This is a genomic window from Blautia sp. BCRC 81119 (assembly GCF_003184505.1).
Taxonomy (GTDB): Bacteria; Bacillota; Clostridia; order Lachnospirales; family Lachnospiraceae; genus Blautia_A; species Blautia_A fusiformis.
Genome location: NZ_QJHD01000005.1, coordinates 115,343 through 173,013, shown reverse-complemented (window position 1 = coordinate 173,013; position 57,671 = coordinate 115,343). Strand labels below are relative to the sequence as shown.

Genomic DNA, 57,671 nt, shown 5'->3' with positions numbered 1-57,671 from the left:
TTTCTTCATAAGAGCCAATCGCCTCAAACTCTCTCTTATCCAGTGGGAGAACAACATCATCCATTGTATCTGCAGCATGGCTCATCAGCATGTTTTTACTACGTTCTTTTTCCCATTCTCTTACTTCCTCATCTTTCCCGAGTCCGTAGAAAGATTTTAATTTTTCCAGCAGATAGTCAGTGCTAATATAAGATTCAAATCCCACATAGTATTCTACAGCCAGATTCTCGTATTCCGTGCCATCAAACATATCTTTGTGATGAAAAAGGAACTTATCTCTTGCCCGTGCTGCCGCCGAACCGTCTTTCATCCGCCATGACATGATAGTCCATGTTTCCATATCTGGAAAATCTCTTTTTAGAAAGTTTTCCAGCGTCCATTTCAGATGCTGTGGGATATAAATTGTATTTTTTTGTTCTGTCAGCTTTATATCTTTAAAGGAAATCATTCAAACACCTCCTTTTCTACTTATAGTATGGCACATTTTCTCGTTTTCTGCAATTTTTGCGGACTATCTTTCTTCTTCTACAGAGTCTATCATTTCCTCATCCCGCCCGAGCGTGTCCCGTTGTACTGCTTTTATCGCATTTTGAACCTGCCGCATAGCATTGCAAGCATTTTTGAATATTGTGGAGAACTTCTCCTGTATTTCCGGGTCTTTTAGATTTACACTGAATTTATTTCCAAAGCCGCGTTCTTCTGCCATCTCTGAGAGTCTTGTCTCTATCGGTTCAGGTCGACCTCGTCCGCTCTCATCACGATACTGTGAGGTTCTCAGCGTAATAGAATCCTCGTTCATCTTTATCGTGTTTATCTTTAATGGCTTCCCCTCTTTTGGCCTTATCTTGGACTGCAAAAGGATATATTCCTCACCGGTATACCTGTCTTCTTTGTATTTTACAATTGTTTTGGACTGCGGATTGGTTCTGTATAAGATATACGCTTTTCCCAAAGCGGTAGCATTTTTATAGGTTTTTGTCTGCTTAGCGACATAAGACAAATCTCTTTCAGTTTTTTGTATCCGTTCTTCGTTTCTTAGCTCAGGATATGCCGTTACCAGGCCGAACCCTGTTTTAGAGTATAGGTCTTTTTCCAGACATAAGGTAATATCTTTTGTTTCATATTCTTTAATTAATCCTTTTTTCTTATCAAGCACGAACCCACGCCCCACATATTCATCGAATGGTATGGTAATCATCAGCTGCCTGTCGCTGTACTCATCTTTTAGCCAGTCCAACACGTCATTTTTTTTGTACGCCAAAGCCTCCGCTATCAGGTCATAGGCATAAACTTTATTTTCCTCTGAGTCATTTGGCCTTTCGGTATTTGCGATAAACATGCTTTGTGTTGCCTTTTCTTCTTTCAGTATACGTTCCATTGAATCTATTTCTGACACGGAAATATGTTTTTGCTCTGCGTGTGAGCGATAACTTAATATATCATCAACTCTTATTTTATCGTAATTTTTTTCAATTTCTTTTAAGGTAGCCAATTCGCTCACCTCCTGTTTTCTCATATGTTTAATATGAAAAATACAGGAGACAAAAAAAATGAAGAGGTTACAAGCCTCTTCATTCAGATTTGATTTTAAGCGCACTGAGGATAACATCAATGTCACGCTGTGACAGATGCTTGTCTTCCATCAACCCCTCCAGTTCCGTCATTTCTCGATAAGAGCCGATACCCTTAAACCGCTTCGGGTCTAACCGTACAATGGACACGTTATCGCCTTTTGGTGACTCCGTCACGATTATTGGCTTAACGCTCTCATATCTCCAGTTTTTAACTTCCGGGTCTTCTTCCGGGCCACCGTAATAGAACTTGCGAAGCTCTGTATAAAGCCAATCAGGGTCAATATTGGAAAGCAGGCCCATATATTTATCTACAGGGCAGTCTGCATATGCAGTCCCGTCAAATATATACTGATGCTGCATTACATATTCTTTTCTTGCTGTTTTTATTTTTTCGTTCCTCTTAATCTTAAACAGCATGAAAGTTTTATGTTTTACATCTGGGCGTTTGCAGTCCAGAAAGTACAAAAAATCGTTAAGCAGCGCTGCCGGTAAAAAAATGAGCTCCTCTTTATCTGTAAATCTAATATCTTTAAAATCAATCATGATTATTCTCCTTTCTTGCTCTTTGTCTTTTCCAATATGCAGAATCCTGTTCACACAAAAACGCCCCGACCGGTTATTCCGGGCAGGGTGCCAAACAAAGAAAGGTATGCGACGGCGAATCCGTCTGATGTCTGGGGGATTTTTTTGTTCCCCTCCTGTTGTCTATACTATACCATACGAATAATGTATGTGCAAATTTTGCGAGTCTTAAGGCTACAAAAAAAGCCGGGCTTACTGCCCGGCTAAGTCTACATTGAAAATTCGTCTTCGGCTTCCCTCTTCTTTTCTATCTTATCCATCAGATATGCCATACAAACAGCATTATCAATTTGTATATTATCTAGGATAGATTTTAGAGTATCATAACAGTAATCATTTATTTCCAGCATTTTTTTGAATCCATTTGAATCATCTTTTTTTATTAGAAACTCGGCCATAGTAATAGCTTTTTCTTCGGCGAATCTTTTCATATCATCCATAGTTCTTACACTGCCGTCCAGACATTCTTTCATAGTAGGGCTCATGATGTATATTGATTCGTTCCCGGCTGTAACATGCACGGTGCCTATCTGCTCAGTTATGAGCGCAAATGCCGCAGATGTTGTCATGCTTTCATTTTCAAAAACAACATAGTCCACTCCAGCAAAAGCCATGTAGTCTACATCATATACAGAGGCTGGGATTCTGAGAGCCTTTATTTTGCAATACGCAAATGCGGCTTCTCCAATAAGTTTTAAACCTTCATTTAATTCCACTTTTTCAAGACCACTGTCCTTAAATGCCATACGTCCGATTTCTTTTATCTGTTTCGGGAATGTGACATGTTTAAGGCTGCTGCAGCCATTAAAAACAGATGAATCGTACATACGGCTTTTGTGCAGACCTATCACTTCAATCCCATTTCCAAAATCAATGTCTTTAAGATATTCACAGTCTTCGAAAGCATGACGTTTTATCTTTTTTAATGAATCTGGAAAGGAGACAGAATCTATCTTTGAATTCGCAAACGCATATTCAAATATCGTTTCAACCCCGTCCGGAACGATGAAATGCCCGGTTTTTGTTTCTGGTACCCTGTATAGGAAAGTTCCGTATTTGGAATATAGGACTCCGTCAACAGCCTTAAGATGTGCATTTCCTTTTTCTACTTCGAATATCATTTTTCCAAGCCTTCCAAGTTTGGAGTGGGTAATACGTGAACTTGGAGTCTGTACATCTTTCGCCAGAACCAAAATATCAGGAACTCCGCAAAAACGAGACACCATATCTATGTCGTGCACAACAAGACGGTGTACGTGGTCGATATTTATTCCGCTGATAACTCCTAAGATGTCAGATGGAATTTCCAATTCTTCCGCATTTTCATCAACACCAATCACGAAGTTTCCAAGCAATAGGCATTGATTGTGTCCGGCTTTTAACTGCTCAAACGCTGAGCCGTGAAGAGCCTGCCGGTCCAGTATCTTTGTCTTGTTTGCATTGATTACTTTTGTTGTCTGGCAGCCCTCAAGTGCATTTGCTTCAATAAGATGTATACCTTCTAAATTCAGGACCTCATCAGGTCCAAGACAAAAAGAATTATAAAGCAATTTCATCGGGGAATAAGAGTCGGTTAGATGAACGATATATTTCCCACTGTCAAAATGTTTGGAATACGAAATCACTTCTCTTACATTGGGAAACAGTGCATTCGGAATACTGATATGAAATATGTGGCTTCCTATTATAAGTTTCTTTACATTTGGAAAACTTTTTTCGCTCTTAACAAGATTGAAAGCCAAAATCAGTGCTCCAGTCCTGATTGTTTCGTCTTCGCGTATCCCAAGCATTACCGTTTCTACATCATCTGGGACATCAATGTCGTAACATGAATTCAAATCATTTGATATTGTATAAACCACATTATCTTTATTTTTATATACCGTTTCCATTTCTTTTTTCATTATTTTTTTCCTTTCTTTTTTTGTATTTCTTGCAATATGCTTAATTTTTTCAGAAAAAAACACCTTGCGTTTATGCAAGGTGTTATGCCTGTATCTGCGACCAATTTGTCAAATCATTCAGGGTATTCTGAGTCCAATCCTTGGATACCTGTTTCATCACTATGTAGCCACGCCGGATTTAATACATATATTTTTTTTGATTTCATATAATTAAAGCCATCGTCACAAGACGAATCCTCTGTGACATCTTCGTCATCCCATTCGGACCCGTCTGAGCCTAATGGATACTGTCTTTTTTGTATATTCGAAAGTTTTTCCAAAAATTCATCAAAAGATGAAAATTCCAAAAATTCAGCACCAATTTCTTCGTCCATAATGCCAAGAATAGGAAGTACATATAAATCATAGTTATTAGTTTCTGGGATTGTATATGTGTATTTGTTCCTTATCGAGCACCCATCAGACAACAGTACTGTGGCTGGCGCAGCGTAATCGATATTTGGGTCAAGATTATCCAGAGATACTTCTTCTAACTGAAAAATATTAATCATTGTCTTGAGGACGTCTCCAATGACCACTTTTGATTTTAAATCTGGAATTACTTCCATCATCTCCAGTTCTATGCTATAGCCTTCTTCGCATGCATTTTTATCCAGTAATCTTTTTGTTGCAGCGGTAGCCCTATCGGCTGGCAGATATGTGTGTTCACAATCAAAATCGTCTACCTCTTCAGGCCATCTTCCGAAAAATCTAAAAATTTCGTACGGTGCAGATGAAGTGAAATATCTTGCAGACAAATTCCCCTGTTTATCAATAAAAATTACTGCAGTATTAACCATATTAGTTCCTCTCTCTCTTCTTTGTATTTTATACAGTTAATATGCAAGAAAAACTGAAACTAAAAAATCAAATATCACGCAAAAAAAACACCGCTGCCATATCGTCACAGCAGCGGGGCTTTCAAACAAAGAAAGGAATTTCGGCGGCGAATCCGCCTGATGTATCAGGGATTTCTTATCTCCCTTTCGTTGTATATACTATACCATAGCACAAAATATTATGCAAATTTTGCGAGTCTTTGTTTCTTTTGTTTCTTATATTCCATTTTTAATAACTCGCCAGCAAAGCTGAACTCGTTACTTGACTTCGAACGTGGATTCAGACCCGCGTGCGAAATTAGAACCGGAATATTTGACCCGCGGACGACTTTTTGTCGGCTGGGGACTTCCCGTTCTCCGTTAATGGCATGTACCGGCCTGCCAGAGTCTTTACAATGCAATATCTACTTGCGGGCAGCAAAATTGACCGGAGATTTTCCGCCATTTATCAAATCATGCATATTATATTTGACAAATATCAAGAAAGGAGAAGCAGGATGGATGCGAAAGGCACTCTTCTCATGTCCGACTGCGAAACGAAAACAATATCGTTTCTTCGTCGGATGTGGCTTCCTGCGCAAAAAAATGATGAAAAAAAATTATGCAAACAATGGGAACGAGAAAAATGAGATGAATAGTATTGAAACCGATACTATTACAAAAAGCAAAAAAAAGAAAGCTAAAAAGAAAAAGGACAAAAAAGGCAAAAAGAAAAAAGCACAGTTAGCTGCGATAGATACTAATACAATACTGACCGATGTCATGCTTGCCGAATCAGATACAGTCCTTACACTTTTTGGTCAGTCCAACGCTGTTGTAGAATATGATTTGACTAATATGGAAAAAATTTTTCCAAATGTAACTACATTAAAGATTGAGGATGGAATTGTAAAAATCCGCATGAAAAACAGAACATTCCCTAATATTTGTAAAGTCATTTCTGAATCAGAACATTTTGAGAATGGTTCAACAATGCTCATTTCAGTAAATACGGATGCTGGGTACGAAGAGGAATATTACGGCAGGACTCTTTTAAATACGTTTTGCAAACCCTCGGATTACATTCTGGATTTTAAGGATGTCAATCGTATTTCAGGAATGGCCCTTGACGGATGTATGGCATACCAAGTAATCAATACCGAAAGGTTGGAAAGCCTGGATAAAGATGCGCTGGCTGGTTCTTACTTTGAGTCTTTGGAGGATACTCTCGTTATATTCGGAGACTGTCTGGTTAGAGTGAATGGAAAAGACATTTCCTTTGAACTTACAGATTCTATCAAAAGAATTGTAATGATAGACGGATTCGATAGTGCTGACTATATCAAAGAACTCATTGTTAAAGATTTCAGGTTACTGCATGTACTTCGAAATTTTTCTGACAAACCTTTTTGTGAAACCATTCATCTTTATGTCGACGCAAAAACAAGAGACGAAGCGGAATTAGAAAAAGCAATAGAAAAAAAATAAGCTGGAATTGAGTTGCAAACACGTTCTGCTTTCTCCATCAAACAACGAAGAGCTTACAAGAGTTGGATGCGAAGATGACATTCTCTATCAGACTAATCGAGGAATGCTTATCACAGGTTCAGCCCCATGGTTTTTACAAGGTAATGTTACATTTCCTGGTAAAACCTGGCTGATTGGTACAAAACTCATATCTAATGATATCGAATCTATATGCATCCCAAAAAGCGTTGAAGCGTTTACGACAGATGCGTCTATCTCAGGGCATAAGGTATCATCCATTATCTGCGAAACACCAACATTCCCAAATGGGTTTTTTGAAACAATTCGTGAATTCATTACGATTGTTCCTTGCGAAGTGGAAATAACGGAAGACGACTGGATTTCCATAGACCATTGTGGTAAAAAGAATATGATTCCAAGATATATGACGGAATCTCAATGTGTTGAATATATCTGTGAATTATCCTGAACCATAAGCTTCCCGCTTGTTATCTTAAAGGAGCAGCAAAAGCTGCTCCTTTTTTTTGTAATATACTATATATTTTCTGGCAGACATTTTTTTTGCCGAGTTTTTAAGACTCGTCTGCTGCTGCCGCTTCGGACAGTGCAGGGGATTCTTTTTCAGCCTCTTTTTCTCTTTCTTTCTCTTCCTTGAGATACTGCTCTACAATAGATTCATCTACTTTCAGATAGATATCGCAATAAGTTGAATCAAACCAGTCATCCACTCTTTCAATGAAAGCCGGATGCTCTGCTACCTTCTGACCGTCAAAAAATACCCAGTTATTTCCGCCAATACGGGCATGAACGTACAGCACGTCTTTTCTGCCGGCATATTTATTGAAGGTGTCCATAGACTTACGGATACGTTTAATCTGCGTTTTGGCAAGAAGTTTAATCTTCTTTCTCCTCTTTCCGTGAATTTCTTCCCATCTTACAGCAGTCGGTCTGTCGTATCCACTCTCATCCTTAGTGTAGACCAGGAAGCGTCTTAAGTTCTTATCTGTTCTCCAACAGTAAGAATGACAATCAGAACCAACTGACCATGGTGGACAGGACCTAACCAGGTCTTCAACCGCATCAACATCTGCTGAGGCAGTCATTTCTTTAATCTCTTCTTCTGAAATCTTTTCTTCTGTTGCCATTAATCTCAGGCCGCGGAGGCGCGGGATATCTACTCCTGCGGAAGCCAGGATGTTTGACAGGTCATCAATCCTTGCGTATGCTCCAATATCCATTTTTTAAATCTCCTTTTTCGTTTTTTTGTGCATATACAATATGCTGAATTTCTTTGGAAGAAAGAAAAAGAACGAACAGCGTATTTTGTGGCAAAAAAAATCTGCCCAGTGGGCAGATTTAAATTTCTCTGATGTCGTATATCGTTTTTGGCTGAACTTCCAGCCTTGCATGATTTGGATAGCTCCAGAATTTTCTGATTTCTTCGTAAGTTTCGAATCTTGGCACGATAAATCCCGGATTACACCTAAAAAGCAATTCACGCTCAACAATTAATTTGCCGACCTCATCATACGCAAAGAGCCGGACCTCCTGATAAGACGCCATTTCATCTTTTCCTCCAAGATGAACCTTCAAAAACCTGACTACATATTTTGCATTTTTATATAACACTTCTCTTTCTTTAGACATTAGACTTACTCCTTTCTTTTTTACTTTACACATAATATGCGTGATTTTCATTCATACGAAAAAAGGCCACTGCAAAACCTGCAGCGACCTTTTCGAACAAAGAAAGGAATTTCGGCGGCGAATCCGCCTGATGTCTGTGGGGGCTTCTGCTCCCTCTTGTTGTATATACTATACCACAACACAAAATGTTATGCAAATTTTGCGAGTCTTTCCTCTCCAGACAGCCTTGTGTAAATTTCCACAACATCTTTTTCTTTTTTGCCTCCTCTTTTTCCTCTTCTTCGGCATTCCGCGATATCATCCAGCATCTGTTTTCTGATGAGTTCCCGCTCGATTTCTGCCTGCGCATGCGGCAGTGATTTCGTATACTGGAAAGCGCAGTTGAATTCACGCTTTCCACGATACGCAAATGGGACTTCGCTAATCGTAATCTTTCCGGCCATCAGGTCCATCACACACTGGTGTCTGGTCCATATACCGGCCGCTCGAAGTATTCTCGCTCAAATGTAAGCATCATTTTTCCTCCTTTCGCAGATTTTCGCTGCTCATCTCCAGTGCAATTTTTGCCAGCGCAAGCGCTTGAACAGCACTGCTGCAGACATCTCCACTTTTAACACTGAATGCCAGTTCTCTTGTCAGTAAAGCGTCAATACGTTCCATATTTTCGTCAGCCTGTCTTTTTCTTTCTTCTAGCGTACGCATATCATTTTTCCCCTTTCTTTTCTGCCTTGTCCTTACCGATTACATACCCCAGCAGGAACGCCGACAGCAGGACATGCACGAAGTCAACGTAGAACTCTATTCTGTCATATCCAGTTGATGATTTGGTGTTGTTGCTTTTTAGCATTTTCTTTTTCTCCTTTTTTATATTTTTTTGTTTCTTGTAGTATGCCGGAAATTTGTATCAGAAAGAAAAAATAAGCAAAAAAAATGCACACAAAGAGCCGCAGAAAACTGCGGCGCTAACATCTACAAATAAAAATCTGTTTTGAAATTCCCATCCTTTACATATTCCATGACATGAGCCATTGCCTCTATCATGTTATTTTCGCTTAAGTATTGAATCATCGATTTTAACTCAGTATCGGTGAAGAAATCAAGCTTTAAAATATCTTTTACTATTTCATATTTCCCAGATTTGACAATATGTATCATTTCAGAATATGTCCACTCTTTCAGGTATCTCAGTGCATTTGCATCACCATCAAGAAGATAGAGCTCTAACGCCAGCGCGTAATTGGTATCAGGAGTGTTGACAAATGACGTTAACAATGTTAGCCTGTTGCGAAAAACTGAACTGTGTACTTCTTTTAACCAATCACGCAGTAGCCCATCAAGCACGTAATCCTTATATTTTGGAATTGGTACTGGAAGACGCAGACTCTTTTCTCCAGCTGTAATCTTGATTGTCATCTGTGGAATTTTTGCTGTGAGAAATTTTTCCATCATCAAATCACATAACTGAAAATTCTCAATGTGCTGGAAAACTGATTTCGGCCTTACATTCAGGTTCATAATAAATTGAGTCAAGTCAAGCAGCAACGCCACTCTTCCGCTTACATCTCCATTCTCAAACGCAAAATCCGGGTCCTTATCTCCTGCAAATTCAATTTCGGAAAGGTTATGACACCCACTAAATATGTCTGGAAAAATACGCTTTACTCCTTTCCCAAAAACAACTTTTTGAAGATTTTCACAATTCCCAAATGCATACATCTGTATCGTCTCAACTGAATCAGGAAGTACAATCTCTCTGGCATTTGGGGCACGAAACGCAAACGAGCCGATTATTTTTGTACCTTCTTTTATCTCTATTTTTTCTTCTTTTGAACGCAGTTCTTTTAGTTTCTTTTCTGCGTCTGTATAAAATGCAAAATCCATATTATTTCTCCTTTTTGTGTTTATATGTACAATATACTGGATTTTTAGTAAAAAAGCCGCTGCCGGATTGGCAGCGGCTTGTCAAATGTTAAAGAACTTACAAACTCAGAGAATCCGGCACTGCAAGTCCGCATTTTCGCATCTCATCAAGCAGATACGATACGGATGTCTGCAATTCCTTCTCCTGCGCGACTGGCAGTGTATACAGCAGCGCTTCTGCATCCATCAGGCCAAGAGATACAAATTTTGACAATGCAACATCATCTCCGCACTCCGCAAATGCTTTTGCGATTTTCGCCGCATTGTTTTGGAGGTATCTTTTCGCATCTGACGAACCTTCCAGGATGTACAGCTCCAGTGCAACGCTCGCTTTGTTCTGAAAATCCTGCATCATTCTAAAAATGAGACGGTATGACAGAGACCGGCTTGTCTTATCTGTACCGCTGGCGAGAGCCGCGTACACCATATCCTGGATGACAAACATGTTGAGGTATTTGTTAATGCACTTTGGAAGTCTTATGCTTCTGCCGCCATATGTCAGCAGAAAGGTTTTCTGTGCTTTTCCTGTATTGAGAAATATTCTCCCTTTGTTTAGCCGGATTTCGTCTGTCCGGTAGAATATTGAAGATTCTTCCCGGATTAATCCATACAGTAATGACGACAATGCATCGTCTACATCTTCCTTAATTGGTTTTGTCCAGACGATTTCCTGCACGCCTGACCGGAAAGTTAGGTCCTCCCCACATTTTTTAATACCTTTTCCGAGCGTGATTTTTTTTAGCGTTTTGCAGTCAGCAAAAGCAAAACGATTCAATTGTGTCACGGTATCCGGAATAGTAATCTCTTTAACATGGCAGAAATCAAAAGCATTACTTCCGATTATATTATATGGCTCTGTCAGAGTCACCACGTCTACTATTTCTCCGTCTTTCCTGGCGTCGTAGTATTTCTTCAGCATCTTAACACTCGCCGATGCATCTACAGAATACGGCGGCCGGTAAATCGTCCTGACTTCTTCGTTAGCTGATTTTGGCATTTTTTTTGCTCCTTTCTTTTTGCTTCTGCACTTAATATGCGGAATTCTTTTCATGATAACTCACGCTTCGCGCTCGTAACCTGACTTTGAACGGGGATTCAGACCCGCGTGCGAAGTCAAAACCGGAACCTTTGGTCGGCCGGGGATTCCCCGTTCTTCGTTGACAAAAGCCCGTCTTTGCAGACAGAAGCAAAAACTGCAAGGGGCCCGCAGCGTGCTTGCGTGGCAGCCCTCTCTTCTTACCTCTCCAAAAATCCCAGCAATTCTGCCGGCGTCACCGTCTGTGCCACCTTTGTCATATATTTTGCATATGTTCCAATGATAGAATCGCCGTGGTTCCATTCTTCCACCTTTTCTGTATTCAACCAGAACGCTTTTTTTGCCTTTCTTGCAATTGCCTTCACATAGTCTTCACCGCTGGCGTTTTTGTTATTTCTCGCATCACCGATGAAATAAATGTAAGAATCGCCGGTCACCTCACTCATGTGCTCGTCGTAGAACGTTCTGAACGGGATTTCATAGTTAGAATAGGCACCCGCCCTCGGTATCGCATCCATAACGGCTTTCACTGCTTCATTCGGGTTGTCTGTTTCAAAGAATTTTGAAATATCATAAAGACGGTTCGTAAAAGCGTAGGTCTTGCATCCACCGGGAAACACTTCCTTCATCGCATGCATAAACACCAACATCATTTCAGAGGCATTCTTGCATGACCCAGACACATCAAGAATCAGAATCAGGTTTGACTTCTGTCTTACCGGCTTCTGGTGTATAAGTCTTAACGGGATACCACCAGTCTGGCAACTTTTCTTTATCGTAGCCGGGATATCAATCTTAGATGAACGGTTTGCCCGAATCTTCCGTGACATTTTTGTCCGGAATTTCCTTGCATTGTCTTTGATATAGTCTGCAATCTGCCGCTTCTCTGCATCATTCATTTTTGCGAAGTCTTTATCCAGTACAATGTCACCGGCATGTTTGGACCTTACTGCATTCCTGGCAAGCGCTTTATTGAATTCAGCACGATGCATATTAGATTGCTCCTTCACAATCTCATTCATTTTGCGCTGGAACTTTGCGTCTTCTTCCTGCATTCTCTTTTGCATTGTCTTGATATCATTTTCCGTCTGAGCAATCTGTGTACTCAAGCTCTTGGCTTCTTCCTTGATTGCTTTCAGCTGTTTTCCACGTTCCCGGATAGCCGCCATGATTTCGCTGCTGTTGGGTTTCGTACACGCTTTCATGGAAGCAGCTTTAACTTCACGCATTAACTGGCTTTGCTCAGGTTTTATGCCGCTTTTTACTACTTTTACGAATTCTTTTAACGATTTCTGGCCTTCCAGGCATTCTTCCAGATTTTTAATACCTTTCTGCTGTTCCTGCGTCTGCTCTGCTTTTCTAACTTCTTTTGATTCTTTCTGCCCTTCTTCCTGCTGTTGTTTTAGTTCCTGCTGCCGCCCTGTCAGGCGCTGCAGTTTTTCATTCATTTTTTTCTTATTTTTTTCGTGTTCATCTTTTGCTTCCCGTTCTTCGCGGTGCCGGTAGTAATATTTTTCAAGGAATTCACTGTAAATCTTATCAAAAGCGGCGGACTCCTGATAACTATGTACAAGCATTGTGGAAAGGAGCCGTTTGATATTTACCTTTCCGCGCATATCACTGATAACGGAAAACACTTCTGAAACATTGCAGATATAACCTGCGCTGCTAAAATACTCACATGCCTCAAAGATGAATTCGTATAGGTAGGAAGGCGTATCCGTCGTTACTTCCGGGATTACCGGGGCCCGGTCTCCTACAACACCCTGCGAAGGATTAGAATCGTCGCAGTAGCCATCAAAGTCATAGTCGTCATCAAAGTCCATACAAAGTTGGGCATAATCGGGACCATCACACTGTTCGGAAAATAAACATACCTCACAATCAATCCAATTCAAACAAACCCCCTCCTTACTCTACAGCAATATCTTCTGCGTATGTTTCAACCGCCTTCCGGATAATTCCCATGTCTCTTCTGTCTTTTGCCAGCAGTCCGATAGATTTCATGACCATGTCTTTATTTGCATCATTTTTCAGGAAGTTCGCCCAATCGACCGCCTCCGAAATAGATACGGGATGTTTCAGGTGCTCCTCCTGCAGGGATACAATGCATGATGCGATGCCGGCTGCCACTTTGTCGTTAACTTTTGCATTATTCTTCAGGATTTCAATAATCTCTTCCCTGGTCTTTTTCTTGATATAGAGGTACCCGCAGCGCCTTCTCATTGCACCTGATAATTCGCGGTATCCATTAGACGTCAGGAACACAACCGGCTTCTGGCCTTCCGGGCAATTTACCGGTCCCAGCTGTGGGATATTGATTCCATATCCTTCAAGATATTCATACAACATATATTCGGTCTCTTCCGAAGACTTATCTATCTCATCAATCAGCAGCAGTTTCTTTCCCGTCCCGTTAATGGTCTGCAGTACTGGACGTGGAATCAGAAACTCTTCTCCATAGAAATTTACATCTCCTGCTACTTTTCTGATGGCAGCATTTACGTCCATGCCCTTGATTTCTTCATTGATTTTGGGTTTTACTGCCTCCAATGTCAGCAGCTGCCGCTGGTAGTCGTAGTCATACAGGATTTCGTCTTTTGTTAATCCGTCATACATCTGCAGGCGCAGAAACGGCAGGCTGAGCATTTTGGAAACAGCAATCGCCAGTGATGTCTTACCGACGCCCGGGTCACCCTCAATCAGAATTGGTTTCTGCAGTGACAGTGCCTCAAATACAGCATAGCAGATATCATCGTTTGGGATATATCCGTTCTCTTTTAGTCCTTTATCAATCTCTTCTATTGTCATCATTATTTTCTCCTTTTTCGGCTTCTCATCAGCCTCTTTTTGTTTTTTTACATATCCAATATGCTGAAATTTTGTCCGCAGAATCGTTTTTTGCGATTTTTCTTGTCAGAGAAATCTTGCATATTATTTTTGAATATTTTTTTACAAAGAAAGGAGAAACTGAAATGGTTCAAAAAGTTTCTGTACAGAAAGGTGTTACATTTTATATAGCAGAGCGTGGAAGATGCGTTGACATTGATATTGACGATGATGTTACCACATTGACGTTTGCACGTATGAGGAATGTTTCTATCAGCAATTTACAGTATGGAGTATTTACACCGTCGTATTTTTTGCGAGATGTGAAAAAACAGTTCCCAAATATCAAAGAAATCGTGATTGAGCAAGGCGTTGACGATATTGACATCAGCAATATGATGTTTCCGAACGTCAGAAGGGTATCTTCACGCAGCTACTCATATACCACCGGAAGTATGCTGATAAAGACCGGGTATAACGAAGCGAGGCTTGAAAATACATTCTGCCGAAATCAGGACGAAGTGGTTGACCTACACGATGTCATTTTGATAGACAGCTTTGCTTTTGAAGGTTGTAAATCAGTTGATATCGTTAACAGCAACAACGTAGCCAAAATTAATGATAATGCTTTTGCATATTCCATATTCGCTGAAAAAAAACCATTCACTAATGGCATATGTACCATCGGCGCGGTCCTTGTTGATATTGAGCCTGGTGCAACAGAAATCACACTGCCTGATGGTATCAAGTCTATATACACGGGAGCAGACACAAATATAAACAATATTAAGTGTATAAAAACTGCAAACGTCAAAAACCTTAACGCGTTCAGTGACAGCAGCCTGTTCCTTGACAGCGTAATCATTGACACAGATGAATACATAGAAATGCCAGACATAAGGACGTATGCAAAACGTCCAAATGCCTTCAACCTGTTCGTTAGGGATAGCAATCCATTCTATTGTTCGATAAATGGCGTCATCTTTACAAAAGACAAAAAGAAACTCATCGCATATCCTTCTGGCCGCGAAGGGGCATATAAAATACCGGAAGGAACAGAAGTGATTTATGACTCCGCTTTTATAAACAGCAGGATATCGTCAGTGAAGATTCCCGATTCTGTAACAGAAATCGGATATGCAGCCTTTTGTGATTGCCATGACCTGTCAGATATAGGGTTTGGAAGAGGCATTAGCGATTATGACGATAAAGGGGGTTCAAACATCTTTGCAAGATGTACAAGCCTTAAAACGTTAAAAATCCCGGCGTACATTAAGACAATCGGAGCGTCAATGTTCAGTGGATGCGAATTTAAAAGCCTCGAATTAGAAGAAGGGGTGGATACGATTTCCGGCTGGGCGTTTGATTCTGTTGATTTTGAAGAAATTACGCTTCCCCGCTCATTAAAAAAGATGTGCGGTAATAATTTTAATAAAGCAAAAACAATCAATGTGTATGAAAGGATACCGGAAGGCCTTATATCAAATATGGTCAGCCGCTGTAGACGCAACGCCGACCGTCCCGACAGAGACATTGATACTGATAATTTACTGCTTAAGCTTGTCATAACTGATGATAAAGGCAAAAAAACGTTATATATTCCACGATATATATATATCGGTAATGTTACTTCCAGCCTAGACCTTAGACTTTCAAATTTTTCATGGCGTTTATTTCCGCAGTCTTACTTTAACAGCCTGTTCATATATTGCGACGATGACGCTATCACACAGGACACTGCCATTGCTATGTATCAACACGATTCCAGCAATGAAGAAGCGGCTGCTTACCTGAAAAGCCATTCAAGAAAAATCGTGAACCGTCTATTAAAAGAAAATCAGGAAAAACAACTGGCCAAATTTGTCGGGCTCGGATTCCTTTCCGAGCGCGTCTTAAATACTCTTTTAAAAACAACACAAAAAAACGGAATGAAGACAGCAACTTCCTACATTCTTGAGATGCAGCAGAAAAGCAGCAATAAGAAAAAAAGAAAAACAACATCTTTCAGAATCTGACCAATCTAAGCCCGGCATATGCCGGGTTTTTCTTATACTCGAGAATATCGCATATTGTATGTACAAAAAAAACAAAGAAAGGAAGAAAAGAAATGCTAACAACATTAAATTCGCCAGAAGGAGCTATTTTTTATTTTGAAACAGGTGTATATGGTTATACATGCAAAAACCTTGATGTCCCGGAATCCGCTACTACTCTTACATTCATAGACGAAAGCCATACCTATAGCGGTTCTGGCTATCTTTTGAAGGACGTAATGAAGCAGTTTCCAAACATCAAGACCATTGTCATTAACGCGGGGGTCCAAAGCATTGAGATTTACAACTCCATGTTTCCAAATATTGAGAAGGTTATCTCGTATAGCCGTAATTTTAAATCTGGGCCAATGCTTATCAGCAAAGAAACGGGTATTTTGCTCAATTCCTTTTATCATGACAAAGATTTCGTCATAGATATGGAAAATATTGAACTTGTTAGGTCGTATGCCTTTGAGGGCTGCCTCTCAGAGCATATCAAAAATATCTCAGAGCAGATTATCGCCCAAGGCAATTCTTTTGCCGGTTCTGCGCTTGAATTCGGAAGAAAGCAATTTGTAAATGGCGTATTCTTGATTGGTAAAACGGTAGTAGGAGTTGACCGTACTGCAGATATGGCAGTTATCCCCGATGATGCCACCGGTGTATATATTAAAAATGCGGATGACATCGAGGAGGTCGTTTTCAGCAAGCCGGACCAGTTAAACAAATTGAAAGGCGCAAGTTTCAACACACTGGTCATCAACAACAGGCTAAATTTATCTGTAAACGATTTACTAGGCTACCTTTCAGACATCCACGCTAAGGCGTATCGTATAGTTAAAAATAGCTATAGATTCTGTACTGTGGACGGTGTGGTATATACTAAAGACAAGAAAGTCCTTATTAAATATCCAGATAGACGTGATGGTCATTACGATGTACCGGAAGGGACAGAATATATACTGTATAATGCTTTTTCAGGAAGCAAGATTGAGTCTGTAAAATTCCCGGAGTCCTTATTCAGAATCGGGACTTATGCGTTTTCTGACTGCAGGCAACTTACAGATATCAAATTTAATCATACCATTGACGATTACAGCAGATTTGGTGATATGGGCCAATTTTATGGGTGTAGAGGACTCAAAGAGCTTGAAATTCCGTCATGGATAAAAGTATTGTCAAGCATGATGTTCTCATGCTGCAATTTAAAAAAACTTGTCCTTCATGAAGGCCTGGAGATTATCGGCGATACTACGTTTAACGATATTGCTGCGGACACATTAACCGTACCCAGGACACTAAAAACCGTGAAAGCAAATAATTTTGGCAGATTCATTAAAGAATTACATGTGTATGACCGAGCGCCGGAAGGAATCCTGCTGTCTGTATTGAATGCATACAATGACGCATCAACATACAATAAGATTGGACTCACCTTCAAACTTATCGTAACTGAAGATGACAAAGATTATACGTTTTATCTTCCAAAAACCATGTCAAAAGAAGTCATCTCACAACTAGATGAATGCTTCCGCATGTTTTCTCCAAAAGCAGCTGACACAGATTGGATTGACAGCCTGTATGCCTTATGTTTCAGTAACGCACTCGTTCAGGATACAGCCTTTGAACTCTACGATATTACCCAAAAAGACATATACCGCAATGCATTGAAACGCTCAAGACAGAGCATCGTGAAACGGTATTTCAACGAAGGAAATGAGGAAAAACTCATCAAGTTCTTTCAGCTTGGATTTTTTGCAAAGAGTTCTCTTGAAAAATTCCTGAAATTAGCACACGAAAACAACATGAATGCTCTCGCAGCATACATCTTAACAGAAATTGAGAAAAAAGCACCAAAAAACGCTTCCAAAAAATTTCAACTCTAGAATGCCCCGGCCTTTGCGCCGGGACTTTTTTTTGCCGCAAAAAAAAAGAGCGGAAAAAGTTCCGCCCTTTGATAACTCGCGCTTCGCGCTTGTGACCTGACTTCGAACTGGGATTCAGACCCGCGTGCGAAGTTAAAACCGAAACTTTTAACCCGCAGACGACTTTTTGTCGGCCGGGGATTTTCCGTTCTTCGTTAAAAGCTAACAAAACATCAGCTGGCCGCCGTTGTCCTCGTAGAAGATAACATCCACAATTTCTGGTGAATCGTCGCATTCTGTCGGATTTTCTGTGTTGCTCCTCTCTTTTGAAAAGTAACCAAGTTTAATCATATCGGCGATAAAAGCATCGAATTTCTTATCGATGACTTCTCTTTCTTTCCCGACAGGAATCGCCACGCTAACGCCATCAGAAGCCGCTTCAGAGTGACCTACAAGATAGTCTGACTTTCTGTCTCCAAGTTTATCCCTGACATAGCATGCAAAAGCCCTTGCAAACATTTCAGGGGCCGATGACCAATAACCGTTTCCGGCCTTTTTATAAGCCCCATCAAAGTTTTTGGATGCTGCATAAAATGCAGTTTCTTTTCCATCCTGTTTTTCAAATGCCGTAAGAAGCTCTTTTGCAGATACAAAGACCTTGTCTGATTTCACATTCTCTGACATATATCCATACAGCCCAAGTTTCTTTCCAAGATAAGCATCCATAGCGTGAGCCCATTCGTGAGCCAGTGAGCCGGCGCCACGTTTTTTAGTCATATTGATGACATTTCTATCCGGTTCATAATGAGCCATTGCTGAGCCACGGCCTCTTGCGCCGAATGCGATTGCCAGTTCACCACCAAGGCTGATGTCCCGATGTGAAATACCTAAGGCCTTATAGAGGTCTTCAAAACCATCATAAGCCATGTTAATACTTCCCACTCTGTCTTTTGAAGAAGTATAGTTTCCGAACTCGCCACCACGCAGTCCATATCTTGCCATCAATACATTTCCAGCAGTAAATCTGAAGTAACTGTAATCGCTTCCTGTCCTTTCAATCTCTGAAAGATGTGGCGGAAGAAATGCTTCTTTCTTTTCTGCCTCTTTTTTTCCCGCATTTTTTTCTTTTTTGCTTTCAATGGCTTTTTTTGCATTTTCGCAGGAAGTATATACTCCGATTTTTGTTCTGTCGTACATGGCAATATACAGGCAATCATCTGGAGACTCTTCTACCAGCTCAGAATAATTGACCTTGTCAAAGAAAGTGGTAATACAAGTGCTGCTTTTTACTGTATTTGCAAAAACACCTTTCTTGCTATATGGCTTAGTTTCAATATTCTCCGCTTTTGCTTCAAACACATAGTATTTTTTTGCCTCTTTATCTTCTCTTCTCATAAGGAAGTCGCTTTCTGCGCAGTCTTTTGAAATACGTTTTGTGCTATATACATAACGAAGCACTTTACTGCCGTCAAAAAATGGTTTCGTTTCGCTATCCGCGTAAACCCAGTGCTTGTCATTAGGATTCTCCGAAGCCTTTCTCAGATACTCAAAAACGCCTTTAGACTCAACGATATCCGGGTTCCCGGCATAAAATGCCTTAACCTCGTCTATCGTATTGCACGCTTCTACATCTGACTTAAATGCCAGCACGAATCTGACATATGCCTTTGCGTTTGCTTCCGGTCTGGACACAACAGCCTTACGCATCTGGTTCTGCCAGAAACATACTTCTTTTGGCGTACCTTCTTCAATCATTGCCCGGTAATTTGGCAGTTTCCAAATCTTTGACTTCCTGGCCATTTCGCCCTGTTCCTCATCAGAAAGTGTGTTAAAAAGTGCCCATAAGTCTTTCTTTGCTCCGCCAATTTTTGCTCCGAAATCGTTCAGTTTTTTCATAGTTTTCCATTTCCTTTCTTTGTTAACCTTTGTTTGTGTTACATGATTAATATGAGAAATAGAAAAAAAGACAAAAAGCAAGAGAAAAAGATAAAAGGAAAGATGGATGGTGGATGGTTGACAGTAGAAAAGAGGAAGGTGGAGAAAATGGGGTAGGGAATACGCAACAGAGCGGCCAAAGGCCGCTCTGTTGCGCGTAGTGTTATGTTGTTGTAGATAGATTGGATTAAGATATTTTTGTGTAGGTATCGGCAACGTTAGAGGGGAACTTTCCGGAGGTGAAGGTTTCGCCGGCGGTGTTTTGCCAGGTGCCGGAGAGTCTATAGTCTGTGCCGACGAATTTGAAGGCGGTGCCGGTGGTGAGGCTGGTGAGGGCGCGACAGTAATTGAACATGTAGCTCATATCCGTCACGTTTTTAGTATCCAGTGGCGTTAAATCCAGACTCGTCAGGCCACGGCAGCCGGAGAACATTTGGCTCATATTCGTTACTTTCTGTGTATCCAGCGCAGACAAATCCAGGCTAGTAAAGCCGGAGCAATTGTAGAACATGCCTTCCATACTTGTTACTTTCTGTGTGTCCAACGGCGTCAAATCCAGGCTTGTCAGGCCAGAACAGCCGTAGAACATACTACTCATATTTGTCACCTTCTGTGTATCCAACGGTGTCAAGTTTAGGCTTGTCAGACCGGAGCAATTGGCGAACATGGACCACATATTCGTTACGTTCTGCGTATCCAACGGAGACAAATCCAGGCTTGTCAGACCGGAACAGTCGGAGAATATGTGATTCATGTTCGCCACTTTTTGCGTATTTAGTGAAGACAAATCTAGGCTGGTCAGATGGGAGCAACCGGAAAACATGTAATCCATATACGTTACCTTCTGCGTGTCCAGGGACGTTAAATTCAGGCTTGTGAGCCCAGAACAGTTGTAGAACATGTAACTCATATTTGTCACGTTCTGCGTATCCAGCGGTGACAAGTCCAAGCTAGTCAGACGGGGGCAATCGCAGAACATATAGCTCATAGATATCACCTTCTGTGTATCCAGCGAAGCTAAATCCAGACTAGTGAGGCCCGAGCAGCCGTAGAACATGTAACCCATATCAGTCACGTTCTGTGTATTCAGAGGAGACAAATCCAGACTAGTGAGTTTGTAGCATTTATCGAACATTTGGCTCATATCTGTCACGTTCTGTGTATCCATATGGGACAAATTCAGGCTTGTTAGGCTAGAACAGCCGGAGAGCATGGCGCCCATATTTGTTACTTCCTGTGTGTCCAATGGCGACAAGTCCAGGCTCGTGAGGCCGGAACAGCCGGAGAACATGGCGCCCATATTCGTCACGTTCTGTGTATTCAGCGGAGTTAAATCCAGGCTTTTCAAACCGGAACAGTAGTAGAACATGGAATTCATATCCGTCACCTTTGATGTATCCAGCGGAGTTAAATCCAGGCTTTTTAAACCGGAACAGTAGTAGAACATTCCATACATATCCGTCACATTCTGTGTATCTAACGGAGTCAAGTTCAGGCTTGTCAGGCCTGAGCAATCGTGGAACATATCCTCCATGCTCTTCACGTTTGATGTGTTTAGCGGTGTCAAGTCCAGGCCTGTCAGGCCAGAACAGTTGTAGAACATGTAATCCATATCCGTCACCTTCTGCGTATCCAGCATCTTTAAATCGATTTTTTGAAGATTGCTTCGGTTACTAAACATATATCCGCTGTCTATCGCCGCCTGTACTTTTACACCCGGAATCTGTGTAGACACTTTCATGACCGTTCCCGCATCATCATCCAGCCATGCGACAACACCGCCATCTCCGTCCGCATCAACATCAATAACATCTTTGCCTTTTGGTTTTACTTCGTCGGTAAAAATAACCTCGGTAGCAATATTTGGTATTTTATCATGAAAGCCTCTTCCGCTTACGAGTGTAAACGTCATCTCTTTCGCCCATAAATCCAAATCCCCGGTCAGTTCAACTTGCGGCACTCCGTCATCAGAAATCATCACCCTGTTTTTGCATGCCATATCGCTGTACCACGCAACTCCGGTCCCTACCGCTTCCTTATAACTCCCCTCCACAATTTGCCCAGAAGAGTTGTAAACCACCATATTCTCATCGGTCCCGTCTGCGAACTTCAGTCCGTTTCCGTGGAACGTGACGGTATATCCCTTCATGCTCTTGCTCGGTCTTTCGGTGCTTAGATACATATCCGGGATTTCACGTTCCGCATTAGTCAGCCCGTCATCCCATTTCTTGGTGATGGTCACAGTCCCGGTCGTCTTATTATCCTTGAAGTCGTAGATACCCTCACTGGTATCGCTGCCTTCCCCATTTTCCGCGCCAGTTTCAGCATCACCCTCTTTGCTGTCCGCTTCGTCTGCCTTATCTACGCCATTCTCACTCCTGGTACCCCCCCCCGAAATATTCTGACTATTCTGATTATTTACATCTGCGGCATAAGCCCTGACCACCGGCCCATGCCCGCTTCCAGGCAACATCGCTGCGCCGGCCATTATCGCCGCCGCCAGCGCTATCTCGGCAGCCATTTTCTCAAACATACATCTGTTTCTCATTTTATTCCTCCTTCTGAATCAATTTGTATATGTTTAATATGCAAAAAAAGCCACGGAGAAATACGCCTATTTGCAAATAAACAAACAAAAAGAATATACAAAAAAACCCGCAGCACGTAGCACTGCAGGCTTGATGTGAGTTAATGTGTTAAGATGAAATTTTTGTGTAGGTGTCGGCAACGTTAGAGGGGAACTTTCCGGAGGTGAAGGTTTCACCGGCGGTGTTCTGCCATGTGCCGGAAAGTTCATAGTCCGTGCCAACAAATTTGAATGTGGTGCCTGTGGTGAGGCTGGTGAGACCAGAGCAGCCGGCGAACATGTACGTCATATCCGTCACTTTTGATGTATCCAGCGGCGTCAAATCCAGGCTTGTCAGACTATGGCAGTCGTAGAACATTCCATACATATCCGTCACGTTCTGCATATCCAGTGGGGTTAAGTCCAGACTTGTGAGGCCGGAGCAGCCGTAGAACATGGAATGCATATCCGTCACGTTTTTCGTATCCAGCGGCGTCAAATCCAGACTTGTGAGGCCGGAGCAGTCGTAGAACATGGCATACATATACGTCACATTCTGTGTATCCAGGGGGGATAAATCCAAGCTTGTGAGACCGGAGCAGCCGTAGAACATGGAGTCCATATCCCACACTTTTTTAGTATCCAACGGTGACAAATCTAAACTTGTTAGACCGGAGCAGCCGTAAAGCATGTAACTCATATCCGTCACATTCTGCGTATCCAGCGGAGACAAATCCAGGCTTGTCAAACCAGAACAGTCGTCAAACATGGATTTCATATCCCACACTTTTTTAGTATCCAACGGTGACAAATCTAAACTTGTTAGGCCAGAGCATCTGGAAAACATAGAACCCATGTCCGTTACATTCTGTGTATCCAGTGGGGTTAAGTCCAGGCTTATCAGACCGAGACAGTGGTAGAACATGTAACTCATATCCGTTACCTTCTGTGTATCCAGCGGAGACAAATCCAAGCTCGTGAGGCCGGAACAGAGTCCGAATAGGTCTCTCATATTTGTCACGTTCTGTGTATCTAATGGCGTTAAATCCAGACTCGTGAGACCGGAGCATTTGTAAAACATGCCACTCATATCCGTCACGTTCTGCGTATCCAGTGGTGTTAAATCCAGACTTGTCAGGCCAGAACAGCCGTTGAACATGGAACACATATCCGTCACGTTTTTCGTATCCAGCATTTTAAAATCGATTTTTTGAAGCTTGCTTCTATTGAAAAACATATTTTCGCTGTCTTTCGCCGCCTGTATTTTTACGCCCGGAATCTGCGTAGACACCTTCATGACTGTTCTGGCATCATCATCCAGCCATGCGACAACACCCCCATCCCCGTCTGCGTCAACGTCAATGGTCGCTTTGTCTTTTGGTTTTACCTCATCGGTAAACACGATTTCAGTAACCGTATTTGGGATTAAAGAATTGAAATCATTATATTGTTGTTTATAGCTTGCGCTTCGCGTTCGTAACCAGACTTCGAACGGGGATTTAGACCTGCGTGCGAAGTTAAAACCGGGACCTTTGACTCGCAGACGACTTTTGGTCGGCCGAGGATTCTCCGTTCTCCGTTGATAGTTGTCATTATATCCTTTAATCTCAAATGTCATCTCTTTCGCCCACAAATCTAAATCCCCGGTCAGCTCAACCTGCGGCACACCGTCATCAGAAATCTCTACTTTCTGCGTACACGCTTCATTTGCATACCACGCCACCCCGGTTCCTACCGCTTCTTTATAACTCCCCTCCACAATCTGCCCGGAAGAGTTATAAACTACCATATTCTCGTCAGTTCCGTCGGCAAACTTCAGCCCGTTCCCGTGGAACGTAACGGTATATCCCTTCGTGCTCTTGCTCGGCCTTCCAGTGCTTAAATACATATCCGGGATTTCACGCTCCGCATTGGTCAGTCCGCCATCCCATTTCTTGGTGATAGCCACAGCTCCGGCCGTCTTATTATCCTTGAAGTCGTAAATTTCACTTCCGTCGTTGCTGTTTCCGTTATTCTCCGCGCATCCCGCTTTGCTGCCTGTTTCGTCTATTTTATCCTCAGTACTGGTACCCCTTCCCGAAATATTCTGACTATTCTGATTACTCGCATCTGCGGTATAAGTCCCGACTATCAGCTCATGCCCGCTTTCAGGCAGCATCGCTGCACCTGCCATCACCGTTACCGCAAGCGCCATCCCGGCTGCCATTTTTTCAAACATACATCTGTTTCTCATTTTATTCCTCCTTTTGATAACTCGCCAGCAAAGCTGGACTCGTTACCAGAATAAATATAACCAGCATAAAGTGCGGCGAGCGAAGCCGTAAGGCTGAGCGAAGCGTGTTTCGAACGGTGATTCAGACCCGCGTGCGAAGTTAAAACCGGAACCTTTGACCCGCGGACGACTTTTGGTCGGCCGGGGATTCCACGTTCTCCATTGAATCAATCTGTATACACTTAATATGCAGAATTTACAAAAACAGTTACAATGCAGAAATACTTGTACGAAAAAAAGAGCCGGCAAAGCCGGCTCTTACAGTCAGGAAATATGCAATTCTTCATTATTTTTATTTTTCTGCTCGTTCAGCGCCTTTAAGATATACGCCTTTGCAGTAGTTTGTTTTCCTTCATCATGCAGTATTGATGCTTCTGGATTGTTTTTAAGTGCAGCGTTTGTGTCAGTTCCGTCTTCCAATGCTTTAAGCATAAGAGACAGTGTACGGTGCGAAACAAAACCAGTCTGTATAAATTCTGAAAGTTCCTTTATGTGGCCGTATGCCAGGAGCGTATTAGAAATTGCTTTCTCGTTTTCTTCCACGAATTTAACAAGCTTTGCGTTACGGTTTCCAGCGATGTAAGACATGGCAGCAACAACCAGTTTACAACGTCCAGAATTAGCGTAAAGAAACATTATACCGTAGGAGTCTTCTATTTTATCATGAAGTATTTTCTGCACAAGATGTTCTGTTCCGAGTTTCAATGTACGCGGCATATAGAGCTGTTTTCCGTCTATATCCAGGACAATCATATTCTGCATCGGGTCTTCATAGAAAGAACGCATAAACGAGCTTCCAGTTATAGCTATCACGAAGCGTTTTGGAACACTTTTTAGATGTATTATGTGCTTTACACTTTGGAAGTTTTGTGCACCGATATATTCCAGTGATTCAGGAAGCGTAACCTCACCAAGGTCTTTTCCGTTAAAAGCATTATCCCCAATATATTTCACACCGTTTTCTGCAAAAGTTATTTTGCGAAGCTTACATCCTGAAAATGCTCCATAATCGATTATCTCTAACTGTTTCGGAAGATTGATTTCTTCCAATCCCCAGCATAACTCAAAGCAGCGGCAGTTTATTTTTTTAATTCCGTTTCCAAACTCAATGTGTTTAAGATTGTGACAGCCGGCAAACGCCTGCTGGCCGATTGCCTCCAGGGAATCAGGAAAGACTACGGAAGATATCCATTCGCAATGACTAAATGCTTTTTCATTAATGAACTTGACGCCTTTAGGGATAACAACTTTACCCGCTCTTGCAGCAGGACATCTCAATAAACTTCTCATATCTTTTGTATACAAAATGCCATCTTTTGTAATATAATCTTTACTTCCATTCAATTCCATCCACTCCATTCCATCCTGGCCTAATACAGACTGTATCTTGGCAACGGAATTTACATTGTGTCTGCAAAAAATGTCCGTTTCATCAAGTTTCAACGCATTCGGGTCGTTTAGAATCAATTTTTTGGGAAGGTGCGTAAATTGAGCCAGCAGGTTAATACTGGATATTTCCAGACATTCAAGTCCCCAAAGGTTCTTCCATTCAGTATTCGTAGCATATGGCGGAATGGTCACTTTCTTTTTGGTTACATCAATAGCCACAATTGTGTTCCCGCTCATTTTAACTCCGTCTTTACTCCATCTCTTTTCTTCTGTATCATTGGAGGATGGCCAATCTTGATATCTTACTTTGCTCATTTTTTCCATATTCTTTTATTTCCTTTCTTCTTTTTTATACGTCCAATATGCTTAATTCTGTATCGCAAAAAAAAGAAGGCTGCTGCCAGCCTTCTCATCAAAATTAAAGAGATAGATTTACTTTTTCAGGTTCTTTTGATTTATCCAGAATATATGCTACTGCTATATTCCACCCCTTCTTCTTAACCTCATCTATCAGTTCAGGCCTCGCATCCACGAATCCAGTGTTCAGACAATCCACAAACTCTTTTTCAGAAAGGTCTTTCTCATCCAGGGCTAGCAACACACGTTCCGGCTCAGTTATACCGTGAACTGTGCTCGTATTACACCGTCCATATATATCTTTTTTTATCTGTTCTTTTCTGGTATATTTGTATGCTACCATAGCGCACAGATGTTTTTCAATCTTGGAACGTGAGTATAGGTACAGCGAATCCAGAAAGTCGTCAGTCAGTCCACACCAGGAGATACATTCAGGCTCAAATCGTTGTACACATTCTGACAGCCTGCAAGTATCCATGCGTTTCGGTATTGCAAAATGTTTCCCATTGTAATCCACATCCATATATCTTTGGCCACACGGACCAGCATTACTTATGAATGCATGCACAAATCCAAATGGTATTATCTTTAGCTTAAGCCATTTGACGCCATCTGTTGCGGTGAATGACCTCTTCCCAACCTTTTTCAGCGTGCTTGGAAATTCAACATTTTTAAGACTTTCACAGTCCATGAATGCTTCAGGGCCTATTTCCTGCAAGCCTTCATTAAACTTTACATTTCTTAATTTTTTACAGTTTTCAAAACAATTGTGGCCAATATACTCTATCTGCGCCGGAAATTCCACAGACTCCAGGCTATTACAAACATCAAATATTTGACAATGTCCATTTGCGCCAAGCCTTCTGATTCCATTACCAAAATCAATATGCGTGAGATTATGGCAAAGCTGAAATGCCTGCGAACCTATGTCCTGCAAGGTGTCTGGTAATTTTACAGAGTGTATCTCAGAACTATAGAAAGCCATATCTTTTATTTTAGTTACGCCTTCCGGAATCGTCACATGTCCAGTTTTTCCTCCTGGGCAGAAGCATAAAGTCTTCATGTCGCTTGAGTACAAGATTCCATCCACGCTTTTGTATCTTGGAATTTCGGAAATCAGATTTTTTGTATTATCCGAAACGATACCGCATATCGTTCTGCTGACTTTTGACCATGTGCATTTTTCTTTGGAGTCAAGAATCACGGTCTCCGGCATGTAGCAAAACGCCTCGACAGAGTCCAGGCATTTGACACGCATACGCTTGATATTAGTGCTAGCGTATTTCATGTCTCTGATGGCAGACTGTACTTTTTCGCTTAGAACGAAAATCTGTGGTTCCTGTGGTACAACAATCTCTTCGGCCGTATCATCCATTGCTATCATTATATGTCCCGCAAGTTTGATTCCGCCTTTAAATGGCTGTTCCATAAACGCAGAATCGGTAAAAGCATTTTCAGCAACATATTCAACAGATGCATCGTTCACCAGGCTCCAAGACCGGCATCCTTCAAAAGCAAAATTATCAATCTTATTGACGCGATGGAGGTCGACAACATCATCTTCTGATTTGCAAAAAGCATTCAAAAGCGTATTCCCCTGCGTAATACTTTTTCTCACAAGTATTGTAGATGTCAAAAACTTATCAGAATCGGAAATCACATGTTCCACATTCGGAAACAATGAGTTTGGAATATCAATCTTTTTAACACCTTTTGGAATGATTAATGCTTTTACGCCTGGAAAAGAACGCTTGCAATTCCTGAGCGCAAATTCTGGGGCCTCCAGTCGAACACTGGTACCAGTGGTGGTACTCACTTTTATATCCGTACAGACGTTTCCTTCGAAATACAGCCAGGCATCCTGCGTCGGAATCCATTTCTTTTTATCCATATTTTTTCTTCCTCTCTTTGTAGTTTTGTATTTAATATGCTGAAGAACAGTTCCGATAAAACAAAAAAAAATCCCCGCTGTCATGTTTTTCACAGCAGCGGGGATTTCAAACAAAGAAAGGATTTTCGGCGGCGAATCCGCCTGATGTCTGAGGGCTTTTTTTTCTTCCCTCTTGTTGTATATACTATACCGCACGCCGAATGATTATGCAAATTTTGCGAGTCTTCGATAACTCCACGGCTCTGCCGGACTCGTTACCAAGCCTTGCAGAGGCTGACAAGCGAAGCCGTGATACCGCGAGCTATGCTCGCGTGTACCAGACAAGGGCGGGTTTCCCGCCCGTTGATAAGGCTGAGTGGCTCGGCGAACTTGCGTTCGCCTTCATTGATACCTTACCGGCCTTGCCGGATTCGGTACCAGATTCCAGTGATTTTTCACCTGACAGCGAGGACGAAGTCCGAGCTGGAATTGAGCGTAAGCGAATCTGGTAACGAAGAGCTTTGCTCTGAGTTATCACCAGACGTTGACTGCCGTCTAGCGATGAAGCGTGTTTCAAACGGGGATTCAGGCCAGCATGCGAAGTTAAAACCGGAACATTTGACCCATGGAGGATTCTCTGTCGGCCGGGGATTTCCCGTTCTCCGTTAAGGCTCCTCGATGGGTGGGATATTCTTACATGGTGGGACTTTCTTTACCTTGGCCCAAGGTAGTTGATGTGGTTTTCTGTATTCATGTTCTTTTTCGCTTCCTGCTGTTTTCTTTGCTGTTATTGGTCGCTCCGGATATTCTCTATCATTGCAGACTGGCGGTGTCCACTTACATGGTGGTGTCTCTACGATTGCCATATACTTCTTCCTCCTTTCTTTTACTTTTTTCATTTCCAATATGCCGGATTTTTACACAAAAATAACGGGCTTTTTCCGCCCGCTATTTTATCAGATATGGAATTTTGTGTCAGGTGTTTCTCCTTTTTGTATTTGCTGTATAGTATATGCAGCAATATCAGGCATATTATGTTCATTTGCATATGTCAGCAGCTCATTCAATGCTGAATCTGGCAGAAATCCATAGTTAATCAGTTTTGCCAGAGACTGCCTTTTATCATGCGTTAAGAGCCAATTCATAATAGTAACGCTGTTATTTCGTAAGAGTCCTTTAAGCTCAGTCTGTTCTGGCCTGTTATCAGGCCATTCTTCTGGCTCTTTTCGTCTTCTCTCATATTCAATTAACCCATTTAAAAGTAGACTCGTCATGTTTGAACTGTATTTATACCAATCCGGGTCCTGACAGTGCTTGCTTAATTGCAGTGTTGCTTTGTCTTCTACGTCTGGATTTACTGTTTTAGATACGAGCACTTCTCTTCCATCTGGAAAAATAACCCTTGCACAAATAGAGGACGAATTATTTAGACCAAGCACCAGACCATTTGGAACTACGTTTGAAGCTAAATGCAATTCATCCACATAAGACATGGCCCATCGTTTAATGCGTTTTACCGTTTTAGGAAGACTTACCTTTTTCAGGTTCCGGCATGAAGCGAATGCGCTGGCGCCAATGACCTCCAGCCCGTCATGAAAAACTACTTCCGACAACTCCCTACATCCAAAAAACATCATATTCGGGATTTCTTTAATTCCGGCAGGAATTTCGATACTCTTCAGTTTTTCGCATTTCTTAAAACATGCGTTATTGCCAAGCTGATTCGTAGTTTTTTGTAGGTTTTTGCTTAAATTGATTTTTTTAAGATACTTGCAGCAGCTAAATGCTTCATTACCAATCATTTTCACGGAATCTGGCATCACAACTTCTTCCACACTGCATCCCATAAATGCTGATTGCGCAATCTCTTCTGTAATATCATCAATCACTGCTTTCTTCATTCCTCGCGGACATCTGAGGACACCCCATGTCTTTGTAAAAAAACCATATTCATCTATGACTCTTCCATATAAAAGTCCATTGATGCTTTTGTATTCTGGTGAACAGTTTTGAAGTTCAATCTCTTCAGTTGTTTCGCTGTCCAGTATGTCAAACAAATCATAATCTGTGTCATCAGTCCTTTTCTTTATATTTTTTACAATTACTTTTTTAGGCAACCGTGTCGTGCAAAGTACATTTACCGTAGCCGCAAGGTTATTGATGATAAGCCGCTTGGCTTTGTGCATTTTCTGCATAGCCTTGACGGCCCGTGGCGCAGTGTATATAGCATAGTCGGGTATCTCATACTCTTCCAGGTCCGGCAGCATTTCTACAATGATTGGTCCGGCCATTCGAAATCCGCCAACCGCCTTGTTTTTGTCTGAACAAAAATCTGAGTCGGAAAAAGCATATTTTTCAACCTGCGAGAGGTCAGCAACATTTTTGATTTCTACGATTTCACATCCGGAAAAGGCTCCTGATTTAATCATATCTATTCCGGTTAAATCTACGTCTTCTCCTTTTTTCAGGCAAAACATATTAAGCAGAAAATTCCAGTCCATGGCTTTATCTTTCTTCACCAGCATGCTTCCGGAACGATAATTTACATTATTTGAGACAATCTTTCGGCAATTTGGAAACATTCTGTTGTTGATTTCTATTGCTGCAACATTTCTGGCAATATATATTTCCGTTACATTCGGAAATATCATGCAAGAATACCTTAATTTGTAATACATTTGCTTTGTGCTGTCGTCCTCGCCAAAACATACGCGTTTAACATTCGATGCCATATCAATATCTCGGCAAGTGTAAATGTCTGAGCAATAGAAGGTTACACCGCCGTTATCATAACAGTAGGAAATTCCACTTTCGTTACCATAAATGCTATCCATATTTTTTATCCTTTCTTTGTCTTTTATATTTTCATCTCCAATATGCCTGATTTCTACACGAAAAAAAAGCAGCCGGCTTTTCCGGCTGCAACGAAACGCCCAATCTTTCAATCCAATCTTAGATTTTCCGCATCCACTCTTCCATTTTTTCTTCTGCACTCTTCCAGCGCCTGCATGATATAAGCCATAACAACAGGTTCCTGCCTGTCTATTTTTGCAGCAACAGGTGGCGCCAGCATCTGTGTCTCCAAGTTCATTTTCGAGTCTTCTTTTAGCATCTCCAGCATTACATTTAGCCCAGTTCGACTAACAAAACCGGCTTGCAGGAGTTTTACCAGGAGTTCGGTATGTCCAGCCTTAAGATATCTTTTTGCAATTTCGTCAGCCTGTTCTTTTAAATACTCTTTTGTATTTTTGTTTGGCGTTCCGTATGCATAAGTAAAAAATGCCGTATCCTGTTTAGCCTGCTCTAAATATGACAATTTAAAAGTGTCTCCGTATCGCTTTTTGTCCCTGTCTTCCAAAATGGTCAATATTTCTATTTGACCAGATAAATTTAATGATTTCGGCACACATATAATGTCGTTATCAATATGTATTGACAGTACATCCAATCTTTGGCTATACATAGGCGTATATGTTGCAGAAAAGTTTGACGAAATGATAGACAGCAGCCCTACTGGAACACTGTGGTTTAAATATATGTCTTCCACCTCTGCGAAATTGAATCTTCCGATATATTGCAGTGAATCTGGGAGAAAGATTTTCTTTAATTCATCACAATATGCAAAAGCACTAGAAGAAATACTCTTTAATCCTTCATGAAAAATTACCTCTTCTAAGCCGCAGTTCATGAAAGACTTTTCCCCGATGTTGCGTACCTGTTCCGGAAATTCAATCCGTTTCAGTTTATGGCAAGACTGAAAGCATCGTGAAGACGAGCCGATGCGTTGTATACCATGTCCAAAATTCACATGTTCAAGATTTCTGCAGTTCGAAAATGCTTTGTTCCTAACATCCTGCAACGAATCCGGAAATTCCACAGCGGAAATCTTGGAGTTCTCAAATGCTCTTGGCTCAATACTAACCGTGCCGTCTGCAATTTTTACACCTCCATTCCTGTCCACCGGACATTTAACTAGTTTATATCCGTCTTTTGAATACAGTATTCCATCAACCGTTTTGAAATAAGGATTGTCATCTGTCAGTTCCAGCCGTTCCAAACCAGCGCGTCCAAGTACCGAATCGATTGCGTTTACGCCGCCCCAGTAACTCAACGAATAAGAAGCCAAATTGCCTTTGTCGTTCAGCACAAGCCTTTTTGGTAAACCGGCAAACTGTGCAAGTAACATCAGGTCGCTTACCTCCATAGATTTAATACCGTACAACGGCAGCTGATATGTTGTATCTTTTGCGTATTCAGGAATCACTACTTCATCTGCATTCCGGTCAATATCTACGACTGTATGTCCATCCATTGTTACTCCGTTTATTTTTTCCATATTATTTTTTCCTTTCTTTTTTCATATTTGCAAATACAATATGCAAAAAACATTCAGGAATGATTCCCGACATCAGTTAAGACCAATTGTGCAATATGCGCCGGGTTGACATTGTATTTTGTCAGTATTTCCATCGCTTCAGCCCATTTGCTGGACAATATTTTTTGCATATCTTCCGGGTTGATACTATATTTTGCCATTATTTTTTCAGCGTCTTTTATTTTTTCTATCCCACGCAAATTTAGAAAATCCACATCGATTCCGGTTTCTCATATATTGCATCTCTATTTACGGCGGCTCCGCCGCCGGCCAAGGCTACTGCCAGTAATCCAATTACAATCCTTCTTTTTGTCCTGCGAAACATAAACAAACACCTCCTTTTGGGATATATTATTTATATACAATATGCAAAATAAAACAGCCGCCCGAGTAATGGGACGGCGCTGTAAAAAAATTGCATCTTACTTATAGAATTTTCCACCAGATGATTTTTGCGGGTATTTTTTATTATTTTTGTACATACAAAAAAGCAGAATCTTATTTTTTATTGATTCTGCTTTCCACAAATTTTTTTCTTCTCGACGAAATCATAAAACCAATTAGATACAAACAATTCATTCATTGCATCAATAAAATCTTTTTTGGAAACAGTACTTATATCAAATCCATATGCAAAAAAGATATTTTCTTCTGAATCGTCAACCCATCCACCTTTTGTCAATCTCCAAGTCTTTTCCGGGGCTTCTTCATTTCCAATATAGCAATACCAAAAAGGGCCATTTCCATCAACGATAGCAAACTTTAATTTATTATCGTTTAAATCAGGAATGTCCGTGTTCTTCATATATAGATTGTATGCCTCTTTTTTTGCTATATTTTCAGATTCAGAATACAACCGCATTTCCTTCTGCGTAAAATTCGGGATTCCTTTTCTCATAATGGATTCCTTATATTCTTTCCTTTCGTCGTGAAAATGACTCATATATGTGGCTTTTGCAATTGCATCATCTAGCGCCATGGAAAAATTCCCTTCATAGTAAATTTCCGCTTTTCTAGCATATCGTGCGATTGCTCGCTTGTCTTCAGAAAATGCAATTTCATAAAGGTTATGAATTTTATCTGCATTCTTTACTGCGGCCGCCATTGGATTTTCCAGGATTCTGCGGACGTATTCCGCCTCATCCATTCCATCTGGTCGTGTCACCAGTTTTACGGCTTCATAAACTGGCATTCCAAATTCTTTGACTTCATCTTCGGTTGTATCTGTGTCCTCTAATACATCATGAAGTACAGCTGCAATCTGATAGTCAACATCATATCCATATTTTTTCAGCAGCTCTGCGACAGCCAACGGATGATAGATATATGGGGTTCCATCTTTTCTTTTCTGGTTTGCATGTTTAATTGTTGCAAAGATGATTGCTTTTGTTAGCTTTTCTTCTTTATTCATGGTTTTCATATTCCTTTCTTTCTTCATGTCTAATTTAATATGCATAAATATTTGGCAGTTAAAATTTACAATTCATAATCATCAAACGCTTCTGCTATTGATGGAGCTTCTGTTATCTTTTCGGCATTGTTTAATTCAATATTTGTTTCGGTTTTGTCCGGAAAATTCGTTTCCATCCATTTTTCATGTTTTTTTACTGTTTTGTCTGCAATACGTGCGACTTCGTTAAGTTCACGCGGATGCGCTACTGTCGTATGAGCAGCTATTTCATGGCCTGCTTTGTCAACAGAAGTAATGACGGCAGAATGTTCTTTTTCTGTATCAATTGAATGGTAATGCTTTACACTATTGTCAGGGTAGCGGTTTTCGTATCCTTCAAGTATTGGGGATTCTTGATTTCCATAATATACGGAAAAACGAATTGCTTCTGAATTTGAATCCGTTCTTTTACTTTCATACTCTACCAACGTTTGCTCTTTTCCAATAGATAACAATTTTTCTTTTTCTTTTTGAGGCATTTTATAATCATGGATTGCTTCTATATTTGGAGGATTTTTTACAATCCCATGAATTCTTTTGATTTCTTCTTTCATTGCTTCTTTATCTCTTTTTAATGTACTGACTGCTCTGATTTTTTCATACAATTCATGCCCTTTTTGTTTTGCATCAAAACTTTCTTTGGAATGCACCTGGAGTTCTATTTCCTGACCATATGGTGAAATAAAATTTAAATGGATTCCTTTATATCCTGTAGCCCCAAACGGATGAGTATAGTAATTTTTCGTGCCGCTTAAAGTATATCCTTGTTCTTTCATGAACTCAATAGTATCTTTTGTGACCGAAGCAATATCTCTGTGATTACATATTTCTGTATATCGAATCATATCTTTAAAGTTAGCAAGCTCTCGTTTTGGCGAAAATCTGCCAGACGTATCTCTCTTTTCTGCTCTTAAAAGCTTGTCTTCTACACTTGGTGCTGTTTTGACGGAATATTCTAATCCTGAAAACTCTGTTTCAAGATTATCAGCTACGTTATTTATAGCAGATGTAATGAGCGGTTCTATAACTCGTATTTTATTATATTCGTAGAATAACTTATCATTTAATTGCTCTGAGGTAAATGTATGATTTACCATAGCCATGGTGCCACTTTTATATTTCATATTTGTTTTCCTCCGCATTGTTTAATTTTATATAAACAATATGTGAGATTATTTGTATCACAAAAACAGCCGCCCGATTTCTCGGGCGGCAACATTAGAAAACAATGTACAAAAAAATATTACGCATTTATGCGGCTTTTTTAGGAATTTTTTTACAATCTCTTTTTGGCAGATGCTTATCCAGATACTCAGCAACTTTCTCATATGTATCGTATGTGTATTTGATGGTGATAAGTTTATATCCATGCTGTTTTGCGTATTCGCGCTTGCGGCGGTCATGTTCTTGCTGCTTTTTGAATGCGGCTTCTCCACCGAAATAATCGTTTACTTCATAATGCTGGATGCCATTATATTCAATTAAAATAAATCTATATTTTGCATCAGGTATTGCGAAATCATAAGATAATAGTCTATTACCAGTTCCAAATAAATCTGAAAATTTTTGTTGCATATAATAGGCGGTATTATTTTTTTGAAGATATTTTTTTATATATTTTTCGCCTTTATATATTGTTAAATACGGACAACCAGTATATTTATTAGTAGTACGGTCTACAATTCTGGCTTGCCATTCAAAATCAAAATGCCTTCCTGTTCTGTGGTCATCATATGAAAGAAACCACCAAACTTTCTTCTTTGAACTAGCAACAACTTGTGTTGGTTTTACTCCTTTATTTTTTGTAGGGTGCCATTCCTTTGCAATGTTCGGAATTATAGTTGTCAGGTCATTAAATCCAGTCCATACTGCTTGATTGCTTAAATATGGGCAATTGGTTCCATTATTACGGTTGCATATTTTGGCTTGCCATTCAAAATCAAAATGCCTTCCTCTCAATGATTTAATATGGTAATCATCTGGAACATTATATGGCAAATGCCACCAAACCTTCTTACCTGAATTTGCTGTCACCTGTGTTGGCTTTAACCCTTCATTTTTGGTCGGGTGCCATTGCGCGGCAAGTTCTGGATTTATTGTCTGTAAATCATTAAACCCAGGCCATACTGAGCTTCCACTTAAATATGGGCATTCCAACTTGTGACGATGACGGTCTGAAATTGAAACCTGCCATTCAAAATCAAAATGTCTTCCTCTCAATGATTTAATATGGTAATCATTTGGAACATCATATGACAAATACCACCAAACCTTCTTATCTGAATTTGCTGTTACCTGTGTTGGTTTTAACCCATCATTTTTGGTCGGATGCCATTGTGCGGCAATCGTTGGACTTGTTGTAGCAAGGTCATTAAATCCAGTCCATATTGCTTTACCAACTAAATATGGGCAATTGCTTCCATTATTGCGGTTGCATATTTTGGCTTGCCATTCAAAATCAAAACGTTTTCCTCTCAATGACTTAATAGAGTAATCATTTGGAACATCATATGGTAAATACCACCAAACCTTCTTATTTGAATTTACAGTTACTTGTGTGGGTTTCAAACCTCCATTTTTAATGGGATGCCATTGTCTTGCGAGTTCGGGGTTTACTGTTTGCAAGTCATTAAAACCAGGCCATACTGCTTGCCCACTTAAATATGGACAACCTAAACGTTGATTTCCAGTACGGTTACCTATAGCGGCTTTCCATTCAAAATCAAAATGCTTTCCTCTCAAAGATTCAACTGGGTAGTCATCTGGCACATCATAAGGACAAATCCACCAAACTTTCTTATCACTTCTATGGCCAACATCCTCTGGTCTCAAATCCCCGTTCTTCTCATAATTCCACTCCTTTGCCAAATCCGGTCTCGCCTCTGCGAGAGACACGAATTTTCTTTTTATCTGTGTTTTCTTTGTTTCCATTTTTGCATATTCCTTTCTTTTTCAAAAATCAAAAGTAATATGCCGGATTTGATACAATACAAAACCGGGTTACGAAATTCATAACCCGGCTCTTTATTTAAACGTAAATATTTTGTTGTCTGTGTGTTATTTAATCAACTGATACTCAAACATCTTATCTTTAATATGAGAAACATAATACTCCTTCAGTTTCGTTCTCAGTGTGTTTAAATCCCCATTCAGCAGCGGATAGTCATACACTTTTTTCTTTCCTTTCCCCTGTTTCTCTTCCTTAAAAGTATTCAGTTCTTTCGTAATCTGATATACCCCATAATTTAATTCCGAATCATACCCTTCCGCTGCTCTTGCTTCTTCCAGAATCTTTTTCCAGAGGCTAACCAATTCTTTCTCATCGTCATCCAGCTCTTCGTATTCCATCAAATCACGATATGCTACCGGCAGGAGTTCCAGCATCTCAGTTTCTTCTTTACTTCCCGATGTGATTTCTTTTCCTTCTTTTTTTGCATCCTCTTTTGTTCTTTCGTATTTGCTGTTGTCCAGGCATAACTCATTCTGATACATGCGGCCATCAGAACCAAGAAAACTGAGGCATTTGTTCTGATTGGAAAGCACAGTGTAAAGCAGGCAAGCTTTCAGAAAATCGTCATCTTTTGTATATGCGTCGCCGCCGTCGGATGTGGTAAAATACACATCTTTTTCATCCCAGGAGTCTTGCGGCAGCAATTTTGCAGCAAACATTGGAAGTTTTTCAATGTACGTATCACGACGGAGATAAAATCCGGCTGCATTAAAGATTTTCTGTCTTGTCAGATACCGCTGCTGCGCATTGATTGCCATTGCAGTTGTTCTCATATAAGCGATGACATTTTCATTATAATAAGACTTTCCTGAGCACTTTCTTCCGGAAGTTTCGGTGCCGTCCGCTTCACAGAAAACGCCGCATTCTTCATCGTCTTCATGAATAGCGCAGTCGAAGTATTTTTCGGAAAAAGAACCATAAGCCTTGGTGTGAGTACATACGCCATCATCTGTAATATCGCTGTTGGATATATTGCATTTGCGAAGAGAAATTGTTTCATTATCTCCCGGCTTATTACTCCACAGAATGCACGAAATAGCGCTTTCTGTAGCGTGGAATCCTTTTCTATTGAATAAGAACCCGTCCTCAAATTTTAAATCAATTAGTCCGATAGTCTTCCAGTATTTAATCGGAGAAAAGACGATATAACTGTCAGTATCCTGTCGTAAATAATGTTTTACGCCGGAATAAATAAACTGATTAGATAAATCGCGGGCGGTTGCAATAGAACTGTTCCGCAGATTTTTTAATTCATCAAACAATTCTTTAAACACAAACGACTGGTTGACTTTTGTCCCTCTGTTTTCTGAGTTGTCGCTGACTTCATCTCTATACGGCGGATTTTCAAACAAAATAACCGCACAATCCTCATCATCTACATACTGCTTGATGACCTCGTTTTCAATATATTCTTTCGTCATGGCATCGGCATTCAGGATTTTGCCATTGCCAAATACAATATCACCTTCTGTGCTCGGGACGATATCCATTACTTTGTCGCCAATCCTTTCGTTGAGAACTTTGTATTCGTAATACTCGTATGTACTCACAACACAGTGGCTGATTAACTCGCCTCCACGGCTGTCTTTTAATCCAATCAGAGCGGCCTCCAGCGAACCCGTTCCGGCGCAGCGGTCCAAAATAACATAATCTTTTTTACCGGCTGAAATAGTCCTTTCAACAGCCATAACCACCAGTTCTGCAGCCTTCTTTGCATACTCTTCCGGTGTATAGAATGCGCCAAGGTCCTTTTTGGAAAGCCTGTCATTCAGGCAGTCCATCAGTTTTTTGAATCGCTCATTTGTTTTATGATTATAAGGAAGAATCAGGCCTTTAAAATGTCTCGGCTCACGGATTTCCCCGGTCACCATGCCGTTTTCTGTATCGTCGCCAAGAAAATCCCCCTTGCTTGCATTCGGAATCTCACGGTAATAACGTTCTGCCCATCCGACCACGCAGTTTTCATCAATCTCAACCGGCATATACATGTTTTCCACGGTCTTGGTATTCTTAATAACCTTTTTAAGCCTTGAGGAAGCCAGCATTTCGGAATACTCAAAAACCTCTGGTTTTGTCTTTGCACAGAATCCGTCATTATTCTGGCTTGCTGCCCCGGTATAAATTTTATGGATTTCGTCAAAATAATCCTGGCTTTTATATTTGTAAGCGGTCTTGTTATTTAATGACACCAGAAGAATCGTTGCCGGAACGCTTTCGCCATGCACTCGCATCCTGGAAAGATACTTAATTGCCTGAAACAGTGTCTTGTTCAGGTCATTGATATTTAACTTAAATTCAAACAGTACGCCATTGTAAATACCGTCACAATTTTCAACAAGCACGCCATCATTTTCCTGCCACGGAACGTTGTAGTTATCAAAAAATGCAATTTGTCCTTCTTTTTCTGTTTTGTATATTTTTTCCATATTTTTTTGCTCCTTTTTCAGCATTTCTTTGTTTTTTTGCTATACCGTAGGTATGTGGAAAATTGTTAAATGCTGAAATCTTTGCGGATTTTTTTATCCTTTCTTTTTAAAATGAAAAATCCGTTTTTTTCTGGAACAAAAAAAGAGGAAGGCTTACGCCTTCCTCAATATGAAATATGAAAATTTTATGTTTTTTTATTTAAAGTTGCATTTGCTTCCCATCGCCATCCAATTTATGTAGATTCTCAAGTAAATACGCTCTCACCGCAGGATTATCTGTCTTTTTTAGAAAACCTCTAATCATAGACTCTGATAAAAAGCCAAGATTAATAATCATTATGGCTTCTTCAAGTCTGTCTTGGTCTAACAAATGAAAAATCATGCCAGTAGCCCTTTGTTTTAATTTTAACCTGAATCCCTCATCGATTTTATCAACATTATTTTGCTTTAATGCTTCATTATAGATGTGATATCCGATTTCAGTACGAATAGTCTCAGATGGAGCGTACTTATACATGCTGTACATAAGGTTATCAGTTACGCCCTCTTCGTTTATTTTTGCATTGACTTTGGACCTATCGTATTCATCCATCATATTTGGAATGAAAACCTTTCTATCACCAATAGTTAATGTGATAATTCTATACTCAGGATAGTGATAACGATAAGACGTATCCGTGATTTTCAAAATAAAATCAACAGGTATCGTTTTCAGTGTAATGTTTGCGAAATGGTTAGACCTATGAAACCCAAAGTGCTTTAATGATGCAGGAAGAATAAGATGAGTTAACATTTGGCAATTCCCAAAAACCATATTTCCAATATTTTCCAGTCCTTCATTTAACTGTATCGTATTTAATCCGGTTTTATAAAAAACAGCATCTCCGATATATTTAACTTGTGACGGGATTATTACTGAATGAAGGTTTTTGCATCCGTCAAAAATGTCATTTGATAGGCCAAGACATCCAATTTGCTGGATTCCATTCCCAAAATCAATGTGTTGTAGATTACGGCAATCCACAAATGCTCTCCATTCTATTCTTTTCAACGAATCAGGAAGGATTATAGATGTAATAGATTCGCATGACCTAAATGCTTCTGCTTTAATAATTTCAACACCTTCCGGAATTATAATATGCCCTTCGATATCTTTCTTACATCCAGTAATCACGCGCATATCTGAAGTATATGTAATACCGTCGATTTCTTTGAAAAATATATTTTCTTCCATTTTTCAAATTCCTTTCCTATAACTCCAAATTTGTTTTCTTTTTGCTCTGCATCATCTGCACGATATAAGCCGTAATCTCTGGTCTGTCTGCAGCCTTTTCCAGTAATTCGCTTAAGGCCTTTTTGGATAACACATCAAGCTGGATAAACCCGATTAAATCTTTCGCTTTCCCCTCTCTTAACAGTCTGAAAGCGATTCCTTTTCCGGACCTTTTTAAATATTCTTTTAATTTCTGGTCTTGCGTTTTTTTATATGCACTGACTGCAGTATCCTGCCTTTCAGATATGGATATGGAACAAGCATAAAGTGTATTGCCTTTATCTTCTTCTCCATCCAATGCTTTAAGAATCATGGTCTCTACAGTTTCAATCGATTTCACATGTGCTGGAACAATAAATTCATGTTCTGCAATGTTAAGCTCTACGCAATACGAATTTTCAGCGAATATTTTTGGTTCCGTAATTGCAGACGCCAGGCTATCAATATATCTTTTGGCATATACTTTTGGAATCCGGCGCAGGGCGCTTTCTCCTATAGATGATACACTTTCCGGAATCGTTATCTCTTCCAGTTCATTTATGGCAAAAGCATCCTCTCCGATAGTAACGAGGCCTTCATTTAGAGTTGCCTTTTTCAAAGAACAGTCATAAAATGCAGCGTAGCCTATTTCTGTTACCTGTTGAGGAATCACGACCTCTTCAAGACCTGAATGAGCAAAGACCTCAGAATAATAAAAGCTGGAGCCAATACGTTTTAAACCATGTCCAAAATCAACGTACTTCAGCTGCTTACAGTATTCAAAAGCCTGGTCTTCAATCGTCCTCAGTGAATCTGGCATTTTTACAGAAACTATATGGCTACGTCTGAATGCCTGTTGCCTTATCGTCCTGACGCCTTCCGGAATTACCGTTTCGCCGCTTCGGCCTTTCGGGCAGAGCAACAGTTCTATCTGGGTCTTGTTGTAAAGTATTCCGTCGTACGAAGAAAAATACTTTACTCTATCAGTTGTTTCTATCCGTTTTATCGATACATTAAGTTCTATTGGCGATAGTTTATCAAGGTTTCTGAAATTTGGGTCATCAATGACCAGAGTTTCTGGCAAATGATGATGAGAAAGCATTGGAATCAGTCCCACATCTTTTAAAACTACTTTTTTTGCCTTATAAAACTTCAAGCCTTCCTGTATTGCAAATATCTTTTTATCATCCGGAAATACAATTTCTTCCGCTGTTTCGTCGACATCGAATACAATCCCGCCGGCTATCTTCAGCCCATGGTCATATGCTGCTTCTGCAAAAGCGGAATCGGCAAAAGCATCATCGTGACAACATTCAACACAATCACAATTTACCAGGCGCACGCTTTTGCACCCCGTAAATGCTTTTGTTCCTATCTGCGATATCCACCTTAAATCAATCTGTGCTGTAGACTCTAAATCAAACACATGCAGCAACATTCGTTTTGTATCGTCGCGGATGGTTATAAGCATTCTATCACTTGATAAATATTGCCGGTTATGTGATGTCACACGTTTTACATTGGGAAACATCGTGTTCGCGACAAATACCCCGCAAGTGCCTTCTTCAATAACCAATTCTTTTATGCCTGAAAACACATAGTTTTTTCTTTTGTCCAAGCTAAACAACAGCGGTGGGTTTGTTTTAGAAGGTTTTTTCTGTTCTCCGATGTGAAGAACGGAAACCTCTGGGCTTACTTCCATATCACGACAAATATTGTCATCATCAACATACATGACAACTCCGGGCTGATAACATAATTTATGTAGTTTTGTTGTACCCATATCTTTTTATTCCTTTCTTTGTATATTTCTGTTTTTAGTATGATGGATTTGACTATGACAGAAAAAATTTGCGGATTTGCTTACCGAAAGTTCACAATAATAATATTATGTAAACTCGAAAGAGCGCTGTAAAATATAAAACCTAGAAAATTCGGAATATTCACTCTTCGCGCCGCTCTACAAAAAAAAGAGGCACAGCGTTCTGCCATGCCTCCTTCTTTTATTTTGTCATAATGAAAAGTTGTTCTTATTTGCTATTTTCTGCATTTTCTCCAACGCATATGCCTTTGTAGTTACCATTTTTTCATTATCATCATCAGAAATCAGGTCGTAGATAAACCTTATCGATTTCTTAGAAAAAACATCGTACTCAAGTAATTTTGTCAGCATCTCCAAATCATTCGTTTCCATCGCCTTTTTTGCTATTTTTTTAGCATTTTTGGCTAAGTATTGTGCAGTTTCTGCAGTTTTATGTTCCTCGTATATCGCAAAGGCTATATCTATTTTTGCATCCCATGTAAGTGCATACTTATATGAAGAAAGCAGCACATCGGGCCCGCTCAAGCAGATATCATCCTCCAAATGTGATATATTCGCTTTGGTCATAGCCGGCGGAAGAAAATACAGACTATCAGGCGTTTTTACCTGCAATATACCAATGTCATTGTAAATGTCATTGTAAACAGGACTCGTCGTTACGATTGCATCGACCATACCTTCTGGAAATTTATTCGCCAAAATTTCAATATACGGTATTCCTTTCAGGCTATTCGCGCCAAGATGTTTAACAGTCTTTGGAAGCCGCAGTGATTTTATTTTGAGCAAAGAACCGATTTCGAAAAACGCCATCTGTTTGATTGACTGTAAACCTTCATGAAGAATTACACTTTTCAGATTTTCATTATTCCTGAAAGCGTCACGTGGGATTACATTCAGTGAACCAGGAATATCTACTGCCTCCAGGCCTTCGCATGCGATGAAGCATCCTGTTCCCATTTTCTTTAGATTCTTACTGAAAATAATCTGTTTTAAATTTTTACAGTCTCCGAAAACGAAATTTCCTATTTCTGTTATGCTGTCAGGCATTTTTACGGAGTCGATTTCTTTGCAGTGATAAAAAGCATCGTTCGCAATACATTCTACCCCACTCGGAATTTCTACGTTCCCGGTCTTGGATTTGACGCAACATAGTAATTTTTTCATGTCTTTTGTGTAGACAATATCATCAATGGCAACATATTCCGTATTCTTTTCGCCAAAAATGATATGGCGCAGATTTCCAGGACGGTTCACGATATTTAGAATACTAAGCTCATCTATGCCTGCTGAATCATTGATAACTACTGTCTCGGGCAATCCATGCACTTCTTCTATTTTTCCTGAAAGATATAATATATGTGCCGAGACTGTAATATTTTCCACCACCAGTGTCGCAGACAGATTAAATTTTAAACTATTGCACAGTGTCGCAAAATCCGGAATCACATATTTGTCAGCCTGCGGGTCTGCTGCTATAATGATACTTCCAGCCATCAGTAGACCATCTACAGGTGGATTTTTCTTTGCATCTGCAAACGCAGAGTCACGAAAAGCATAAGCACTCATGTGCTTTACTTGTTCCGTATTAATTGCTTTTGTGCATTCGCAGCCGTAAAAAGCACTTCCTACAATGTCTGCAATGCCATTCAGGTCAGCAGTTTCATCACTTTTCAGGCAGAATGTGTTTAAAAGAGTCTTGCTCATGCCGAAATTTTCGTTTCTAACAAGCATGGACCCCGAGCAAAAAACATTACTGTCAGATTCCACTTCTCTTACATTCGGAAATGTCTTATTATATATCATTATGTTCTGTATTTCTTTTCCGATGTAGATTTTTCTTACATTTGGAAAGACATGTTCTTCAGATAATAGCAGCGTAGTCATTCCGGGAATGTCCAGCCGTAGTTCTTCCACATCATCGATGACATCCAAATGCAAGCAGTCATACAAATATACGTCAGGCCGCTTTTTAAGATAGAATGTGACCTTTCCATCCGCAGACGCAACCGTCATCTTTTCTTTTATTTTTTCCATTATTTTATTTTTTCTCCCTTCTTTGTTTATTTTCACATTTTCAACATGCCAGATATCAGGCAAAAAGAAAAAGCACTTCTTACCAAAGTGCTAGTCTTCTTCCTCAAATACAATCTCATTATCTTTTACCAGTCCAAGCTTCTCCCTTGCCACCTGTGCAATATACTCATCAGATTGCATGTATTCTTTTTCTTTTTCAATCTCTTTTGCATGCTTCTTTTCTTCTTTAATAGACTTTTGCAGTGTTTCATAGCGGACATCATAAGAAGCCATCGTGTCAACTATCTTCTTCTTTTGATACAGCATGATGAATATCATAAGAAGCACAATGACTGTTATCAAGACCATGCCCCAGATGTTTCTTTTTTGCTTTTCTACTTTTTCTTTTCGCAGCTCTATTATCTTTTGTACTCTTTGCTCCCGCTTTTCCATTTTTTTTGAACCCTTTCACGCATTCTTTTCATTGTACAATATGCCGGATTTTTTTATTTTTTATCTTTTTTTGCGGACCATTTTTCTTCTTATCGTCCTTTCTTTTTCAGCCTTTCTTTTTTTTGAAAAATTTGGCATAATATATATGTGCTTAAAAAAGCGCAGAAACAAAGGGAGGTCATAGATATGACGTTAACAATTAATTTTGTGGACAATACAGAAGCAACGCCTAAGTTAATGGCTACATGTAATTTAGACGTTGACACAAACGAGCCTGATGGTATTAAGGCTGAATATCAGCAGGTAATCCAGGAAATACATGCAAAAACTGCTGCTGAACTTCTTGCACGGGCAACAGAAACTGTCCTGAGCCGGCATCCGGAATCAGTTCTGCTCTCTGTTAACGACGACCGGAGACTTGCAGACCCGGCCAACACTCTCAATGTCAATATGCGCAAGAAAGGCACACTCAATGTGGAATACATCAACTAACTGGGTTAAAAAACCAGCATCACGCTGGAAAATTAAAAATAAGGAGAATTTAAAAGAAATGGCAAGTAAAAGAATCACAAAAAAGAAAATGATTGAGAAGGCGACTGAGGCCGTCGCTAAAACAGAGGAGGCCGCAAAAACTGTAGCAGAAAAGACAGAAGAAGCCGTAAAAGCAGCCGGTGAAAACATTGAAGAACATATGAACAAACCGGAAGTTAAAGAGGCTGTATCTGTTGTCTCTGAAGCTGTAAAAGAAACAGTAACGGAGACCGCAAAAGAAACAAAAGAACATGTCAAGGCAGCAGCCAAAGCGGTCAGGACACGTATTACCGACACTGTGGTTGAGGTTAATGGAGCAAGCGTATCCATGGCAGCAGTTGAGAAGGCCGTGAAGAAAGATGCCGCAGACAAAGGCATGAAAGGTGATATCACTATTTATCTTAATATTGCTGAGCAGGCCGCTTATTATACCGTAAATGGTGAAGGCAGCGAAAGCCAGAAAGTGCATTTCAGCAACTGCTAAAAAGCAATACACACCCGCCGCAGGCAGAGCCTGCGGCTTTTTTTTCTTTTCTCTTTTTTTTAGCATATTAAAAAAGAATAAAAAATTCTTTTACCAAGAAGGGAGAAAAAAACATGAGAGAAATCAAAAAACTGGAACTTATTGGATACTTGCAGCTGTACATGAAACTTTGGAGAGTTGACAAACCGGATGTGGCATTTTATTTTAAAATGGATACAGACTTTACAGTACCTATCGACGAAGAAACTTTGAAATCTTTGATTACGAAGGTTGCTACATTCTGTGAGAAGCAAAATAATATTGAAGTTGATGCTGCTTATATTACCAGGGAACAGTATATGGCAGAAGCAGAAGGTCCTGAAAATGAAAAGAAATTTAACACTGTTACCGCTAAATACGATGAGGCAGGACCCATCAAGATTACAAAAAGTTAAGTTTCAGTCGTACCGCCGCAGCATTGCTGCGACGGTTTTTTTATCTTCTTTTATTTCCTCCATATTATATCTGGTAACAATTACCAGACAAAGAAAATTCCAGCCGGTACTGCCGGCTGTTCTATTTTTATAATCAACAGGAGGATAAAGCAATGGCATCAGTTGCAAAATTTAGAATGAATGAAGCGCCGCGGCTGCTTGCTCACTGCAGCCGCACACAGAAGAATTCCGGCTCGCATATCCATAAGGACCGGACCGAATTAAACTTTAATATGGCATATGGCCAGCATACAGGTTTATCTGATTATGATTTCGTAAAAGAACGCACCCATCAGGACAACGTAAAGATGATGAAGCGCGATGATGTCAAGGCTGTCTGCAGCTGGGCTGTCACAATGCCCAGGGAATTATGTCATGAGGTTGTTGACACAGATGGCGAAAGTTATTATGTGCCAAACGACATGGACGAATGCCGCGATTTTTTTCAGTATGCTTATGATTTTTTCAAGGATAAGCATGGCGAAGAAAACATTGTCTCAGCATATGTACACATGGATGAAAACGTGCCGCACATGCATTTTACTTTCGTTCCCATCGTAAAAGACAAAGATAAAGAACATGAAAAGGTATGTGCAAAAGAAGCTCTGTCAGACTGTTATGGGGCTAAATTCCAGATAGAGTTGCAGGATTATATATCTGCGCAGATGGGCGTACAGCTTAATATGGTAAAAAAAGACACAGTAGACTACGAACGAAATGTCAAAGAGTTAAAAAAGAAAACCTTAAACGACAGATGCAACTACCTGACCAAAGAAATCTCACGCGCTGAAGAAGAACTGGAGCGGAAACAGCGTATCTTAAAAATGGCCGGCATGGGCGAAAAAGCGGAAAAAGATATTGACAATATAAAGACTTCTACTTCAAATGGCTTTACCGTTATGCGGGAGCCTGACTGGCTGCAGGTGAAGCCTCTGCTGAAGTCCATAAAGGCCATGCGGGCAGAAAGAAAAGAACTTTTGCAGATGATAAAAGACTTTGAGCACAGTAACACCGCAAAAGAAAATCAAACTCTCCGCGAACAGGCCGAACAGTTAGCGAAAGAAAACGCCAAGCTTGAAAAAGAACTGCAAAACGTACAACGCTTCATGCAGACGACAAGACTTCATGACCAGCCAATCATTGAGATTTATGAAGAAGACAAGCGTAGACAGGCCGCAGCGCATCGCGATGACTGGAAAGAGAGCATGTACAATGACAGGTAATTTACATAATTATTTTATTGTAAACTAATCGTAAACAAAAAAGGCAGGCTGCTTCAGCCTGCCGATATCTTTATATCGCAAAATCAAGTTCCTTCTTATCTTCGCATGCCAATTTACTCATGATATAAGCACTTACAACATTTGCACCCATATCTGAAGAAATGCAATACATTTCTTCCAGCATCACGCATGAAAACAAGTCCTTTCTTATTAAGTCAGTAAGTTCTTTCTCCATATGCTGCTCCAGCATCACTTTTGTAAGCTCTTTTCCATATCCTTTTAAAAACTTTCCGCTCTCTTCTGTCGGCTGGTTTTCATACTCCATATAAGCAACTGCAATCTGCTGCTGCAATGTTGAACAGCACCTGAAGAAATTATGTGGTTCTCCATTTACCAGCTTTCTGGATTCTGCCTGAAATCTTCTGCGCTTATTTTCGCTGCACTTAAGTGTTACAGGTATCACGATTTTTCGTGTTGGCGTTTTTAAACAATAGACCAGGCCATCATCAGTTGCCGTGTCCATCCGTAATGGGATATTTTTCATATCATCAAAAAGCTGTGGATATCCTCCAATGATAGCAGACGTGATATTTCCTGGTATCCTTTCATCAGGTAGTTCTACGCGCTGGATACCGCTCAGGCTTCCCTTTGATACTTTAGTATTTGATGGAAGTTTAGCGTGTCTTATCTTACCTCCATCAAAAGCGCCCCTTCCAATATATTCTAACCCTTCGTTTAGTTTCAGGTGCCTTAATTCATTACAGGTATCAAAAGCGCGTGCCTCAATCCTTTTCAGGGAATCAGGGAATTCGACCTGTCTCAGATTGGAACAACAATAAAATGCAAATGCTCCAATTGACTTGATACTGTTTCCAAAAACTACGCTTTTCAAATTATCGCAGTTTGTGAATGCATTGTCCCCGATGCGCTCTACGCTATCAGGAATATGCACAGACTCAATCATATCACAATACGCGAAAGCATTTTCTCGTATCTCTTCGACTCCGTCTGCAATGACTACCTTCCCACTCTTACTCTGGCTGCATGAAATCAGCGTTTTCATGTCTTTTGAATACACGATACCGTCTTTTGATGAATATTCTGTATTTTCTTTAGAAAATTCTATGTTTATATTTCGCATGTTTTCAATATCTGCAAGCGAAATGTGCGATGTGTCCTCAAAAAATACATTCTTTACGACTGCACCGTAAATCATATATCTCAGAAATGTATTATTGTTCTGCACCACCATTGTAGCGTTTGGATTAAACGCAACGTTTTGACAAATCGCAGCGGTGTCCTTTGGCACGATATAAGTCTTATCCTTTGGCTCATACGTTGCATCGACTATGATTGGCCCCATCATAATAACGCCATATTCTTTCACCTGGTCAGTTGTCTTGATAAGCGAATTCCTAAAGGTTTCTGCATTTGCTGTTAAAAGGCTTTCTGCGTTTTTTATTTCTTGAGACTGACAGCCTTTTAGTGCTCCTTTTTTCCAGATGCCTACAACACCACTTAAATCCAGCGGTTCATCTGGGCTAAGACAGAAGGAATTGAGCAGCTCACTTCCTGATGGATAAGTACGCTCCATCAGCATACTCCCAGAATAAAAATTTTCAGAATGTGATTCTATGTATCTGACGTTTGGAAACATTTCATTTTCAATTCCAATCTTCACTACAGACTCTCCGATTATCAGTTTTCTGACATTCTTAAACCTGCGTCCATCCGTCATTTCCTGAATCTTAATTTCCACAATTCCTTTTGTGTATTTTTTAAATCCCTTTTTTACATCCTGGATAACTTCAGGTTTTGCAGTACCCTCATGTTTTTTCGTTACGTATATCTCATCAAAGATAGAGTTGTCAAATCTTACTGTCGTTACCCAATCAGCGACTTCTATGCCATAACAGCATAAACCGGTATGAATGGTGTTATATGGCCGGAGATAATAGGTAACTCCGTTTTTTCGTATGACTTTTATTTTATCCATTTTTTTGTTCCTTTCGTTTTTGTTTTTGTTCTTTTAGTATGCCAAAATATTCTGAATGCAAAAAAAATAAACAAAAGGAACAATGCTTTACATAACAATATTATTGCAAATCATTTTCTGCGAAAAACTGAAAGACTATCGACGCCTTCCCGGCTTTGCCGGAGTCGGTATCAAGCCTCGCAGAGGCTGACAAGCGAAGCCGCAAGGCTGAGTGTAGTGCACGAACTGGAGTTCAGACCCGCGTGCGAAGTTAAAACCGGAACCTTTGACCCGCAGACGACTTTTGGTAGGCCGGGGATTCCTCGTTCTCCGTTGACATCAGAACAAAAGTTCTGTAAAATAGAAGTAAAAAAACAAGAAAGGGTGTTCAAAATTATTTCCAATTTAACTCCGCTTCCGGTTATCGCATCTTTCAGTACAAATGGAAAGATGATTCCTATATATGTCCAGTTCTTTCCAGGAGAAAAACCAATCCGGGTTTCCGCGAAATGCATTGCCAACGCAGTAACTTATGCCGAATATATCTGCGAGTATATGCTAGAAGACGATGAAAATGTACATTCTGTAAATCTGATTTACCAAAAAGACAAGCAGATTTGGGGTGCAAGGGCTACGCGTTGACGCCTCCCCGGCCTTGCCGGATTCGGCCCCAGAGCACGCATGATAACTCGCCTGCCTCGCAGGACTTGTTACCAGATTTCATTGATAAAATCCCTCAAAGCCCACAAAAAATGAGCACCCTTATTTTTCGGGTGCTCATTTTTCTAAAGCCTGAATACATTTTTCTTACTGTTTTCACCTGTCATATCCAGCGCATACGCCTTTGCAATCTGCATATCGGCATCTTCAATCATGTCGTAGTAATCCTTAATCTCATTTGCCTGAAAGATTCCATCTTTTAATGCCATAACTAGTCCGTCTTCCATATTTTCTTCAATCAGGTCCTGTATTAACCTTTTTCGGTTTCTTCTTATGTAGTTCTGGGTTTGCGTTTCATGTACATCCTGCCATTCCATGAATGCAAGTGGCAGCTTCTGGCGTGTTGTCCTGCAATACTGGAAGAAGTTTGCCGGTGCATACACTCCGTATCGATTCAACAAGTCGTTCATGATGTCAAAGTTTCTATCTGTGGCCTCAGCCGGAATGTAAATCCTTCGCCGTGGCGTTTTTATGCACAGAACTTCACTTATTATGGCTTTTTCGTGTGCATAGTTATACTTATATTTACCATTCGCTGCAGGAGCTTCGTAATCATGCATGGCTGCCAGTAAATCTTTCGGGATTTCATTTGTATGCAACACAACGGTATGTATTCCAATAAGGCTCCTTTTAGTAAACGCCTTGATGGTAGAAGGTATTTCCAGGACATCAGGACGTATTTGGCTCCACGGCCTTGAGAAATCCACAGATTGTACTCCTTCGTTGATTTTGATATTCTTTAAATCGTTACAAAAACTACATATAGGCTCAACACGTGTAACACTGCCCGGAATATCCAGTTCAGTCAGTGATTTCATATACTCAAAACATTCATGCCCTAAATGTTTGATGTGCTTTCCCAGCGTCATCTTTTCCACTCCGTCGCAGAAACGGAAAGCATGACGTCCTACTTCTGCCACGGAATCAGGAATAACTATTTCTGTAATTCCCCTGCAGTACTCAAAAGCACTTTCAGCTATTATTTTGACTGTATCCGGAATCAGGACTTTTCCTGCTGTTTCGCAGTTCCCGGTTGAAGTATAATCGCAATGGAGCAGTTCTGTCATATCTTTTGAATATATGATATCTCCGACTTTGACATATTCCTCATTTTGCAGGCCAAGCTCAACATGACTTCTGCGAAGACATGCAAATTCTTCTTTATCAAAGTGACCTTCTCCATTCAAGAACAGACTGCAGCTATTATATGACCTCATGCGTTGTGCCCGGAAAAACGATTCATTGCTGCATCGCACATCAATTACACTTCCCGCCGGGAACGTCACAAACGTCACATCTGTTGCGATTAACGTTGCATCTTCAGGTATTACATAATCTTTGCTGTCGCTAATATCAACTACAATGCTTCCTGCCATTTTTACTCCGCAAGTTGCTGTCCTATCCTCAATACAGATATTGGATTCATTCAGAAAGTCTGACTTTTTGACCATTTCAATCTGTTCGCTATTAATAACCTTCTCAGAGCAACAGCCTACCAAAGCCCCAGTGCGGATTCCCCAAATTCCTGATAAATCCAAGGGCTCCTCAGGTTTTAGGCAAAAAGCGTTCAGAAGAGTTGTCTTGTTAAGGTCAATTTTTCCGATAGATGTTCTTTCCGTCAGCATGCGTCCGGCAGGGAAACTTTCCCTGTCTGATGTTACCTCACGGACATTTGGAAATACAGTATTTGGCATTTCTATAGAATAGACATTCTTTCCGATATGGATTCGTTTTACATTTTCAAATCTTTTTCTGCTGTTTTTTCTCAGCCATATCTTAGTGACATCCTCGCCAAACGATACCTCTTCTACCCAGTCTTCCACATCAATATCCCTGCATACGCCGCTTTCTGACATATGATAAGTGGTTCCATTTTTGTATACTTTTTTGTATTTTTCGCTCATATCTTTTCCTTTCTTTATTGTGTTTATAAATACAAAAATAATATGCAAAGAAATAAGAAAAAGAAAAAGCAGCAGGTCAAAGGCCTGCTGCATTACTTACAGCTTTAATTTCTCACTCTTTTCTTCTTTTTCGGATGATACCGCGAGCTTACGCTCGCTTGTACCAGACGCACGGCTTCGCTTGTCAGTCTCTGCGAGGCTTGGTAACGAGTCCTACAAAGTAAGCGAGTTATCAATAAAATCTCTGCACTCAGCCTTACGGCTTTGCTTGACATTTGCTGCGCAAATTGGTAACGAGTCCTGCGAGGCAGGCGAGGTATCAAAGTTGGCCGCGGTTTTCCCGCCTGTCGATAATGCGTCTAATATGTACGCCCGAATCACCATGCTTTTATCATTCGTTGCGCTTAAAAGTCGTAGTAATTCTTCATTTGAACAATCTGAAATGCTTAGTGCATTACAAAAATCTTTTGCTGCATTACTTCTTACCAGAAACCTAAGAATTCTGACATGATTTTTATGAAAAAATGTGAGCAAGTCATCCATAGAGGGATTATCCGTATCTATGGTCGTATGCATTCCAGAGAAATCCTTTGGTATATATGTAGTCTTATTGCCTTGTGTTATCTTTACGACTAGATTAGAATCCGGAGTAATATATTTTGCAAGTCCGTTATATTTTGACATACTCTGTATAATCCCGTGTGGTAAATACTCTCCGTCTTCTACATGGATTTCTGACACTTCCGATATAGCGTCTCTACCTAGTTCCACAGCTGCTGGTAGTGATATTCTCCTGATATTGCACCTGTCAAAAGCACATTCACAAATCTTTTTTATGCCTGCGGGTAGTTCGACGGTTTCAATCCCAGATTTACTAAAAGCCGCATAGCCAATTATTTCAACCTGTTCAGGAATGCTTACACTTTTTAAATTTTCACAAGCCTCAAATAAATAGCCAAAACCTATAAAGTCCTTTTCGTCAGAGCCTCCGATTTGAGTAATACCATTTCCAAAATCTACATTTTTCAGGTATAAACAATTTCTAAAAGCATAACTTTCAATTATTTTTAATGAATCTGGAAATGTAACAGATTCTACTTCAGAGCCTTCGAATGCACATGCACTGATTTCAGTCACTCCATTTGGTATAATCACCTTGCCCGTTCTTTTTGTGGGACACTTGAGGAGACTTTTTCCATCCTTTGAATATAGAATCCCGTCAACACTCTTATATCTTTGACTATCTGTATCCACTTCAATCCTGTATGTATTTTTAAATGTGTCCTTTCGCCAGAATGGTGCTTCATCACCATACAAATCTGATTGTTTTGTAAATCGTACGATTCCTGAGAGCCCATATAAATCAATACCTCGCATACCATCAATGTTATTTATGATGAGTTTTGGTACTGTAGCCAGTTGGACACGTGAATAATCCATATTATATACACAACTCGGAATTTCTATTTCCTGTGCATCATGGTCAATATCTACAAGAATATTTCCGGCAACCACAACTCCATCTTGTGGCTGCATATTATCAAAGACAGAGCCATCAAATGCATGTGGGCGAATATGTAGCGCTGAACGGCACCATATAATTTGCTTCGTCATACATCCAGAGAGTGCATAATCATTGATTTGTTCTACTCGTGAGAGGTCAAGAGTTGCATCCTTACGCAAACAAAACGAGTTGTATAAAGCAGTGTCTCCCCAAAACTCATTTATATGTATCAATGTAGGACCTGAAAAATAGTTGTCATTATATGATATAACTTCTATCACGTTTGGGAACAATTCATTTGGGATTGATATCTCGCCAACATTGGAATCAATAATCAGTGTTTTCACATTCGGGAATGATTTATTAATCCCACGGTCAATTTTAATTGTTGCCGGTGATGAAAACGCTACTTCGACAACATCCTCAGGAACGTCAATATCTGTGCATACAAATAGATGTTTCTGAAGTGAAATATAATACTTCACGCCGTTTTTTGCGAGCGTGTAGCCGTCTTTGTCTTCAACATCAAATAATTCCGCATGCTCTTTTTTTATTACTGTTTTCATGCTTATATTTCCTTTCTTTATCCATTGCTTATTTTTCTTCTACACATACAATATGCGGAATTGCGAGCAGAAAAAAAGCGGGCAAACGCCCGCTAGTTTAAAACTCCATGTTGTAATCAATTCTTGTACAATACGGAATCCCCGCTGTCTCTTCCAGCTCTCTTCTGGTTGTTCTTATAGTCTGATTTCTCACGTCTATCTCAGACTTTTTTGTCCAATTACCATCGAAATAACATTTTTCTGGTGCGTAGACCACTTCTTTTTCTTCTGCTAATACCATATACGCGCCTCCTTCCATTACATTCCGATAAGAAGTTTAAACAGCACCAGGTCGTTTACCACATCATTGTCCAAAAGTCTGCTGCTTCCGTTCTTGTGAGAGATATCGTTAACGACATTTGACGCTGCTACTCCGCAGTAAAAATAGAACTCAGAATCGTGAGGCTCCTTTTTTAGGAATTTCTCAACCTCTTCAGATGGAACACCATTATCTGCTTTTATATTTTTCTTAAGCAGATTATACGCCTCTCTGCAAAATCTTTCGTATGTTGTCATACACCATTCCTCACTTTCTTTTTCTTCCTTTGTTACATTTGTTAATTTTTCCATTTCGTATGCAATCTTTGCCAAAGACAAAGCAGAAATGCTCTGAAGATTCAGGCAGTCACTTCTTCGCAATTCGCTTGCCAGCAGTTTGTTGACCTGGTTAATATCGTCCTGCACCTGAAATTCTCTATCGTTTATTTTTCTGCACATGTCGCATCACTCCTTCTTCTGCGCAGAATCAATATGCCGGATTCTGTCAGCGGCAAAAACAAAAAAAAGGGACGGCTAAGCCGTCTCCTTCGGACTTATTGTAACAATATTTGTCCGCTCTGCAAGTTTTTCAATGTAATATTCGGCAACGTGCACGTATACGAGCCGCTGCTTTTGTTTGGTCGTTTTTGTCATTGTATATATTTTATCGAGAAAATCGTATGTTTCCTCTGGATTAACGGTGACACCATCCACGTATTTTTTTATCGTTTCTTTTTCCATCTTGTATTTTTCTGCAAGATGTTGAACAACTGCTTCTACCGCCTCGTTGTTAGATTTGATAAATCCTTCCAATTGGATATATTTTTGCATTTTTTTATCTCCCTTCTTTGTTCTGTTTGTTGTAATATGCTGGAATTTCGTCTACAACAAAAAAATCCGGCTGCGCTTCGCAGCCGGCAAATATTAATTTCCGTACACAAATCCATCAGTTAACTTTGCGACAATTTCTTTTGCATATTCTTTTGTCAGTTTCTTTTCCAGCTTGACTTTGTATGCTGAAACACACTGCAAACCATCTTCCTTGTCGTAATACAACTTGGAGATATACTCCGCCTTAATTGGCAGGGTTTTTGCATATGCTGAAACTATACGCTGGTATTTCAGATATTCTTCAGCGTTCTTATACATTTCCCAGTCTCCGTATTCTTCATACATGAACGGCAGAGACTCCAGACTGCCTTTTCTGGAACTTACATCACAGATATTTAAGATATACATGGCATTTTCATCCACTCCCTCATCAGGAAGTGTTGTGCAGCACCAGAATTTTTTATCGACCATCTCATCGAATAATCCTTCTGGAAGCATATCACCAACCTTTTCCGCAAAATCAGCAATAGACATCCTGCCCTGCAGGTTTCTGATGACAGATTTTGCTTTTTTGATTTCTTTTTTAGAAGCAGCGATTTTCGCGTCAATTGCACGCTTCTGCTCTTCCAGCTCGGCAATATCATCATACAATGACGACATAAACTTGAAAGTATGCTTTTCTTCTTCTGAAATATCATCTGCATCAGAAATCAAGTCAGAATCCATGTTTTTGTATGTTACGCCATCTGCATCAACATACTTATCTTTTCCAATCTCTACTGCTGCAACCGACTTTGTCTTTGTTAACTGAATGTTTACGATTTTTTTATCACTCATTTTTTTACTTCCTTTCTTGTTTTGAACGTTTTTTTTCTTCATTTGCAATATGCCGGATTTTTTTCGGCAAAAAACGCAAAAACAAAATCAGCCAGATAGCAAACAGCCGCATTTTTCAGAACATATATTCTGCTTATCGGAATGTTTGCAAAAATTTCGCTTAAAATATATACAAAACAGCAAAAATGTTATATACTTTTTAGCAAAAAGGAGGTTTTAGTAATGCCAAAAGTTAAAGTAATTCGTCCTACAGAAGAAATCGAAAAAGACTTAACAAAACTTGAGGAAGACATTCAGGCCGCAGCCGCATCTATCAAAGAGATGAAAGCAACCAGAAGAGCGTTAAGAAAACAGCTTGAACTTGCACAAGCAAAGGAAGCCGAAGAAAAACAGGCTAAAGCAATTAAAGAACTTGCAGAGCTGATGAAAGAAAAGGGTGTCACTGTCGAATATCTGAAAGGCCTTATGCAGTAGTAAAAAAATAAGAAATGCCCGGGATAATATTTCTGGCATTTCTTATTCTTTTCTTTAGAGCAGCCGGCTTAAGCCGGCTGCTCCTTTTATCTTTCGTCTACCTCTCCCCATCCTGTAATATCGCATACATTCTTAATCCACTTTTTTGCTTCTGTATCCCTATTTACAAAGCAATCCCATACTTTGGCTGCACATGCTGTATCCTTAGCCGCCAGGTCCAATAAATCCCACATGCCTTCAAATGTAATTGAAAACGGAATCGCAGTATTCTCATCATCAGAATCCGGATAATAAACTTCTACCTCAATTGGAAGCAGCTGCCCCTTATATGCACCTGTGCAATATCCTTTTTCGGTTTTCAGTGTTAAGCCCAATGCGTCACAAGCAACTTCTTTTGGAGTAGTTAATAAGTTGCCCATCGCCCGTCCTACTGGCTTTTCTGTGTCATCAAAATCCAAATTGATTCCGATTTTATCTAATACAGAGTCAACTTCATTAACAGCCTTTACGGTAGAAAGTGCTTTCATAAAAATTCTTTTTCTGATTTTTTTATCGTTTTCCATGTTTAATCCTCCTTGCGTTTCATATCTTAAATATGCTACTTTTTTGTATTTCTGTGAAAATTTGCGGAAAAACATTTTGCTTTTGTGGTAGCAAATGGAAATTTTCGGTGATTCACTTGCAAACCTTTTTTCTTTTTTTAAAAATCCTGCATACTAAAATAAACAATCAACTTATTTCAGGAGGAAAATTTATGCAGAACTATCAGATTAGAAAAAAAATCCATCCAAAACAGAGTGTCGCTGTTCTTTTAAAAGAAGACTACGAAAATGGAAATCTGACATACGGAATCGTAGATGAGATTTTAACAAAAACCGAAACTCATTACAGGGGGATTAAAGTGAAAATCAAGCCGGAAAATGAGAC

General features: G+C 40.1%; 52 protein-coding genes (2 of these 52 running past the window's edge). 11 read left to right on the top strand and 41 right to left on the bottom strand.

Features of this window, described 5'->3' with window-relative positions; genetic code table 11:
- The 5 genes from DMI82_RS04865 to DMI82_RS04845 form a co-directional block, all read right to left on the bottom strand.
- Window positions 1-448 carry the 5' portion of a hypothetical protein gene (locus DMI82_RS04865; RefSeq protein ID WP_110102686.1) on the bottom strand. It extends 89 nt beyond the left edge of the window, so 448 of the gene's 537 nt are visible here — the first part of the coding sequence; the start codon lies at window positions 446-448; its stop codon lies off the left edge, out of view.
- A 63-nt stretch (window positions 449-511) separates the two neighbouring features.
- Window positions 512-1,492 carry an RNase A-like domain-containing protein gene (locus DMI82_RS04860; RefSeq protein ID WP_110102685.1) on the bottom strand — a complete coding sequence of 327 codons (981 nt, stop codon included), beginning with the start codon at window positions 1,490-1,492 and terminating at the stop codon, window positions 512-514.
- Between the two features lie 79 nt (window positions 1,493-1,571).
- Window positions 1,572-2,117 (bottom strand): hypothetical protein, encoded by a 546-nt coding sequence (locus tag DMI82_RS04855; RefSeq protein ID WP_110102684.1) that lies wholly within the window; start codon window positions 2,115-2,117, stop codon window positions 1,572-1,574.
- 248 nt (window positions 2,118-2,365) lie between these two features.
- Window positions 2,366-4,060 carry a leucine-rich repeat domain-containing protein gene (locus DMI82_RS04850; protein ID WP_110102683.1) on the bottom strand — a complete coding sequence of 565 codons (1,695 nt, stop codon included), beginning with the start codon at window positions 4,058-4,060 and terminating at the stop codon, window positions 2,366-2,368.
- Window positions 4,061-4,173: 113 nt separating this feature from the next.
- Window positions 4,174-4,899 carry a hypothetical protein gene (locus tag DMI82_RS04845; protein WP_110102682.1) on the bottom strand — a complete coding sequence of 242 codons (726 nt, stop codon included), beginning with the start codon at window positions 4,897-4,899 and terminating at the stop codon, window positions 4,174-4,176.
- 540 nt (window positions 4,900-5,439) lie between these two features.
- Between DMI82_RS04845 and DMI82_RS04840 the strand changes: the two genes are divergently transcribed.
- Both DMI82_RS04840 and DMI82_RS19625 read left to right on the top strand, forming a co-directional pair.
- Window positions 5,440-6,405 (top strand): hypothetical protein, encoded by a 966-nt coding sequence (locus tag DMI82_RS04840; RefSeq protein ID WP_110102681.1) that lies wholly within the window; start codon window positions 5,440-5,442, stop codon window positions 6,403-6,405.
- Between the two features lie 103 nt (window positions 6,406-6,508).
- Complete coding sequence (locus tag DMI82_RS19625) at window positions 6,509-6,874, top strand: hypothetical protein (RefSeq protein ID WP_146207137.1); 366 nt, start codon at window positions 6,509-6,511, stop codon at window positions 6,872-6,874.
- A gap of 103 nt (window positions 6,875-6,977) precedes the next feature.
- On the opposite strand, the gene DMI82_RS04835 is transcribed toward DMI82_RS19625, so the two are convergent.
- The 9 genes from DMI82_RS04835 to DMI82_RS04800 form a co-directional block, all read right to left on the bottom strand.
- On the bottom strand, window positions 6,978-7,643 hold the full coding sequence (locus DMI82_RS04835) for a hypothetical protein (protein ID WP_110102680.1): 666 nt from the start codon (window positions 7,641-7,643) through the stop codon (window positions 6,978-6,980).
- Window positions 7,644-7,761: 118 nt separating this feature from the next.
- On the bottom strand, window positions 7,762-8,052 hold the full coding sequence (locus DMI82_RS04830; RefSeq protein WP_110102679.1) for a hypothetical protein: 291 nt from the start codon (window positions 8,050-8,052) through the stop codon (window positions 7,762-7,764).
- Window positions 8,053-8,240: 188 nt separating this feature from the next.
- The gene (locus DMI82_RS04825; protein ID WP_146207136.1) at window positions 8,241-8,495 is read right to left on the bottom strand and encodes a hypothetical protein; all 255 of its coding nucleotides are present in this window, start codon (window positions 8,493-8,495) and stop codon (window positions 8,241-8,243) included.
- A gap of 70 nt (window positions 8,496-8,565) precedes the next feature.
- Complete coding sequence (locus tag DMI82_RS04820; RefSeq protein ID WP_110102677.1) at window positions 8,566-8,754, bottom strand: hypothetical protein; 189 nt, start codon at window positions 8,752-8,754, stop codon at window positions 8,566-8,568.
- A gap of 1 nt (window position 8,755) precedes the next feature.
- Window positions 8,756-8,899 (bottom strand): hypothetical protein, encoded by a 144-nt coding sequence (locus DMI82_RS19715; protein ID WP_158526430.1) that lies wholly within the window; start codon window positions 8,897-8,899, stop codon window positions 8,756-8,758.
- 122 nt (window positions 8,900-9,021) lie between these two features.
- On the bottom strand, window positions 9,022-9,933 hold the full coding sequence (locus DMI82_RS04815; protein ID WP_110102676.1) for a leucine-rich repeat domain-containing protein: 912 nt from the start codon (window positions 9,931-9,933) through the stop codon (window positions 9,022-9,024).
- Window positions 9,934-10,030: 97 nt separating this feature from the next.
- Window positions 10,031-10,969, bottom strand: coding sequence for a leucine-rich repeat protein (locus tag DMI82_RS04810; protein WP_158526429.1), 939 nt, complete (start codon window positions 10,967-10,969; stop codon window positions 10,031-10,033).
- A gap of 239 nt (window positions 10,970-11,208) precedes the next feature.
- On the bottom strand, window positions 11,209-12,906 hold the full coding sequence (locus DMI82_RS04805; protein ID WP_110102674.1) for a VWA domain-containing protein: 1,698 nt from the start codon (window positions 12,904-12,906) through the stop codon (window positions 11,209-11,211).
- A gap of 13 nt (window positions 12,907-12,919) precedes the next feature.
- Window positions 12,920-13,822 carry an AAA family ATPase gene (locus tag DMI82_RS04800; RefSeq protein WP_110102673.1) on the bottom strand — a complete coding sequence of 301 codons (903 nt, stop codon included), beginning with the start codon at window positions 13,820-13,822 and terminating at the stop codon, window positions 12,920-12,922.
- On the opposite strand from DMI82_RS04800, the gene DMI82_RS04795 reads away from it, so the two are divergent.
- Together DMI82_RS04795 and DMI82_RS04790 are read left to right on the top strand one after the other, a co-directional pair.
- The gene (locus DMI82_RS04795; RefSeq protein ID WP_158526428.1) at window positions 13,768-15,852 is read left to right on the top strand and encodes a leucine-rich repeat domain-containing protein; all 2,085 of its coding nucleotides are present in this window, start codon (window positions 13,768-13,770) and stop codon (window positions 15,850-15,852) included. The two genes, DMI82_RS04800 and DMI82_RS04795, sit on opposite strands and share 55 nt — an antisense overlap.
- 92 nt (window positions 15,853-15,944) lie before the next feature.
- On the top strand, window positions 15,945-17,756 hold the full coding sequence (locus DMI82_RS04790) for a leucine-rich repeat domain-containing protein (RefSeq protein WP_110102671.1): 1,812 nt from the start codon (window positions 15,945-15,947) through the stop codon (window positions 17,754-17,756).
- A 201-nt stretch (window positions 17,757-17,957) separates the two neighbouring features.
- Here DMI82_RS04790 and DMI82_RS04785 read toward each other — a convergent pair whose 3' ends face one another.
- The 19 genes from DMI82_RS04785 to DMI82_RS20045 all read right to left on the bottom strand — a co-directional run bounded on the left by DMI82_RS04785 (window position 17,958) and on the right by DMI82_RS20045 (window position 44,944).
- Window positions 17,958-19,631: an LPD1 domain-containing protein gene (locus DMI82_RS04785; RefSeq protein ID WP_110102670.1), complete on the bottom strand. Its 1,674-nt coding sequence runs from the start codon at window positions 19,629-19,631 to the stop codon at window positions 17,958-17,960.
- A gap of 226 nt (window positions 19,632-19,857) precedes the next feature.
- Window positions 19,858-22,218, bottom strand: a complete 2,361-nt coding sequence (locus tag DMI82_RS04780; RefSeq protein ID WP_110102669.1) for a BspA family leucine-rich repeat surface protein — start codon at window positions 22,216-22,218, stop codon at window positions 19,858-19,860.
- A gap of 148 nt (window positions 22,219-22,366) precedes the next feature.
- Window positions 22,367-24,469: a BspA family leucine-rich repeat surface protein gene (locus DMI82_RS04775; protein ID WP_110102668.1), complete on the bottom strand. Its 2,103-nt coding sequence runs from the start codon at window positions 24,467-24,469 to the stop codon at window positions 22,367-22,369.
- Between the two features lie 303 nt (window positions 24,470-24,772).
- Complete coding sequence (locus tag DMI82_RS04770; RefSeq protein WP_110102667.1) at window positions 24,773-26,221, bottom strand: leucine-rich repeat domain-containing protein; 1,449 nt, start codon at window positions 26,219-26,221, stop codon at window positions 24,773-24,775.
- Window positions 26,222-26,315: 94 nt separating this feature from the next.
- Window positions 26,316-28,145, bottom strand: a complete 1,830-nt coding sequence (locus DMI82_RS04765; protein ID WP_158526427.1) for a leucine-rich repeat domain-containing protein — start codon at window positions 28,143-28,145, stop codon at window positions 26,316-26,318.
- Between the two features lie 644 nt (window positions 28,146-28,789).
- A complete protein-coding gene (locus DMI82_RS04755) occupies window positions 28,790-28,990 on the bottom strand; it encodes a hypothetical protein (protein ID WP_110102664.1) in 201 nt (66 codons plus the stop codon).
- 90 nt (window positions 28,991-29,080) lie between these two features.
- Window positions 29,081-31,117 (bottom strand): leucine-rich repeat domain-containing protein, encoded by a 2,037-nt coding sequence (locus DMI82_RS04750; RefSeq protein ID WP_110102663.1) that lies wholly within the window; start codon window positions 31,115-31,117, stop codon window positions 29,081-29,083.
- Window positions 31,066-32,460, bottom strand: coding sequence for a leucine-rich repeat domain-containing protein (locus tag DMI82_RS04745; protein WP_110102662.1), 1,395 nt, complete (start codon window positions 32,458-32,460; stop codon window positions 31,066-31,068). Before DMI82_RS04745 ends, DMI82_RS04750 begins: the two co-directional genes overlap by 52 nt.
- A gap of 53 nt (window positions 32,461-32,513) precedes the next feature.
- Window positions 32,514-32,699, bottom strand: coding sequence for a hypothetical protein (locus DMI82_RS04740; protein ID WP_146207134.1), 186 nt, complete (start codon window positions 32,697-32,699; stop codon window positions 32,514-32,516).
- Window positions 32,700-32,701: 2 nt separating this feature from the next.
- The gene (locus DMI82_RS20435; protein ID WP_278308629.1) at window positions 32,702-32,824 is read right to left on the bottom strand and encodes a hypothetical protein; all 123 of its coding nucleotides are present in this window, start codon (window positions 32,822-32,824) and stop codon (window positions 32,702-32,704) included.
- Window positions 32,825-33,004: 180 nt separating this feature from the next.
- Window positions 33,005-33,910, bottom strand: a complete 906-nt coding sequence (locus tag DMI82_RS04735) for an HD domain-containing protein (protein WP_158526426.1) — start codon at window positions 33,908-33,910, stop codon at window positions 33,005-33,007.
- 65 nt (window positions 33,911-33,975) lie between these two features.
- Window positions 33,976-35,073 (bottom strand): hypothetical protein, encoded by a 1,098-nt coding sequence (locus tag DMI82_RS04730; protein WP_110102659.1) that lies wholly within the window; start codon window positions 35,071-35,073, stop codon window positions 33,976-33,978.
- A 127-nt stretch (window positions 35,074-35,200) separates the two neighbouring features.
- Window positions 35,201-36,880 carry a zinc-ribbon domain-containing protein gene (locus DMI82_RS04725; RefSeq protein WP_110102658.1) on the bottom strand — a complete coding sequence of 560 codons (1,680 nt, stop codon included), beginning with the start codon at window positions 36,878-36,880 and terminating at the stop codon, window positions 35,201-35,203.
- Between the two features lie 126 nt (window positions 36,881-37,006).
- Entirely contained in the window at window positions 37,007-39,385 is a 2,379-nt protein-coding gene (locus tag DMI82_RS04720; RefSeq protein WP_110102657.1) for a hypothetical protein, read from the bottom strand.
- 199 nt (window positions 39,386-39,584) lie between these two features.
- Entirely contained in the window at window positions 39,585-40,619 is a 1,035-nt protein-coding gene (locus tag DMI82_RS04715) for a leucine-rich repeat domain-containing protein (RefSeq protein ID WP_110102656.1), read from the bottom strand.
- A gap of 16 nt (window positions 40,620-40,635) precedes the next feature.
- A complete protein-coding gene (locus DMI82_RS04710) occupies window positions 40,636-42,420 on the bottom strand; it encodes a leucine-rich repeat domain-containing protein (RefSeq protein ID WP_110102655.1) in 1,785 nt (594 codons plus the stop codon).
- A 228-nt stretch (window positions 42,421-42,648) separates the two neighbouring features.
- The gene (locus DMI82_RS04705; protein WP_146207133.1) at window positions 42,649-44,529 is read right to left on the bottom strand and encodes a leucine-rich repeat domain-containing protein; all 1,881 of its coding nucleotides are present in this window, start codon (window positions 44,527-44,529) and stop codon (window positions 42,649-42,651) included.
- Between the two features lie 54 nt (window positions 44,530-44,583).
- Window positions 44,584-44,766: an FtsB family cell division protein gene (locus DMI82_RS04700; RefSeq protein WP_242981805.1), complete on the bottom strand. Its 183-nt coding sequence runs from the start codon at window positions 44,764-44,766 to the stop codon at window positions 44,584-44,586.
- 4 nt (window positions 44,767-44,770) lie between these two features.
- A complete protein-coding gene (locus DMI82_RS20045; RefSeq protein WP_199579963.1) occupies window positions 44,771-44,944 on the bottom strand; it encodes a hypothetical protein in 174 nt (57 codons plus the stop codon).
- Between the two features lie 167 nt (window positions 44,945-45,111).
- Between DMI82_RS20045 and DMI82_RS04695 the strand changes: the two genes are divergently transcribed.
- The 4 genes from DMI82_RS04695 to DMI82_RS04680 all read left to right on the top strand — a co-directional run bounded on the left by DMI82_RS04695 (window position 45,112) and on the right by DMI82_RS04680 (window position 47,636).
- Window positions 45,112-45,417 carry a hypothetical protein gene (locus DMI82_RS04695; RefSeq protein WP_110102653.1) on the top strand — a complete coding sequence of 102 codons (306 nt, stop codon included), beginning with the start codon at window positions 45,112-45,114 and terminating at the stop codon, window positions 45,415-45,417.
- A gap of 58 nt (window positions 45,418-45,475) precedes the next feature.
- Window positions 45,476-45,940, top strand: coding sequence for a DUF6465 family protein (locus DMI82_RS04690; protein WP_110102652.1), 465 nt, complete (start codon window positions 45,476-45,478; stop codon window positions 45,938-45,940).
- Between the two features lie 113 nt (window positions 45,941-46,053).
- Window positions 46,054-46,374, top strand: coding sequence for a hypothetical protein (locus DMI82_RS04685; RefSeq protein WP_110102651.1), 321 nt, complete (start codon window positions 46,054-46,056; stop codon window positions 46,372-46,374).
- Window positions 46,375-46,526: 152 nt separating this feature from the next.
- Window positions 46,527-47,636, top strand: a complete 1,110-nt coding sequence (locus tag DMI82_RS04680) for a plasmid recombination protein (protein WP_110102650.1) — start codon at window positions 46,527-46,529, stop codon at window positions 47,634-47,636.
- A gap of 70 nt (window positions 47,637-47,706) precedes the next feature.
- Here DMI82_RS04680 and DMI82_RS04675 read toward each other — a convergent pair whose 3' ends face one another.
- Window positions 47,707-49,632, bottom strand: a complete 1,926-nt coding sequence (locus tag DMI82_RS04675; protein ID WP_110102649.1) for a leucine-rich repeat domain-containing protein — start codon at window positions 49,630-49,632, stop codon at window positions 47,707-47,709.
- 216 nt (window positions 49,633-49,848) lie between these two features.
- Between DMI82_RS04675 and DMI82_RS04670 the strand changes: the two genes are divergently transcribed.
- Window positions 49,849-50,253 carry a hypothetical protein gene (locus tag DMI82_RS04670; protein ID WP_146207132.1) on the top strand — a complete coding sequence of 135 codons (405 nt, stop codon included), beginning with the start codon at window positions 49,849-49,851 and terminating at the stop codon, window positions 50,251-50,253.
- A 143-nt stretch (window positions 50,254-50,396) separates the two neighbouring features.
- On the opposite strand, the gene DMI82_RS04665 is transcribed toward DMI82_RS04670, so the two are convergent.
- From DMI82_RS04665 to DMI82_RS04640, 6 genes are all read right to left on the bottom strand, one after another.
- Window positions 50,397-52,235, bottom strand: coding sequence for a leucine-rich repeat domain-containing protein (locus DMI82_RS04665; RefSeq protein ID WP_158526425.1), 1,839 nt, complete (start codon window positions 52,233-52,235; stop codon window positions 50,397-50,399).
- A gap of 213 nt (window positions 52,236-52,448) precedes the next feature.
- Window positions 52,449-54,305, bottom strand: coding sequence for a leucine-rich repeat domain-containing protein (locus tag DMI82_RS04660; protein ID WP_110102646.1), 1,857 nt, complete (start codon window positions 54,303-54,305; stop codon window positions 52,449-52,451).
- Window positions 54,306-54,402: 97 nt separating this feature from the next.
- On the bottom strand, window positions 54,403-54,585 hold the full coding sequence (locus DMI82_RS04655) for a hypothetical protein (RefSeq protein ID WP_110102645.1): 183 nt from the start codon (window positions 54,583-54,585) through the stop codon (window positions 54,403-54,405).
- A 17-nt stretch (window positions 54,586-54,602) separates the two neighbouring features.
- Complete coding sequence (locus DMI82_RS04650) at window positions 54,603-55,061, bottom strand: hypothetical protein (protein WP_110102644.1); 459 nt, start codon at window positions 55,059-55,061, stop codon at window positions 54,603-54,605.
- Window positions 55,062-55,136: 75 nt separating this feature from the next.
- On the bottom strand, window positions 55,137-55,433 hold the full coding sequence (locus tag DMI82_RS04645; RefSeq protein ID WP_110102643.1) for a hypothetical protein: 297 nt from the start codon (window positions 55,431-55,433) through the stop codon (window positions 55,137-55,139).
- Between the two features lie 93 nt (window positions 55,434-55,526).
- Window positions 55,527-56,270 carry a hypothetical protein gene (locus DMI82_RS04640; protein ID WP_110102642.1) on the bottom strand — a complete coding sequence of 248 codons (744 nt, stop codon included), beginning with the start codon at window positions 56,268-56,270 and terminating at the stop codon, window positions 55,527-55,529.
- A gap of 222 nt (window positions 56,271-56,492) precedes the next feature.
- Between DMI82_RS04640 and DMI82_RS04635 the strand changes: the two genes are divergently transcribed.
- Entirely contained in the window at window positions 56,493-56,744 is a 252-nt protein-coding gene (locus DMI82_RS04635; protein ID WP_110102641.1) for a hypothetical protein, read from the top strand.
- 86 nt (window positions 56,745-56,830) lie between these two features.
- Here the strand turns inward: DMI82_RS04635 and DMI82_RS04630 are convergent, their stop codons facing one another.
- Window positions 56,831-57,307, bottom strand: a complete 477-nt coding sequence (locus DMI82_RS04630; protein WP_110102640.1) for a hypothetical protein — start codon at window positions 57,305-57,307, stop codon at window positions 56,831-56,833.
- Window positions 57,308-57,498: 191 nt separating this feature from the next.
- Here DMI82_RS04630 and DMI82_RS04625 point away from each other — a divergent pair, with 191 nt between their 5' ends.
- On the top strand, window positions 57,499-57,671 hold the 5' portion of the coding sequence (locus DMI82_RS04625) for a DUF2196 domain-containing protein (protein WP_110102639.1). The gene runs 91 nt beyond the window's last position; the window shows 173 of its 264 coding nt (coding positions 1-173); the start codon lies at window positions 57,499-57,501; the stop codon falls past the right edge of the window.

Excerpts from the sequence above, each read along its gene's own strand:
- DMI82_RS04855 (WP_110102684.1), bottom strand. The coding sequence starts at position 2,117 with ATGATTGATTTTAAAGATATTAGATTTACAGATAAAGAGGAGCTCATT.
- DMI82_RS04850 (WP_110102683.1), bottom strand. The coding sequence starts at position 4,060 with ATGAAAAAAGAAATGGAAACGGTATATAAAAATAAAGATAATGTGGTT.
- DMI82_RS04845 (WP_110102682.1), bottom strand. The coding sequence starts at position 4,899 with ATGGTTAATACTGCAGTAATTTTTATTGATAAACAGGGGAATTTGTCT.
- DMI82_RS04840 (WP_110102681.1), top strand. The coding sequence starts at position 5,440 with ATGCGAAAGGCACTCTTCTCATGTCCGACTGCGAAACGAAAACAATAT.
- DMI82_RS19625 (WP_146207137.1), top strand. The coding sequence starts at position 6,509 with ATGCTTATCACAGGTTCAGCCCCATGGTTTTTACAAGGTAATGTTACA.
- DMI82_RS04835 (WP_110102680.1), bottom strand. The coding sequence starts at position 7,643 with ATGGATATTGGAGCATACGCAAGGATTGATGACCTGTCAAACATCCTG.
- DMI82_RS04830 (WP_110102679.1), bottom strand. The coding sequence starts at position 8,052 with ATGTCTAAAGAAAGAGAAGTGTTATATAAAAATGCAAAATATGTAGTC.
- DMI82_RS04825 (WP_146207136.1), bottom strand. The coding sequence starts at position 8,495 with ATGGCCGGAAAGATTACGATTAGCGAAGTCCCATTTGCGTATCGTGGA.
- DMI82_RS04820 (WP_110102677.1), bottom strand. The coding sequence starts at position 8,754 with ATGCGTACGCTAGAAGAAAGAAAAAGACAGGCTGACGAAAATATGGAA.
- DMI82_RS19715 (WP_158526430.1), bottom strand. The coding sequence starts at position 8,899 with ATGCTAAAAAGCAACAACACCAAATCATCAACTGGATATGACAGAATA.
- DMI82_RS04815 (WP_110102676.1), bottom strand. The coding sequence starts at position 9,933 with ATGGATTTTGCATTTTATACAGACGCAGAAAAGAAACTAAAAGAACTG.
- DMI82_RS04810 (WP_158526429.1), bottom strand. The coding sequence starts at position 10,969 with ATGCCAAAATCAGCTAACGAAGAAGTCAGGACGATTTACCGGCCGCCG.
- DMI82_RS04800 (WP_110102673.1), bottom strand. The coding sequence starts at position 13,822 with ATGATGACAATAGAAGAGATTGATAAAGGACTAAAAGAGAACGGATAT.
- DMI82_RS04790 (WP_110102671.1), top strand. The coding sequence starts at position 15,945 with ATGCTAACAACATTAAATTCGCCAGAAGGAGCTATTTTTTATTTTGAA.
- DMI82_RS04785 (WP_110102670.1), bottom strand. The coding sequence starts at position 19,631 with ATGAAAAAACTGAACGATTTCGGAGCAAAAATTGGCGGAGCAAAGAAA.
- DMI82_RS04780 (WP_110102669.1), bottom strand. The coding sequence starts at position 22,218 with ATGAGAAACAGATGTATGTTTGAGAAAATGGCTGCCGAGATAGCGCTG.
- DMI82_RS04775 (WP_110102668.1), bottom strand. The coding sequence starts at position 24,469 with ATGAGAAACAGATGTATGTTTGAAAAAATGGCAGCCGGGATGGCGCTT.
- DMI82_RS04770 (WP_110102667.1), bottom strand. The coding sequence starts at position 26,221 with ATGGAAAAAATGAGCAAAGTAAGATATCAAGATTGGCCATCCTCCAAT.
- DMI82_RS04765 (WP_158526427.1), bottom strand. The coding sequence starts at position 28,145 with ATGGATAAAAAGAAATGGATTCCGACGCAGGATGCCTGGCTGTATTTC.
- DMI82_RS04755 (WP_110102664.1), bottom strand. The coding sequence starts at position 28,990 with ATGGCAATCGTAGAGACACCACCATGTAAGTGGACACCGCCAGTCTGC.
- DMI82_RS04745 (WP_110102662.1), bottom strand. The coding sequence starts at position 32,460 with ATGGAAAAAATAAACGGAGTAACAATGGATGGACATACAGTCGTAGAT.
- DMI82_RS20435 (WP_278308629.1), bottom strand. The coding sequence starts at position 32,824 with ATGTTTCGCAGGACAAAAAGAAGGATTGTAATTGGATTACTGGCAGTA.
- DMI82_RS04735 (WP_158526426.1), bottom strand. The coding sequence starts at position 33,910 with ATGAATAAAGAAGAAAAGCTAACAAAAGCAATCATCTTTGCAACAATT.
- DMI82_RS04730 (WP_110102659.1), bottom strand. The coding sequence starts at position 35,073 with ATGAAATATAAAAGTGGCACCATGGCTATGGTAAATCATACATTTACC.
- DMI82_RS04725 (WP_110102658.1), bottom strand. The coding sequence starts at position 36,880 with ATGGAAACAAAGAAAACACAGATAAAAAGAAAATTCGTGTCTCTCGCA.
- DMI82_RS04720 (WP_110102657.1), bottom strand. The coding sequence starts at position 39,385 with ATGGAAAAAATATACAAAACAGAAAAAGAAGGACAAATTGCATTTTTT.
- DMI82_RS04715 (WP_110102656.1), bottom strand. The coding sequence starts at position 40,619 with ATGGAAGAAAATATATTTTTCAAAGAAATCGACGGTATTACATATACT.
- DMI82_RS04710 (WP_110102655.1), bottom strand. The coding sequence starts at position 42,420 with ATGGGTACAACAAAACTACATAAATTATGTTATCAGCCCGGAGTTGTC.
- DMI82_RS04700 (WP_242981805.1), bottom strand. The coding sequence starts at position 44,766 with ATGGCTTCTTATGATGTCCGCTATGAAACACTGCAAAAGTCTATTAAA.
- DMI82_RS04695 (WP_110102653.1), top strand. The coding sequence starts at position 45,112 with ATGACGTTAACAATTAATTTTGTGGACAATACAGAAGCAACGCCTAAG.
- DMI82_RS04690 (WP_110102652.1), top strand. The coding sequence starts at position 45,476 with ATGGCAAGTAAAAGAATCACAAAAAAGAAAATGATTGAGAAGGCGACT.
- DMI82_RS04685 (WP_110102651.1), top strand. The coding sequence starts at position 46,054 with ATGAGAGAAATCAAAAAACTGGAACTTATTGGATACTTGCAGCTGTAC.
- DMI82_RS04680 (WP_110102650.1), top strand. The coding sequence starts at position 46,527 with ATGGCATCAGTTGCAAAATTTAGAATGAATGAAGCGCCGCGGCTGCTT.
- DMI82_RS04675 (WP_110102649.1), bottom strand. The coding sequence starts at position 49,632 with ATGGATAAAATAAAAGTCATACGAAAAAACGGAGTTACCTATTATCTC.
- DMI82_RS04665 (WP_158526425.1), bottom strand. The coding sequence starts at position 52,235 with ATGAGCGAAAAATACAAAAAAGTATACAAAAATGGAACCACTTATCAT.
- DMI82_RS04660 (WP_110102646.1), bottom strand. The coding sequence starts at position 54,305 with ATGAAAACAGTAATAAAAAAAGAGCATGCGGAATTATTTGATGTTGAA.
- DMI82_RS04655 (WP_110102645.1), bottom strand. The coding sequence starts at position 54,585 with ATGGTATTAGCAGAAGAAAAAGAAGTGGTCTACGCACCAGAAAAATGT.
- DMI82_RS04650 (WP_110102644.1), bottom strand. The coding sequence starts at position 55,061 with ATGTGCAGAAAAATAAACGATAGAGAATTTCAGGTGCAGGACGATATT.
- DMI82_RS04645 (WP_110102643.1), bottom strand. The coding sequence starts at position 55,433 with ATGCAAAAATATATCCAATTGGAAGGATTTATCAAATCTAACAACGAG.
- DMI82_RS04640 (WP_110102642.1), bottom strand. The coding sequence starts at position 56,270 with ATGAGTGATAAAAAAATCGTAAACATTCAGTTAACAAAGACAAAGTCG.
- DMI82_RS04635 (WP_110102641.1), top strand. The coding sequence starts at position 56,493 with ATGCCAAAAGTTAAAGTAATTCGTCCTACAGAAGAAATCGAAAAAGAC.
- DMI82_RS04630 (WP_110102640.1), bottom strand. The coding sequence starts at position 57,307 with ATGGAAAACGATAAAAAAATCAGAAAAAGAATTTTTATGAAAGCACTT.